This is a genomic window from Bacillus sp. AY18-3 (assembly GCF_008042305.1).
GTDB classification, from domain to species: domain Bacteria; phylum Bacillota; class Bacilli; order Bacillales; family Bacillaceae_G; genus Bacillus_A; species Bacillus_A wiedmannii.
Genome location: NZ_QKQR01000029.1, coordinates 1 through 48,491, shown reverse-complemented (window position 1 = coordinate 48,491; position 48,491 = coordinate 1). Strand labels below are relative to the sequence as shown.

At 32.8% G+C, this 48,491-nt stretch carries 41 protein-coding genes and 4 pseudogenes; 23 read left to right on the top strand and 22 right to left on the bottom strand.

Features of this window, described 5'->3' with window-relative positions:
* Positions 1–48: 48 nt before the first annotated feature.
* Together DM800_RS22605 and DM800_RS22600 are read right to left on the bottom strand one after the other, a co-directional pair.
* Positions 49–360: a heavy metal-binding domain-containing protein gene (locus tag DM800_RS22605; protein WP_002035317.1), complete on the bottom strand. Its 312-nt coding sequence runs from the start codon at positions 358–360 to the stop codon at positions 49–51.
* 204 nt (positions 361–564) lie between these two features.
* Complete coding sequence (locus DM800_RS22600; protein ID WP_147787622.1) at positions 565–2,790, bottom strand: N-acetylmuramoyl-L-alanine amidase family protein; 2,226 nt, start codon at positions 2,788–2,790, stop codon at positions 565–567.
* Between the two features lie 595 nt (positions 2,791–3,385).
* Between DM800_RS22600 and DM800_RS22595 the strand changes: the two genes are divergently transcribed.
* Positions 3,386–4,585 (top strand): hypothetical protein, encoded by a 1,200-nt coding sequence (locus DM800_RS22595; RefSeq protein ID WP_147787621.1) that lies wholly within the window; start codon positions 3,386–3,388, stop codon positions 4,583–4,585.
* Between the two features lie 188 nt (positions 4,586–4,773).
* Here DM800_RS22595 and DM800_RS22590 read toward each other — a convergent pair.
* Positions 4,774–6,202, bottom strand: a pseudogene (locus DM800_RS22590) (IS4 family transposase).
* Between the two features lie 195 nt (positions 6,203–6,397).
* Positions 6,398–8,071 (bottom strand): M4 family metallopeptidase, encoded by a 1,674-nt coding sequence (locus DM800_RS22585; protein ID WP_137051230.1) that lies wholly within the window; start codon positions 8,069–8,071, stop codon positions 6,398–6,400.
* A gap of 473 nt (positions 8,072–8,544) precedes the next feature.
* Between DM800_RS22585 and tnpB the strand changes: the two are divergent.
* Positions 8,545–9,666: pseudogene (gene tnpB / locus DM800_RS22580) on the top strand (IS200/IS605 family element RNA-guided endonuclease TnpB).
* A gap of 381 nt (positions 9,667–10,047) precedes the next feature.
* On the opposite strand, the gene hfq reads toward tnpB, so the two are convergent.
* The 7 genes and pseudogenes from hfq to DM800_RS22535 form a co-directional block, all read right to left on the bottom strand.
* Positions 10,048–10,236, bottom strand: coding sequence for an RNA chaperone Hfq (hfq, locus tag DM800_RS22575; RefSeq protein WP_147787620.1), 189 nt, complete (start codon positions 10,234–10,236; stop codon positions 10,048–10,050).
* Between the two features lie 1,016 nt (positions 10,237–11,252).
* Positions 11,253–11,654: pseudogene (locus DM800_RS22560) on the bottom strand (GyrI-like domain-containing protein); the annotation flags it as partial.
* Positions 11,655–11,831: 177 nt separating this feature from the next.
* Positions 11,832–12,551: an MOSC domain-containing protein gene (locus tag DM800_RS22555; RefSeq protein ID WP_147787618.1), complete on the bottom strand. Its 720-nt coding sequence runs from the start codon at positions 12,549–12,551 to the stop codon at positions 11,832–11,834.
* 147 nt (positions 12,552–12,698) lie between these two features.
* Positions 12,699–13,115, bottom strand: a complete 417-nt coding sequence (gene fosB, locus DM800_RS22550) for a FosB family fosfomycin resistance bacillithiol transferase (protein WP_088083289.1) — start codon at positions 13,113–13,115, stop codon at positions 12,699–12,701.
* Between the two features lie 536 nt (positions 13,116–13,651).
* Entirely contained in the window at positions 13,652–14,476 is an 825-nt protein-coding gene (locus DM800_RS22545; RefSeq protein ID WP_048567207.1) for a DUF2262 domain-containing protein, read from the bottom strand.
* A gap of 391 nt (positions 14,477–14,867) precedes the next feature.
* A complete protein-coding gene (locus DM800_RS22540) occupies positions 14,868–15,296 on the bottom strand; it encodes a hypothetical protein (protein ID WP_048567208.1) in 429 nt (142 codons plus the stop codon).
* Between the two features lie 41 nt (positions 15,297–15,337).
* Complete coding sequence (locus DM800_RS22535; RefSeq protein WP_048567209.1) at positions 15,338–15,673, bottom strand: hypothetical protein; 336 nt, start codon at positions 15,671–15,673, stop codon at positions 15,338–15,340.
* 928 nt (positions 15,674–16,601) lie between these two features.
* Between DM800_RS22535 and DM800_RS22525 the strand changes: the two genes are divergently transcribed.
* Positions 16,602–16,832, top strand: a complete 231-nt coding sequence (locus tag DM800_RS22525) for a helix-turn-helix domain-containing protein (protein WP_000467336.1) — start codon at positions 16,602–16,604, stop codon at positions 16,830–16,832.
* A 5-nt stretch (positions 16,833–16,837) separates the two neighbouring features.
* On the opposite strand, the gene DM800_RS22520 is transcribed toward DM800_RS22525, so the two are convergent.
* The 5 genes from DM800_RS22520 to DM800_RS22500 all read right to left on the bottom strand — a co-directional run bounded on the left by DM800_RS22520 (position 16,838) and on the right by DM800_RS22500 (position 21,895).
* Positions 16,838–17,452 carry a replication-relaxation family protein gene (locus DM800_RS22520; RefSeq protein WP_147787617.1) on the bottom strand — a complete coding sequence of 205 codons (615 nt, stop codon included), beginning with the start codon at positions 17,450–17,452 and terminating at the stop codon, positions 16,838–16,840.
* Positions 17,391–18,572, bottom strand: coding sequence for an FtsK/SpoIIIE domain-containing protein (locus DM800_RS22515; RefSeq protein WP_147787616.1), 1,182 nt, complete (start codon positions 18,570–18,572; stop codon positions 17,391–17,393). Before DM800_RS22515 ends, DM800_RS22520 begins: the two co-directional genes overlap by 62 nt.
* 100 nt (positions 18,573–18,672) lie before the next feature.
* Positions 18,673–18,858, bottom strand: coding sequence for a hypothetical protein (locus DM800_RS22510; protein ID WP_147787615.1), 186 nt, complete (start codon positions 18,856–18,858; stop codon positions 18,673–18,675).
* A 1-nt stretch (position 18,859) separates the two neighbouring features.
* The gene (locus DM800_RS22505; RefSeq protein ID WP_001077845.1) at positions 18,860–19,156 is read right to left on the bottom strand and encodes a hypothetical protein; all 297 of its coding nucleotides are present in this window, start codon (positions 19,154–19,156) and stop codon (positions 18,860–18,862) included.
* A 1,038-nt stretch (positions 19,157–20,194) separates the two neighbouring features.
* Positions 20,195–21,895, bottom strand: a complete 1,701-nt coding sequence (locus DM800_RS22500; protein ID WP_147787614.1) for a hypothetical protein — start codon at positions 21,893–21,895, stop codon at positions 20,195–20,197.
* 1,511 nt (positions 21,896–23,406) lie between these two features.
* Here DM800_RS22500 and DM800_RS22495 point away from each other — a divergent pair.
* The 3 genes from DM800_RS22495 (at position 23,407) to DM800_RS22480 (ending at position 27,217) form a co-directional block, all read left to right on the top strand.
* Entirely contained in the window at positions 23,407–25,086 is a 1,680-nt protein-coding gene (locus tag DM800_RS22495) for a helix-turn-helix domain-containing protein (RefSeq protein ID WP_046958496.1), read from the top strand.
* A 759-nt stretch (positions 25,087–25,845) separates the two neighbouring features.
* Positions 25,846–26,280 (top strand): hypothetical protein, encoded by a 435-nt coding sequence (locus tag DM800_RS22485; RefSeq protein ID WP_046958495.1) that lies wholly within the window; start codon positions 25,846–25,848, stop codon positions 26,278–26,280.
* Positions 26,281–26,518: 238 nt separating this feature from the next.
* Positions 26,519–27,217: a YrrS family protein gene (locus tag DM800_RS22480; protein ID WP_147787613.1), complete on the top strand. Its 699-nt coding sequence runs from the start codon at positions 26,519–26,521 to the stop codon at positions 27,215–27,217.
* 97 nt (positions 27,218–27,314) lie between these two features.
* On the opposite strand, the gene DM800_RS22475 is transcribed toward DM800_RS22480, so the two are convergent.
* From DM800_RS22475 to DM800_RS22455, 5 genes are all read right to left on the bottom strand, one after another.
* A complete protein-coding gene (locus DM800_RS22475) occupies positions 27,315–27,752 on the bottom strand; it encodes a hypothetical protein (protein WP_048567213.1) in 438 nt (145 codons plus the stop codon).
* A gap of 1 nt (position 27,753) precedes the next feature.
* Positions 27,754–28,941, bottom strand: coding sequence for a ParM/StbA family protein (locus tag DM800_RS22470; protein ID WP_147787612.1), 1,188 nt, complete (start codon positions 28,939–28,941; stop codon positions 27,754–27,756).
* A 660-nt stretch (positions 28,942–29,601) separates the two neighbouring features.
* On the bottom strand, positions 29,602–30,045 hold the full coding sequence (locus DM800_RS22465) for an ASCH domain-containing protein (RefSeq protein WP_179955708.1): 444 nt from the start codon (positions 30,043–30,045) through the stop codon (positions 29,602–29,604).
* 1,594 nt (positions 30,046–31,639) lie between these two features.
* The gene (locus DM800_RS22460; RefSeq protein ID WP_137050772.1) at positions 31,640–32,194 is read right to left on the bottom strand and encodes a MerR family transcriptional regulator; all 555 of its coding nucleotides are present in this window, start codon (positions 32,192–32,194) and stop codon (positions 31,640–31,642) included.
* Positions 32,195–33,358: 1,164 nt separating this feature from the next.
* A complete protein-coding gene (locus tag DM800_RS22455; RefSeq protein ID WP_147787611.1) occupies positions 33,359–34,327 on the bottom strand; it encodes a Replicase RepFR55 in 969 nt (322 codons plus the stop codon).
* 488 nt (positions 34,328–34,815) lie between these two features.
* Between DM800_RS22455 and DM800_RS22450 the strand changes: the two genes are divergently transcribed.
* Together DM800_RS22450 and DM800_RS29725 are read left to right on the top strand one after the other, a co-directional pair.
* Positions 34,816–35,946, top strand: coding sequence for an AimR family lysis-lysogeny pheromone receptor (locus tag DM800_RS22450; RefSeq protein ID WP_137050770.1), 1,131 nt, complete (start codon positions 34,816–34,818; stop codon positions 35,944–35,946).
* Positions 35,947–35,957: 11 nt separating this feature from the next.
* Positions 35,958–36,086 carry a hypothetical protein gene (locus DM800_RS29725; protein WP_255447036.1) on the top strand — a complete coding sequence of 43 codons (129 nt, stop codon included), beginning with the start codon at positions 35,958–35,960 and terminating at the stop codon, positions 36,084–36,086.
* Positions 36,087–36,411: 325 nt separating this feature from the next.
* Here DM800_RS29725 and DM800_RS22445 read toward each other — a convergent pair whose 3' ends face one another.
* Positions 36,412–36,756 carry a helix-turn-helix domain-containing protein gene (locus DM800_RS22445; protein WP_137050769.1) on the bottom strand — a complete coding sequence of 115 codons (345 nt, stop codon included), beginning with the start codon at positions 36,754–36,756 and terminating at the stop codon, positions 36,412–36,414.
* A gap of 111 nt (positions 36,757–36,867) precedes the next feature.
* Here DM800_RS22445 and DM800_RS22440 point away from each other — a divergent pair, with 111 nt between their 5' ends.
* The 15 genes and pseudogenes from DM800_RS22440 to DM800_RS22370 all read left to right on the top strand — a co-directional run.
* On the top strand, positions 36,868–37,077 hold the full coding sequence (locus DM800_RS22440) for a helix-turn-helix domain-containing protein (RefSeq protein ID WP_000217389.1): 210 nt from the start codon (positions 36,868–36,870) through the stop codon (positions 37,075–37,077).
* A gap of 204 nt (positions 37,078–37,281) precedes the next feature.
* Positions 37,282–37,503 (top strand): annotated as a pseudogene (locus DM800_RS22435) (SpaA isopeptide-forming pilin-related protein); the annotation flags it as partial.
* 158 nt (positions 37,504–37,661) lie between these two features.
* The gene (locus tag DM800_RS22430; protein WP_147787610.1) at positions 37,662–38,195 is read left to right on the top strand and encodes a type IV secretory system conjugative DNA transfer family protein; all 534 of its coding nucleotides are present in this window, start codon (positions 37,662–37,664) and stop codon (positions 38,193–38,195) included.
* A gap of 37 nt (positions 38,196–38,232) precedes the next feature.
* Complete coding sequence (locus tag DM800_RS22425) at positions 38,233–38,808, top strand: TraM recognition domain-containing protein (RefSeq protein ID WP_147787609.1); 576 nt, start codon at positions 38,233–38,235, stop codon at positions 38,806–38,808.
* 103 nt (positions 38,809–38,911) lie between these two features.
* Positions 38,912–39,160 (top strand): hypothetical protein, encoded by a 249-nt coding sequence (locus DM800_RS22420; protein WP_000514061.1) that lies wholly within the window; start codon positions 38,912–38,914, stop codon positions 39,158–39,160.
* 559 nt (positions 39,161–39,719) lie between these two features.
* A complete protein-coding gene (locus DM800_RS22415; protein ID WP_071743584.1) occupies positions 39,720–40,163 on the top strand; it encodes a hypothetical protein in 444 nt (147 codons plus the stop codon).
* Between the two features lie 29 nt (positions 40,164–40,192).
* Positions 40,193–40,417, top strand: a complete 225-nt coding sequence (locus DM800_RS22410) for a hypothetical protein (RefSeq protein ID WP_001018798.1) — start codon at positions 40,193–40,195, stop codon at positions 40,415–40,417.
* A gap of 31 nt (positions 40,418–40,448) precedes the next feature.
* Positions 40,449–40,757, top strand: coding sequence for a hypothetical protein (locus DM800_RS22405; protein WP_000062187.1), 309 nt, complete (start codon positions 40,449–40,451; stop codon positions 40,755–40,757).
* A 104-nt stretch (positions 40,758–40,861) separates the two neighbouring features.
* On the top strand, positions 40,862–41,101 hold the full coding sequence (locus DM800_RS22400; protein ID WP_147787608.1) for a hypothetical protein: 240 nt from the start codon (positions 40,862–40,864) through the stop codon (positions 41,099–41,101).
* 65 nt (positions 41,102–41,166) lie between these two features.
* The gene (locus tag DM800_RS22395) at positions 41,167–42,252 is read left to right on the top strand and encodes a hypothetical protein (RefSeq protein WP_147787607.1); all 1,086 of its coding nucleotides are present in this window, start codon (positions 41,167–41,169) and stop codon (positions 42,250–42,252) included.
* A gap of 15 nt (positions 42,253–42,267) precedes the next feature.
* Positions 42,268–43,356, top strand: a complete 1,089-nt coding sequence (locus DM800_RS29470) for a hypothetical protein (RefSeq protein WP_255447035.1) — start codon at positions 42,268–42,270, stop codon at positions 43,354–43,356.
* 97 nt (positions 43,357–43,453) lie between these two features.
* Positions 43,454–43,969 carry a hypothetical protein gene (locus DM800_RS22385; RefSeq protein WP_147787605.1) on the top strand — a complete coding sequence of 172 codons (516 nt, stop codon included), beginning with the start codon at positions 43,454–43,456 and terminating at the stop codon, positions 43,967–43,969.
* Between the two features lie 37 nt (positions 43,970–44,006).
* Entirely contained in the window at positions 44,007–46,619 is a 2,613-nt protein-coding gene (locus DM800_RS22380) for a VirD4-like conjugal transfer protein, CD1115 family (RefSeq protein WP_147787604.1), read from the top strand.
* 57 nt (positions 46,620–46,676) lie between these two features.
* On the top strand, positions 46,677–46,886 hold the full coding sequence (locus DM800_RS22375; RefSeq protein WP_048567227.1) for a hypothetical protein: 210 nt from the start codon (positions 46,677–46,679) through the stop codon (positions 46,884–46,886).
* A gap of 23 nt (positions 46,887–46,909) precedes the next feature.
* A partial coding sequence (locus tag DM800_RS22370) for a pLS20_p028 family conjugation system transmembrane protein (RefSeq protein ID WP_370512875.1) occupies positions 46,910–48,491 on the top strand: 1,582 nt, incomplete at its 3' end.

Below are 48,491 nucleotides of genomic sequence, written 5' to 3'. Positions count from 1 at the left end.
AACAATTGAACGTGCAGTTTACCAATGAGGTGCTATTTTTCTATCTATTTACACACGTACAGCTGTACCGCTTACCGCAACCATTAACATTCCGTCACGAACTACTTCGTAGTCTACATCGATACCAACGATTGCATTTGCTCCTTTTTGCGTCGCAAGTTGTTTCATTTCGTCCATCGCAATGTCACGAGCTTCTTTTAATTTACTTTCATAAGCACCAGAACGGCCACCTACAACGTCACGAACAGAAGCGAAGATGTCGCGTACGATATTTGCACCCATAATTGCTTCACCGTTTACGATGTCCACATACTCAATAATTTCTTTACCCTGAATAGTATTAGTTGTTGTTACGATCATTATTAACACGCTCCTATAATCTCTGAAAATTTATTTTCGTTTCTTATAATCTTATTATTCATTTATAATTGAATCGTCTTTTTTGTATGTAAGATTCGCCCTTAACGTACAATATTTTTTTGTCGTGTCGAGCTAAATATAGCATACATACAACAAGGGATGCAGTACATATAAGCATTCCCTTGTTATCGTCATGTTATTATTTTAGTACGGCATTTTATGTCCCCACTTGTCAAAGTGATAATCTTTACCGTCGATGTTAAACCAAGCGTCTGCATAAAGTGAACCATCTTCTCTAGCACAATACCAAAGGTATCCGTATGCAAGAGGAAAAGGTCTATATCCACCACCAACTTGGAACCATCCTGTTTTAGCTGCCCCATTCTCATCGAAGTAATAATATTTATTATCGATAGTTTGCCAGCCCGTTTGTGCTACGCCGTTATTGTCAAAGTGGTATAGCTTACCATCTATTTTTTCGAACCCTGCTTTGTTAACTGAGCCGTCTTCATGAAAATAATATCTTTTTCCATCAATGTCTTTATAATCATTGAACGTATCATTGTAGCCATTTATGAAATAGTATCTTTTATTGCCTATCATTTTCCAACCGGTATAGAAATCTCCATCTTCTAAACTATAATATGCCAGTGATTTCTCCTTTTTGTTGATCCCTGTTTTCCAAATCGAACCGTCTTTATTAAATACTAATCTTTTGTTGTCAAACGAAGCATAAACATCGCTGTTTATAGCTTCTCCATTTATCCTAGAAGCTCTCTCAAGTACGCCTTTGTCAGAAAAATGAAGAATGGTATTTTGATCTTCTAGACGTATTTCCTTTTTATTTACATTGTAATTTTGGAAATAATAAATTTTACCATCTATTTCTTTCAAGCCTTCTTTAACGAATACTCCATCAGCATCGGAATAGCTATTTCTATTTTCTTCCCAGGTTGATCGTTGTAAAACACCGTCATCATTAAAGTGGTATTCCTTATCATTAATATATGAAGCACTTCCAATTCCAGTAACCATGTAGCCATAAGGCGGTGAGAAATAATAAGTCTTCCCTTTAATGTCTTGCCAGCCTGTCAAAATGACTCCATCAGCATCTGCAAAGGAATAACCAGTACCTCGATTTATCCAACTGTTCTTTATCACGTTTCCAGAGGAATCTTTTGCAAGATATTTAGTAGGGTCCTTTTCATCAGTTATAGTCTCTATTTTGTCATACTTCTGTCTCTCATTTTCTTTACCCGGATACCACTCTATTAACCAATTGTTAATTTCATCGTTGCTTTTTCCAGTGAAACGAATTTCGGATTTGAAACTCCAATCAGTACCAAATTGTTGAGTGTTTAAATTACCAGCCAAACTTACCCCATTTTTGTTATTCAAACGGAACTGAAATTTACCATCGTAAGAATTTCCTATCTGAACAAGGTCAAACACTTCATCATCACCAATCGAGTCGGAATATTGAAGGCTCTTTCCTTCTTTCCCTGAAAGATATTTTGAACCTGTTTTTACGATTACTTTATTCGCCCCTTTTTTATAGGGGATAATTTGATAAGGGTTCCCGTGATTTAGTGCGTTAAATGGTAGTGCAATAGGTGTCTCTAGGACGTGAGTACGCTCCGCCAATACATCAGATAATCGATCATAAAAATCTGCACGAGCTTTAGGGTCATTATTAACATAGTTGTCAAGGACATCTTTAGATACTGGCTTTGAAGTCAATGTTATCAATTGTTTTTGCTTATCTGATAATTTATTTTCTATCTGACCATATAGGTAATCCGAACTTCTAGCAATCACCGCCCAATCGCCAAAGGAGTCGCCGGAATATTTTTTGTAAAGTGGACCAAGAAATCTTGGGTTTTTACCAGATGCTTTTTCTACAAATGCATGTTGGCCTTGATTTATCACAACTCCGGTCTTTCCTTCGTCTAATTGTGCTTGTGTAATGTAAAGAAGATCGTGTTCTGAGACATTTGCTCCATTAGGGTTTAGATCTATAATTGCACCTGCTTCAGTAATTTTAAGCTGCTGCCCAGATTTTAGTTGATGAATTTCAATTCTTCCATTTGGATAGCGTACTTTAACTGGTTTAAGAAAATTCGAATCACCTTGTGTATGATACATGGAAATATTAAATTCCCCAGATGTAAAACTAGGAGCTTGGTAAGTTCGGTTTTCTGCATATACATCAATGTGAGTGCCAGGGTCTACATCCTCTGGGCTTATTCCAAGTGCTTCATAAGTGTCTGCTACAGCACCTAATACAGTAATAGTTATATCTAATACCGCACCTACCCCTGCGCTAGCTTTGTTTTCTGCAATAGGAGCGACAGAAAAAAGAATACCTAATGCCGCTGCAGTAGGAATTACTTTCTTTCCAATTCCAATTGTTTTAAATTTTTTCTTCATTTTTGTTGTCCTCTCTTAGTAAGATTTAGCCTAGATTGCTTACATGTAACACTGTAAAAAATAAACATATAAAGACTGTCGTATGTTGATTTGAAAATATAAAATCAATAGTTATAAGTTCATCTTAGTTTAAATACCTTTCATTTTTCTTTCAAAAGCGTTACAAAAGTCTTACATTAATATATTATAAAATTTTGATTTTTTCGATATTATATATTTTTTCAGCTTGGCCCCATGCTCATTAAGCGAAGATTTTTAAGTATCCCCAAAACAAAATTTTTATTTGTAAAATGAATGAAGTAGTAAACAAGAAAGGCTGGCAAAATGCCAACCTTTCTTGTTTTTTTGGTCTCAATTTTTATTTTGATAAGATATATCGGTGGTTTACTTATGTATCAATCATTTTATTCCTATCGGTATGTCCAATTTTTAGAAATTACTTACAAGAGTCCTGAATTGTTTGTATGAGAAGCAATGAAATGGTTTTGTAACATTTATGAAAGACTATTGAAAGGGATTTAAATTAAGATAAGCTTACAGATAATAATGTAAATATGTTGGAAACAGTATAAATTAGAAAGTAAGGTGCAAATCCATGAAGGAAAAGATAAAGAAATATATATATAAAATCCCCCCTGTAGGAATTACGATGGGGATTGTATTCAGTTTCAACCCATTTACAAAACATAAAGCAAAAGCAGACGTTGATACGTTCGCAGCGATTGTTACAACATTTGGTGATACCTATGATTCGTTTTTAAAAGAGCCTTTTGTTATCATTTTATCCGAACAAAGTGCTAAAAATGATTATACAGCTAACAATGAAAACCGTGCTTACAAAGCTCCTACTTTTAACAAAGGAGAATTTGGTATTAGTGTGTTTGATTATTATAAAAACCAAAGCTTTTCTAAGGAAATTAAACTTTTCTATAAAGATGGGAAAGTTGAATATAAAACGATAAAACACGGTCAACAACTTCTGATTAAGCAAGCTGGTATCATAGTGGACTTAAATCCTGATGAACCAGATCTATATAAATATGATATTTTGTATATTACACAAAAACAATTAGATGAAGGGAATACTGGTATTGCGCTTACGAATTGGCAAACATATTACTTAAAAAGTGACAATAGTGGTCAAATGAATGGTCCTTTAGCTCTAAAATATATTAGACAGGAGTTTCCAAATATAAAACCAGGTAGTGCTTCTTTTGACTTAGAGAAACTGTTTCATGCACTACCGGAAGAGAAACGAAAACTGGCAACAATAACTTCGAATCCAGTAAAAGAATCTAAAATTTTTAGTTATACCGCTGACGAGCTTGCGGAGATAAAGAGACATAAGCTCGCTGTCGTTACACAGGATAAAAATGAAGAATGTTCTTCTATTTCTATGAAAATTAGAAACAGGGATAACGTCTTACGAACATGGGAGGGGAGTACGAATATTTCTACTTCATCTAATTGGATCTCAGAAGATAGGAGTATATTTACAATTATTCCACTTGAAAAAAGATCTAACAAGGTGTACATAGAAGCAAATGCAACCTATCTTACATCTGCAAATGGTGAGGTGGGCGTTACAGGATTTCGCGCTTACGGACAAGTATGGACACTTGTTGATTATGGATTTGAAAGCTTCTCTTTAAAAAATAACCACGGACAATATTTATCTGTTCATGATACATCCGTATGTCTGACTGACAAGCCTGATAAAAACACTATATTTCCCATTACTATTCAAACAGATAAATGGAATGAATGGTTAGCTAAATGGTATTCTAGCAAATAAAATGCAAGTTGATATAACCTCTAGAAGCTTTACAAACATTTTTAACGAGTAATGAACCACATCGCTATCAAGCTAAGATTGTGCAAAGTCAATTTTAGGCGAGATTGTTTCTTTTTTCTAAAGGGCAAGTATAGGTGATTGAAAGATTTGCATACGAAATAAACCCTAACGGGTTTCACTTTTTTGAATTAAGCGGCTTGATTATCAGACATGGTACAATTGTAAACGACACCTAATATATCAAAGACCGTTTTTTTCTCATATCGATGAGATTTCCGCCCGTTTTGATGTAGGAGATTGAACAGACGAAGTAACACCTTTGATAGCTCTTGGGTGTCTTTTTGAATAGTTTGGAATAGAAGAAGAAAATAGTCTTTAATCATATATATTGCTTTATACTCACTAAGCTCCCGTTTTTTCTTCATGAGTAGTAATTGGCGCATTTGAAACATGATAGAAGAACAGAGTAGAATGGCAATCAATTGACCATATAAATGGCACTCCAATCGTTCTGGTTTTATCTTTTTACAATGATGAATTTGAAAGAATGACTTCCACGTTTTAAATAAAATTTCGATTTGCCAACGCAAAGAATACCAGTCATGTACCTGTCCCATCGGGACAATATCTGTATGGGTGTTTGTCATATATACATTGATACCACTGAGTCGTTTACTACGAGGAGAATACTTCATTCCTTTCTTTTTTCTCTTACAGCTTGATCTTGTAATCGTTTTTGTTGCTGTTGTTTTGTAATCGATGAACAATTACACGAGCTGGCACTTTATCAATCATTCCTACATAAGTATCAGCTATTTCACATGTTTGTCCTGGTTGAAGGGAGTTCATTAACGTCTCTATATCTATCTGTATATACTCTGTACCTTTCTTAATTCTTCCGTCCTGAAAATAATCAGGGTTAGGATTTTTTTGATAAATACGTGTATTCGACTTGATACGAGAGATATAGTAGGCCTCTTTATCTTGTATATATTGAAGGTCTTTTAAATGAAAATAACCTAAATCTCGGATACATAAATCATTCGCTGTCACAGTTGGGACACACAGAGAGCCGTAAGTGCGATCATGTTGTTTACCTGGACCTGTATGAATATGTAGGAACTGTCCACTTAATAAATCATACTCAAGTTGAATTTTTATCCCAGCTGTATGGCTGCATCCTCTTGCACCTGGATAAACCGATGAAAATACATCCGGGAGTTGAAATGTAGTTGAATCTAAAATACGAATACGCTTGAAAACAGAAGTGTATGGAGAAGAAATCGGCATAGATGTGGCCAATTTTTTGCTTAGTAGTTCGGCTAGTAGGTGTTGTAAAAGTTGGACGGCCGCCTTATTAAACCGTTGATTCAGTCCCTCAGGACTGATGAGTACTTCTGTTGATGCTTCTAAACAGCTAGATAACTGAGTTAAAGAAGTCATAGCTACATTTTGGCTCACCCATACACATAAAGCTACTAAATCTTTTGCTTGGTACTTACTTGTTCGTTGCACAAAGCCAACATCTCTAGCAAGATTTCGTAAGATATTAGGGGATAAAAAGCTTTGAATTTCTTGAGCAAATAGTTGTAATTCATCAGATACAGAAATTGACATACAAAAACGCCATCCTTTCCTCTGATTCTACAGAAAGAATAGCGTATTTTTTCATTTTAGGGGGAATTTTTTTGTTAGCTTGATAGCGATGTGGCGGGACCCCAGTATACGATAAAAAATACAGTGAAAAAAGGACACCCCCGTCAGATACTCCTAGCAAGCGTGTCCTTTTACACTTTTCTATCAATGAAACTATTATTTTACTCCTACGTCATTCCAAGCTTTTTGTACAGCTTGATATGTCGCGCTATTAACGCCATCGTAATCAGCAACAGATTGTAATAATGCAGCACGTGTCTTACTGAAATCACTAGTTGGTGTAAGGTACGTTGTTAAAGCACGGTAGTAGATTTTTTCTGCTTTTTCCTTACCAATAGCATTGATTGTTAAATAAGCAGCTTTATTTGGAATACCGCTATTGATATGTACGCCGCCATTGTCTCCTTCTTCTGTTGGTGGTAAATATTGATAGTCATTCATATGAGCAGGTTGGCCATACTTTTCAGGATTTGATAAGCTGCGAAGTGCATCTCCTGCAACTTTTGGCGTAGTTACAGCTTCTCCTAAATCCCAGTTGGCTGGATCAACGAAATATCCAAATACATCAGAAAAAGATTCATTTAGTGCCCCGGATTGATTTAGGTATTCAAGCTCAGCTGACTTGTCAGTTACCGCATGTGTTAGTTCGTGTGCAACAACATCAAGAGAACCTGACAGCGGTGCGAATTGAACACCATCGCCATCACCATATACCATTTGTTGTCCATTCCAGAATGCATTATTGTAGTTGGTTCCGAAATTAATTCCAGAACGAATCGTTGCACCTTTTCCATCAAAACTGTTACGGTTATGAACATTTTTATAATAATCATATACTTTTCCTGCATTAAAATGAGCATCAACTGCAGGAGCTTGGCTCTTATCTATCCAAGCATTATCTGTATCGAATAGAGCGTAATTATCTGGATTTTGCCAATCAGTGCCATGATTAGTTGTAGTTGTCTCAATAACGCCACCATTCATCGGCTTTGTTGTGTCTTTTAAATAGTATTTTCCATATTGACTGCTATAAGTTGTATTCAGGCTTTTTCGATCCCCCAATACGCCGTTGCCATAGCCTTTTTGCGGAGTATCTGCATCTGTAACTGCATTATATGAATTTACAATTGTTCCATCTTCTGCGTTTACATAGATTTTCCAGTTTGCTCCATAAGGTTTAATGAATTGTAATTGTACTTTATAAGTTAAGTAATAATTCCCGTCTTTTTCATAAACAACTAAATCTGCTTTTTCATTTGTAGATTTTACGGTTTCTTTCATTTGTTCTAACGGAGTCCCATTTGTTTCTACAAATGTATCTTTTTTTGCTAGATTAATATGTTTCCATGCATTTGAAAGGGCAGTTTCATTTGAAATCTTTGCCTTTGTATTTCCTTTCAAACGTTCAGCGGCAGCGGGATGTACGTCTCCGTTAACTGTTGTTACTTTTCCATCACGATTTGTATGAACAATGAAACGTGCTCCATCAACTGGAACTTTATTAATAGATTGAATGTACACATAATGTTTCATTCCTAAATCATCTGACTTTACTTCTTTCAGTGTTAAGTCAGTTTGTGGGTTGATTTTAAATAATTCTTTATTTTCTTCAAGGAACGTTTTTACTGCTTTTTCTGAATCAACTTTTCCATCAGATAATTCCCCTGAAAGGAAGGATGGATTTCCTTGTTCATCATTCCACTGTTTTTGAACGACTTCCATTTTGTTCAAAGCTTCTTGCTGCGATACTTGTTCTGCTGCAAAGGCACTTGAAAATGGAGCACCTAAAACCATTCCGGTTGCTAGTAATGTAACGACGGATTTCTTCATTTTTATTTCTCCTCTCAATACTACGTATAATAAAGATGCATCTTATTAAGGGATTATACAGAAAAAACATTATCTTGTTATTATTAATGCAAAATTGCATATTCTTAAAAATTAGAATGTTTTTAATTTTCTATCTGTTTATTGTTATAGAAACATCCTTTTTCACAATGATTTATGGATAGAGGAATTTAGGGGGAAAGGTGGCATGACTTGAGCACTTATATTCTCATACAATAAAAAAAGAGAGCGACATGCTATATAAGGTTTTGGTGCAAAGGCTGTATTTATCATTTTAGCCAAGAAGACTCCTTCCTCAAGGAACGCGAAGTGAGTAGGTGGGAGATGAATTGGCTTCGGGCAAGGGATGGCAGGAAGCCATCTTAATTGTTCGACATACATAAACTGTTACTTCACTACCTATCGAATGTACGTTTGTTGTATAATAGACATATATCGAAATGGGGGTGAAACGAATGATGATCAATAAAGCATATAAATTTCGTATCTATCCAAATCAAGCACAAGCGACCCTAATCAATAAAACGATTGGCTGTTCTCGTTTTGTATTCAATCACTTCCTATCTCTATGGGATAATGCATACAGAGAAACAGGAAAAGGTTTGGCATATGGTACATGCTCTGCCAAACTTCCTGCCATGAAGAAAGAGTTTGTTTGGCTAAAAGAAGTGGATAGTATTGCGATTCAGTCGTCTGTTCGCAACCTTGCGGATGCTTATACACGCTTTTTCAAAAAACAAAACAGTGCCCCGCGTTTCAAATCTAAGAAAAACAATGTACAATCTTACACCACAAAACAAACAAATGAAAACATTGCCGTTATAGGAAACAAAATTAAATTGCCAAAACTAGGTCTTGTTCGATTTGCCAAAAGTCGTGAAGTAAAGGGACGCATTTTAAATGCTACAATTAGACGGAACCCTTCTGGCAGATACTTTGTATCATTGTTAGTTGAAACAGAAGTGCAAGAACTTCCGAAAACACATTCTTACATTGGAATGGATGTGGGAATAAAAGATTTCGCCATTTTGTCAGATGGAACAACCTATAAAAATCCGAAGTTTTTTCGATCATTAGAAGAGAAGTTGGCAAAAGCACAGCGTGTTCTTTCTAGAAGAATGAAAGGATCTTCTCGATGGAATAAACAACGAGTAAAAGCAGCTAGAATTCATGAATACATGACGAATGCTAGAAAAGATTACTTGGACAAAATCTCGACTGAAATCATCAAAAACCACGATGTTATCGGTATAGAGGATTTGCAAGTATCGAATATGTTAAAGAATCATAAGTTAGCAAAAGCAATTAGTGAGGTATCATGGTCTCAGTTTCGAACTATGTTGGAATATAAGGCAAAATAGTACGGCAAACAAATTATTGTCGTATCGAAAACATTTGCTTCAAGCCAATTATGTTCTTGTTGTGGATATCAAAACAAAGACGTTAACAATCTAAAACTACGTAAATGGGACTGCCCTTCTTGTCGTACACACCATGATAGGGATATTAACGCAAGTATCAATCTAAAGAATGAAGCGATAAGGCTTCTAACCGCAAGGACTGTGGAGATAGCCTAATAAATTAGAGTTCGATAGAACTCTTTACTTAGGAATCCCCCTCTTCTAAACGAAGTGAAAGTGGGGGTAGTTCAATATACTTTGTCTTGTAGTTTCCTATATAAAGCTGATCTTGAAACAAAAAAAGAATCCTTATAATAAGGATTCTGCAACAGGAAAGAACAAATATATAATAATAAAAAGAATTACTTATATTATAATTTAAAAATAAGACAAATATATTGAGAAAACTCGGAATGAATTGAATATTTATATGTGCTTATTTATAATTGATTAAGAGTTGGAGTAGTAATCTGTCATCTGTTCCTTTTTTAAAGAAGATTGATCTCAATCTTCTATTTTTTGTGTTTTTTCCTCTTCCATCGAAAAAAGGAAAAAGGATTACTTAAGAATTGTGGAAATTGCTTGCTTGTAGACTAGTTGTTGCTTACCATGAACCATCATAAGAATAGTGAATTTATCCATCGCAAGGATCTGCCCACGTACTGGAACGCCATTCTTTAAAAATACAGTAACTTCCCTTTTTTTCTCTTTCAATTGTTCATACATATCTTTTTGTAAGTTATACATGAAATACGCCCCCTATTTGTATCTACTTTTCTTTTAATACTTGCTGCCTCTCATTGTTGTCTATATACAACTATCGTATCACATTTAAATTAAAATACGGCTCTAAGAAGAAATTGAGCCGATCCTTTTGAAAATAAAAAAAAGACGCAATAAAGCGCCCCCCATTTGGGTAATTAAGAAGTAAGGTTTCCAAGATAACTGAAAAAATAGAACAGGTGCTTAGATTTTACCAGATTTTTTCGCTGAATGAACATGCATTATTGCATGCTAACGTAAAATCCTGCTATTTTCCATTTTGGGGCACCATACATGCCCATTAACTTAAGAATATTAACTTCCCCCCAATTGAAAAAAACGTTATTCTCTCTAAACAAGTTAAATTAGAAAGGATGACGTTTTTTATGAATCTTTCGATTCAAAGTGAACTCCAATTATTTGCTGAAGAATTACATCGATATCTTATTCTTCAGAAGAGCTTGCTAGAAAACTAGCTTTTGTACAACGGAAACGTAAGTTTTTAGGTCATGATTTGGTTACTCACAATATAAAAAGCTCAAATTTCTAAGCATTTAAATTGAGAGTGTTTTTTCATTACTCCTTGAACTACTCACCACTTAACGTCCTTACGGACTGTTTGAAGTGGGAGATTCCTGTGAACACCGATGTATCCACCGGTTATCTTAACAGGCTCTACCCGTAGTCCCTACGGTGAGAACATAAGTATCTTGTACGTTGACTCACCACACTACCTACTTTGGCTTGGTTTTCGCAACTTCGGCAAGCGTGGGTCGATAGAACGTTGAAGATTTTACGGTTGCAACGTTTTTCTGCAACTAACCTCATATCTTCAGTTTTCGAAGAGCAATCTGTACAAGTAAATGATAGCAAACATGTTGGCATATGCCAACCGACATTCATCTCCCACCTAAAATTGGTGTTTCACACCTTCACATTTTTGAGGAAGGAGTCTTCTGTCGGAAAACGATAAACAGCTTCTTTTTTATTGAATGTGTATTTTATTTCGGTATAACAGGGACCCAGAGTTCATGTCTCGGTTTATGTTTCGGACCGTAATAACATTCTATGCATGGTAAGTTTGCAAGTTCATACTCAGAGGTTGAGACCCACTCAGAATATAAGTGTTTCCATGCATCCACTATGTTCGGAAAAACTGCCCATGTACTTGCAGGAATAATTAATGTTTCCATATCAGCTGATACTTCCCCATCATATCTTACACCCATAAAGTAGGAAAACTCTTCATCTGTTATGGCGGCTTCTTTTCCACAAACCCCCAAAAGGCTTTCAAGCGTGCATTTTGGATTTTCCCATGACATAGCTATTAATTCTTGCATAAATCCGTCTTTTTTCGCAGTGTTCCAAAGTGTAGGGATTTTTTTAAATGCGCTGCTTGTTTGACTTTGCATAAGCTTAGCTTGATAGCGATGTGGTGTTACCCCATCGCTATCAAGCTAAGAAAAACCAAATACCCCAAAACGAGGCGTATCTCCAGTATTTTTGAAAAATCCCACGCTAAGCAAAAAAAAACATCCATCAGGACGGCTTTACTTTTTACATAATCAGTGTTATCGAAGTTATTCTAATATGATAGAATCCCCAACATTCACTTTTCCTGGTTTTATAACTGATGCATAGACTCCAAAATGATTATTTCTTTTTTGTACAACAGTTTTTAAGAGAGTTTTTTCAAATGTTAATGTGTCAGGATCAATAGTAATAATCATGCAGCGTTCACAGTGTCTTACTATTTCTAATTCTGCTTCTCCTATACGTATACATTTTCCAAACCATGTATCTTCTACGAAAGGAATATTTTCATATAATGAGAATATCAAGTTTGGACGAAATCTCCTATGGTTCACACCTTGTCCCCACATTGCACTCATTTCTTGTAATGACGTATCAGTCACAATTAATACATGTTCTTCTTCAATTGCACCTAGAGGTACTTGCTGGGGTGAGTATTGTATACCTTTAATTCTACGATCTGATTTTTGTTCCAATTCTGTAAGTAACTCTTGATCTCCCCACTTATATATTTTCCCTTCAGGAGAAACGATTTTGATTGATGGATATGTATCCAAAGTTTCTTCTCCTATAAAACTCGCCGTATAACCAATCATTTCAGGAAGTTGTGTTGCGGTTAAATACTTTTCTGGTCTTGTTTCATCTAAAAAAGCATGGCTTCTATCTCCATATAAGCCATAAGGTGCAATGAAAGTTTGTTGAACATTTTCTCCGCGAAATGACTTTATTGGATGTCTTACAATTTCTTTTAGTTCTCCAATTATCATATCACTACTCCTTTTTTATCTAATCTTATTCCTTAATTATATAATCAATTGGAATTAGTTACCTTATGAATATAGTATTCATGTGAAGTTTACATAACCTATCATTATCAGAAGTGCGAAAAGCTAGTATTTTACTAGTTTTTTTAATCAGTAAAAAGTCATATGCTTTTTATCTTCTTTATAATATTGTAAACGATCTTGTAAAGTACCAGTATGAAACTCAAACTTATGACCATCTGGATCTGTAAAATAAATAGACCGTTTATCTCGGTCATCTCTCTCTCGTCCAGGTAAGATATTAACATGATTTTGAATTAATATTTCTTTTAAAGAATCAAACTCATTATTTGTTACAGTGAAAGCTATATGTGTATAAGAGTACTGAATTTCGTTTCTTGGTATACTTTCTTCCACATTTAGAGCAATCCATAAACCATTTAAATCAAAATAAGCTAACTTTCTACCTTTTACTAATAATTTTGCTTGAAGTATATTTTGATAAAAATCAATAGCTTTCTCTAGATTTGCAACTGAAAAACAAATGTGGTTAATACTTTGTATCATGTTCCATTCTCCTTGTTAATTGATTAAGTTATATATCCCATTATAAGTAAAAAAATGCCTTTCTACTAGGAGTACAGACCTATCACCAGCAAGCTAAAGAAAGCAACTACTCCAAGACGAGAAGATTAACAACATAAGATGTAAATGTACATTGTTTTGTTTTTGGGGTACTATAAAATCTTAGCTTGATGCGCATATGGTGCTATCCCTTATAGCAAGAATCAAAAAAGTTGAAGATAATATAACCGAAGTACAGTTATTGTTAGCTAAAATTACGGGTAACTTTAAGCGTGGTAATGAGAAATTTGGTAAAAATAAACTAAGCCTTTACTTTGTATTTCGCAAACAATGTTGGATGGTTTAACAATCAAGCGCCATTTTTTGAATAAAATTTAGATTTTTAAACGATTTTATTATCGGTACACATCAAAAAGTATAACTATTTATCCCGCTACTTTAGAGCAGTAAGAGTCCGATTGGTCCAACTAATCCATCAGTAGGGATGAAGAAAAATCCCCACTGATGGAAGTTTCACTTTATCCTGCAATCTCAGCCGAAGAGAGCCCCTCATGAATATTTCCGCTTACAATGATAGAATGTCCCCAAAATATATCTCCATCCAAAAAGAATATTTCAAAATCACCTTCTGAATAAACGCTTAAGCTGCTTAATGTGATGGAATCGATGAACATTTCTTTTGTAATTTCGTCGATTTCCGCTTCATCATCATCTTGTAGCCATTCATTTGCTAACTCTACCAGTTCTTTTGCGGCGTACATTTTCATTTTCATGTTCCATTCATCTTGCTCTTTGAAAAGTGCATGTGCTGTTTCCAGTGCAGACTTCATCATATGTTTGTCTTCATTCCAATCAAAATATAAATGACATTCTTCACCAGCCCAAGACATTCTCTTTTCAAAAGTTTTCACTCTTTTATCAAGTTCAAACTCACCCAACATCCCATCATGATAAAAAACCGGTTTCATCTCATCTTGTAAGATAATTTCCAACTCATCATCTTTATATGGTGTTTCCAAAACCTTAACAAGCATCAATGAATTTTCTGACTTGCGCACCTGTAATGTTACAACTGTATTTGCTGTCAAAATGTCTTTTGATTTTCTCCATTCTTCATCATCAACCAACCATGCGAGTCGTATGTCTTCTTTTGTAATCGTTTCATTGTTATGTAAGTCTTTCCACGCAATCAAATCAATTGACGCAGTCCACAAAATGTTGTCACCGCCTTTTGATGCACCAATTCCTAATGCCCCTGTGACAGCTGCTATTTCAATCACATTTTCTGAGAATCTATTTTCAAATCTACTTATTTCACTTGATTTACTCAATTTCGTACACATTCCTTTCGTTACCCACAGGCATAAGTACTTTGTGAGTTTTCCTGTTTTATTATAATTGGTCTATGTTTTGTAACAAAAACGAACGTTTAAATCACGTTTGTATTTAAAAATAATGAGCTTCATAACTCTTGAATTCATTGTAACAAAATACTGTATCCAAAGTAATTTGTTACTTTATAGTAGGGTTTAGTGTACTGCTACTTATTTAACTGTAGACCGGAATTCTTATGAGATAGATGAAGAGGATAGTAAGTATGTCTTCTTAGATATATTTAAAGAGGCTTATATTCAACAACATAGTGATGTTTTAAAACAATCAAATAAAATTATTAAAAAATATAACTTGTTAAGTGAATCTAGAATTAATGCTTATTATAAGGGAGTGTGAATTTCACGCCCCTGTGAACCAATAAAGGGCAAAATAACTTTCTTCTGTTTCCATAACAAAGAACACATCATTCCAGTCTGGTTCATAAGCATATGCACATCTGATTCCACTTCGAGGAAACTCGATAGGTTTGATATAAGGAGAATATCTATTTCTTACTTCTGTAAATTCTTCTTTGGATATCATTTTCAATTCTTTTAGTTCTGCTCTAATTCTCTCTTCAAGTTCCTGCATAGTCATTTCTATCACATTTTTTCCTTTATACCAATACCAATGTGTATTTCTCCGTTTAATGAATAGGCATTGTACTGCAAACTCCTCCAAATCATTAATGCTATCGTAGTTATTTTTTCTTTTGGTTTGTTCAAAAACGTATATTGTCTCTTCACATCCCCCTATTAATTCATCATCTTCAAATACAAAATATTTCACACTTACCACTCCTTAATTAATATTTTTTTGATCTTTATGTATTACTTCTTGCCAAAAATATTATTTAGTCCACTAAGTAAAAGTGCCAAGCCAGGGAATAGATAAAATGTAATTTTATTTACACAAACAAATAAACCTATTGCGGATACAATCATCAAAAATCCAGCCTCTTTACATGCACCCTTAGCTTTTATAAAACCAAAGAATCCTAAAATAGAAAAAAATGCTCCCATACATCCAACAGTAAGACCTTTTTCAGCTCCATCTAACTCTCCCATTTCGTATGCTAGTCTTCCTAGAAATAGAATAACTAGCGAACATAGTAATCCTAACAACGTACCAATCAGTCCAATTACATCTTCACCTGTTCGTTTCAATATAACAACCTATCCTATTTTTCAAATTATGTATATTTTATGTCTGTAATATGATTGATGTATATACATATCACCTTATCATGTTTATCAATAACTCTTAACTCATTTCGAGTAATCAAACATTGTTTCATCCTCCAAAACAGAACTTTTGTTCTTACTATAAACCTTTTGTTTTGGTTTATACAAACATTTTTTAATTAAATTTCGGTACGTGAAATTTAATTAAGTCGTGGATTAATAAAGAAGATAGACATCCCCTCCTTAAGTCATGTCTATCTCTTTACATGAAAACCTAAATCATCCATTGCATGATGCATATCCAGATCATTTTAAAGAGTGGATCCTATTGATACTGAACAGCGGAAAATTCTTTAGAAACACTCAATTGGACTATAGAAGTGAAATTAAAATTATCCGATGAAGAGTTAATAGAAGTTTACAGTTTCGAGTGGGGAAACAAATGGGCTTAAGAACTCCTTTTGGAATAAGAATGCTTATAAAATGCTAAACACGTTATACGCAGGTTGTTATAAAAGAGAAATGCTTATTTCTTTAAAACCAATGAAATAATTACAATGTTCTTCAAAATTCGAATGTTGAACAGTTTAATATCTCTTAATTTATTAAATTCACCCTCAATTCTTCATAAATTTAAAAGAGCTTAAATCCTTATGCACCAATGGATCTAAGCTTTTTATTTTGTAAGAATACACTTTGCAACAAGTTGCCATTAGGATAGTGTATCAGCAACTTGTAGCTATTACTATGAATGCTACATTCTTCAAAATTATTACACATTTTTTAGATTTTCTTTATATTATTCTATGCTTTATTTAAAATTATAATTCCATATTTATGAACAAAAGTTTAGATTTATGGAAATTTGGACAAGTTATTATTACAACAAGCTTAATTAGGGGGGCTTCCGATGTTTGGGTTAGGAAAAAAGAGAACTCCATTTGGTGAATATTTAGACCGTAGAGGGATTAAACAACAATGGTTAGTACAACGAACCGGATTAAGTAAATCTTTAATAAGTGATTTAGCAAATAAGAAGGATCGAATTCCCACCTTAACATCCGCAACTAAAATCATTAAAACACTAAGGAAATTTGATAAACGTATTGATTATCACGATTTTTGGGACATAAATGCTTAAAACAACTAAAATATATCTTCCATTACAAATGTTCTCATAAACACATTTCGGTTTATAGCATATTGCTCTAACTTTGATTGTCGATAGTCTGATAATGTAAAAAAATTAATTACTGGAACAATAGCATGCTGTCTTTTGTAGATATCTGTTATATGGCCATATAACTGTATTTTATGTTCGTTTGCCTTCATATGTTGCATACGATCTATTTCAACAAAATGGGGAACATTATCCTCAAAATACGTTGCGTCAGGAATAATCTGATACCGTTGACCATTAATTGAAAACTCGATAGGTCTTTCTGTTTTCCATTCTGGAAATCCAAGCCACATCCAGCCTTCGTTTCGCATTAATATGTGCTGTAATTGACTACTTTTCTTTACTTTTTTTGTAATGCCTAATAAATCCCGTCCCTTTTTATTTAAATAATATACGTGTTCACGAGCCATTTTTGTAATATGACAATACGGGTGCATATCCTTTAATACACGATTTGCATTTCGAATACTCCCTAGACAGTGGATGGCTTGTAATTGCCTCCTAGTTAAAAAATCCAACTTACTCAAAGTGGATAAAATCTCGATTTGTCTCGCTTTCTGTTTGAGTGTTTGGTGCCTCATTTTGCTTCACCACCTTATGTTGCTTTAGTAACTCCCACATATCTGTATCCTTTAAAAAAGGTACCTGAATTTCTTCTGTACGATCAGTCTTAAATAATGCTCTTCCAGGAAGAGAAGGTAAATCTTCAAGACCTAATTCATCCAAAGCAACTTGTGAGGCGACCGCCGTTGGTAATCGAAAGCCTATTTTCGCATCAGCATTTTGTTTAATTTGTCTTGGTAATGTATCAGAAGTAGGATATTGCGTACAAAATATGAGCCGGAATCCTAAACCACCTCCAATTCTTGCGATTTCAGATAGCATCTCCTGGCACAAAAATAATACATCACGTTGTTTTTTAGGTAATCCTTGTGTGGGACAAAGATTTGCTCCTTCATCTACTATGATGAAGCAACGTTCTCTAATTGATGTGTCTATGATATTGGTAAAATAGGACTTCTTCATCATTTCAATCTGTTTTACCATCTTTTCACGTACTCTTCCCAACATTTCTAATGCCTGTTCTGGATTTTCAGCGACTTCTACAACTTGGGATAGCTCTTTGTAAGGACTAAACTCTAGCCCTTCTTTCAAATCAATAATAAAAAATTTCACGTGTTGAGATTGTTGTAAAATTAAACTAGTCATCACATTTTTTAAGAATACTGTCTTTCCAAAACGAGTCATTCCACTTACACACATATGCGGTGTTTTCTCAAAATCATGATATACATATTTATCTAACGCTTTCCCCACTATAACTCTCCATGTATGCTCTTTTAATAGAACCTTAGACCAATTCCACATTTCAGGTATTCTTTGGCTAAATACTCGAATATGAAGCTCTCTTTGATAAAACAATATTTTAACAGGTTTATATAAGCCTTCTTCTAATACTTCAGCTAACTTTTGGATAAGTTGACTAGGTACACCAAGTGGTAACTTGTAAACATAATTCATACTTATATCATCTTTAATTTCTTTTATAAAAATGGGATATTGTAATTCACCTTTATGTTGAACACATACCTTTGTAATTTCAAAAAACGTTGCAATTTTTTTCTTATCATTCGGTCCATTACTTTGGTAAAAATAAGCTACAGTTATAAAGGTTGCTGGGATTAATAAAAGTGACAACATTCCCTCCATACCTCCTTAAGGTAGTTGAGCCTGTATGGAAGCTTAGAAAAAGCTGTTTAAAATGCGCTATTATAATCATTTTCAACTACCAGATGTAATGCTAGCGTAGAAACACATCTAGAATATCCATTAGAACGTACCAAACGCTCCCAATTAGTAAGCATTTAAGACCCGCACGTAGCAACCAACCTGGAAGATAAAAACCGTTCTTCTTCAGCAATTGTATTCCTAAAACTGAAGCTCCCGTCACGCCATATACAATCCCTAGCTCTCCAATGATTGTCATATTAACCCCATCCTTTTGGTTTAATGGACAAATTCCCTTTACCGTCCTTAAAAAGTTGATATTCATCTAATAGCTGATTCCAGGAGACAGCCAGTTCATCACCATATAGATCCTCTTCGATTTTTTGACTTAAATAATAATACCCTCGGTATTGTCGGTCCAGGTATACTTCATGTCGTCGCATGTGTTCTTGTATAGCACATACGTTTTCTTCATTTTTAGTCGCTTTGTACATTTGTTTCAATGTTCGAGAAGAATACAGATAAGGTGTACTATACAGCATTTGATATTGATTCATATATCTTCACCATCCATATAGAATTCTAGATACACTAAATACATATGATAATGATATGAGTTTTCGAATTTGTCCCTAAAAAAATACGTCATTCCTATTTTGGAATGACGTTTGACAGGAATCTTAAATTCTCTGACATGTTGCTATAGCCTTAAAAAATAACTGTGAGGATAGCTATAGATTTATTTTTGAACACACAATGGTATTTAATGAATGCTATAGTTTTGTTAGTTTTTCTATAATCATTTTTTATCGTTATACTATATCAATTTGTTTATGAATATTAGTTAATAAAATCTAATATAAATATATATCTTATATATATTTAAAATATAAAGATAAAACTTATATAGGACTGAGAAATGTACGTATAGCCTTACTGTAACAAAGCCTTTTAACATTACATAGCGTAAAAAATCATAAATAGTATAATTTTACAGCAGAAAAACAAACCATATTAAGCTCTAAAAACTACAAATAATCATAAATGAAACTTAGTATTTCTACATAAAAAATGAAACAAATTAATACATTATTAAACATATTTATTCAATCGTGAAATTTCATATGAATTCACGGAATCTCCACAATTTGATTATAGTTACCCACAAAAGATTCACATTATGTGTTAATTAATCAACATAATCCATATTTAGCACATAACTCACATGAATATTGATGATTTTTGATAGATGAAGGTGTATAAGCTATTTATATCAATGATAATTGCACTAAATTACTCACATTATGTGTTATTTATCTACTTATCCACGAAATTTAATTTATTTCTTATGATTTCTTGTAGGTATTTGAATGTATTTAGACAACTCATAACGTCTTTTTATGAAAGTATGTGTGGAAATTGAGATAAGTACCATACTATTTTTGTATATGATTGCATAAAAAAAGACTCTATTATGAATAGAATCGAGTAAAGTTACTTATTGTGAAGAAGGAGTAAATTTCTTTTAAATAAACGGATCAACACGAATAGCCCTCTATCTTGAATTTTTTTCAAAAATAGAGAGCTGATGATGATTAGTTCGCTTTCATTGCTGTCAGTACTTGCTCAGCTGTTGTTACTTGAATACCAGCGCGTATTAACTGTTCAAAGGCACGCATAAATGTAATTAAATTGAAGCTATCTGGTACTTCAATAACACGAAGCTTTTCTTTAGGTAATCTATCTATCTTTTCAATGAACAATTCACGAACATCACTAGGAATAATACGCTCTTTATGCCCTCTTGCTTTTAAGAGTTCACGTATTTCAATTTCTAAAGCCATATAAGCGTTTAGGTTTGTACCTTGTTCATAGGCATACTTTCTAAACAACGTTTCTTCTTGATACTTTAGATAGTTGCGGTGATACGATTCCTCTGTAACAGGTACAGCAAATTTAGAGTTTAGTAATTCATACGTTTTGCGGAACAACTTTTTGATGTTTCGCAGAGAGTACATAGAGAAATGCAATCCGAAATCAAATACAGCTTGTTCTTTTTGTTCTTTTGGAACATGCTGTGTAATAAGAGGATAGATACCTTCTTTAGCAGCTGTATCAAGAATTTTATATTGTGATGTTTGATTTAATAATTTCTTCAGTGTATATACTAACTTGCTTGGATATTCTTCATTACGATCTATCATGTCACGTAAGCTATGGATTACACTTCGAATTTGTCGATTGCATGTATGTTTTAGCACATGAATAAATTTGTTCATGTCTTGTGTAAATTCTCCAATACTCACCTCTTGTAGTACGGATTCGATAAAACGAGCTTTACGAGCATAAGTAAGCTTTGGTGTGAATGGATCACGATACTGTACTTCTCCGATTTCTTTTGTACATAAGAAATCGGTATGTAGGGATAGATATAGAGTTGTATATCTTTTTTTATTCTTAACCCCTTTTTGTAATTTACAAATTTTGAATAGTGGAGTCCCTGTACATGGTAATGCAGTTGTTAACTCTGTTATAACCGCACGTATCTGATGTGGGTATTTTTTATGTAAGAAGCGGTACATTCCACCAAAATGAGTTCTATTCCCTCTTTCATCTTGTTTGTCTAAGGAACGTTTTAGTGTAGTTTCACTGTGCTGTTGCATAGCAATATCTAAGAATAGTTTCTTAGATGCAATTGATAACTCAAAGAAAGCTTTTGTAAATACCACTGGGCTAATATAAACATATGCATTGGCCTTTTCAGTTTTTTCATTCATAAAATGAGTTAATTTAATTGTATATCGGCCATCTAATTCATTTTCAACCGAAATAATGTTATGTATACTTAATTTCTTTAATGCAATATAGAATTGAGAATGCTGTATGTAAGCAAATTCTTCTTTATACAGTTTGTAATCTTCCCACATCATATGTATTGTTACATTTGGAATGACTCCATTTGTGTAACATTTTTTATGTAGATATAAGAAGACCTCCAGATCTGCGTTTGTAATTCCATATAATTTATGCTTTCTTCCCACTGTTTCCGAAATAGCAGATAGTGTACGACGTGAAAAAGATGGTTTAGCCTGTGCTACGAAGCCATCCACATCGGCAATACGCTCTTCGTATGTCATATGATCAACAATATCCTCAAGGTATGTATCTTTATAGCTGTAGTATTTCTCTTCGAAATTTTCAACAAGTTTTTGCCAAGACTTCAGTGTTACTAAAACTGCATTTGTGGATTGTCCATTTAGACTACGTTGATTACGAATAATAAATGATTTTCCCATCTTTTTCACCTCCTACCTATAAATATTGAAATAAACACCAAAAACTATAAAATATATCAATTTTGATTATATCAAATCGAAATTTGATGAAATGCGTCCCTTTAAGAGAAAAAATGAAAAGATGAAACGCCCTTTAATCCCTTGTGTACCAAGGGGTTTCAGGATTCGTTCTTTTTTTTTTATGGACATGATATAGCTATAGATTTTCATATTGGTAGAAAAGATGAAAAATAGAAAAAAAGCCTTATAAGCATGATCAAATCAACAATTATATCGATTTTAAAAAAATAAAAAGGGACATGATATGGCTATAAATTTTCATGTTAATAATTATGAGTTAAATAGGAAACACTCTTTAAATAGTGATGTTAATGGGCTTTATCTGTAATTTTTCAATTGAAAAAGGGACATGAATTAGCTAGGCGAGTTTTCATGTTCGGTTAAAAAAAGGAACATCATATAGCTATGGGTTTTCATGTTGCATAAATACATGAAAATAGGGTTAGAAACGTGTAAATCCTTAATATGAAAGGGTTTATAGGCTTTTTATCTAAAAAGAAAGGAACATCATATAGCTATAAATTTTCATAACTAATAGTATTGCTGTAATAGAAAAGCTTATATATCAAGCTTTAAGCAATTTTAGAAAAAATTTCGAGTTAGTAAGAAATAAACACATAATGTTATTTTTGTTTCATGTTTTGTAAAAAAGGGACATGATATGACTATAAATTTTCATGTTGATGAATTTGGGGTGTTCGAAGTAATCGAAAAATAAGGGCATTAAACAAGACTTTTTAAGCCGAGTGCCACTGTTGAGTACTGGGTATAAAACGATTAAACTGTATTTTCAAACCATAGTAACTATGTTTTTAACGTGAATTTAAGGAAAGATGAATAAATGTCGTAATTATAAGAATTTTGTATTTTTTTGTTGATTTATATTATTTTTAATGTTAAACTCATTTCAACAAAGAAAGAGTAAACAAAAACCCTTAGCGATTAAAATATCAGAATTTTCAATCTATTTATCAGTTTACTTCATGTGATTTACCTGTTTGTGTATTGCTTTCCACTCTTTCTTTGTTCTTCCTTATAAAAGAAAGCGATTTGTTCGTATCTAATTTTTTTCTTTTTTCTTTTATTCCATAGCAGCTTTAGCTGCTTTTTCTTTTTCTATATTTTTGTCACAAATAATTTTTAAAGAAAAACGGAAGCCATCTTTTTGTGAAGTTGAAATAAAGTTTAACCGTTTATAAAAAGATTATCTTTTTATAAAAAAGGTGCACTGATCTGTCACTTTGGATTTTACAAATCGATGGAGTCTTGTATAATCAGTTACAGAGCGGGCTATAAGTTTGCAAACTAGAGCTTTTAACATGTTAACAACGAAATAGGAGTGGGAATGTTCTGACTTCATTTCTAGTTTTTATAAAAAGGAACATCATATAGCTAATTATTTTCAAGTTCAGATTAAGAATAACTAAATGTATATAAGGAGCAGAATTTATATGGAAGACGTTCTACAATTGTTTAGAGATGCACTATCAATAACAGAACAATTGTATAAACAAGATGAGCAATTGTGGCAAAAATGGGTGTCCTATTATGTTGAGGTTGAAGCAGATAAAAGTAAAATTGTGACTTCAGAATACCTTTCTCCATCATTTTCAATGCTCGTACAGTGGCTAGAGCAACAACAAAGAAAAGGTGTTTCTCCTCTAGATATATATAGAAATATCGATGAATATAGATTAATCATTGATGAGACAATAGGTGTCTTTATTGAACAAGAGTTTCGTAAAAATCAGACAGTTAGTAATAAAGTGCATACAGCAACAAGTGAATCAAATGCAAGCACATTGAATGAAAATTATTTAGAAGTAAATAACTCCGCAGTATATTATAAGTTAAGGGATGGAATAGCTAAAAATCAATTTGAAGAAGATGAAAATACACTGTTAAAATCATATCCAATTGAAACAAAGGATAGTAATGGAGTGGCACAGCTTTCCTCTCATAAAGATGAAGATCTAAAATTAACAAATATTGATGAGGCAGCAAGATGGAATACATTAGTAGACGGTGTAATGAGTAATATGGATGATCTAACTGCAGATTGTTTAGATACCATCACGATTCAATGGTTGAATGAAGCAAAATCGCCCGATGAATTTATTGATTTTTCATATGAACAAGTTTTAGAGATGTGCAGTATTTCAAAGGCTAAGGCAAATGGTGTTGAATACTATAGGGTAGAAGATAAAATTAAAGTAGCGAAGCGGATTGCGGCCCTAGCAAGTATTTTTATATATCTAAATGATGACAATGAAGTAGTCGTATTAAATGATCGTGCTGAAACAGGTAAGCATTATGAAGTAAAACGTGAGGTAATTAAAAGACTATTCGTATTAGATTCTGTAGTTCTATGGAGAGATAAAAACACAAACGAATACATGGGAATAGAATCGTGCCGAATCAAACCGGGAAGTTTCTTATCTGGATATTTATATGGATCTAATAGTACTACCGCATTATTATCAAAAAAGGCACTTGAATATAATAGTTATAGACATAAATATCATAAAAGGTTAATTCGATATTTGACATGGCAATGGAGAATACGTCAAATGTTTTCTAGTTTACAAAGACCTTATTCTATAGGTGGAGATAAAGGTTTGTTAGCAGTTATGGGGATAAACCAGAAACAAAAACCGAATCGTATTCGCGAACAATTAGAAAATGTTCTTATGGATTTAGAAAAAGAAGAGGTAATTTCTCATTGGGAATATGATAATGGTTTAGAAGAAGACAAACTAACAAAAAAGAATTGGTTTAAAAACTATTATTCACAGTTAGGAATAGTAATATTGCCGCCCAAAGAACTAATTAGTTCAATGGAAAACTTAGCAAAAAAGAAAACAATTGATACAATACATGAGGAAAATCAGCCAATAAAAATTGTAGAAAAACCATTAGATACAACTGAAAATGAACAAGTAATTAGAGAGAAAATAGAGTTTGTGCATATGAAAAACAATATAACTATGCGAGAACTTTCAATAGAGATAGGTATATCGCAGCCTACTCTTTCTAGATTTTATAATAAAAAAACAAAACGTCTCTCTAGTACGGCGAGAAGCAAATTAAATCAATGGTATAAACGACAGTTAATCATTGATAAGATGTAAGTTGAAAATTAAGCCTAAAAAAAGAGTCCTATTTCTAGGACTCTTTTTTTAGAGTATTTACATACTAATTACCAATTGAACTCCCCCACTTTGCTACGCTTAAAGTGTGAGATTCCTACAAACACCAGCGTAACTGCTAATTATTTAGAAGGCGACTTCTGAGTCCCTAAGGTTGATACGAAATTCGTATGGTCTTTCAGTCTTGGCCCCGGTTTGACAATGGATTTTCGTAACATAAGCTTAATGACTTTTTCTTTTTACACAACTGGCACCACAATCGACCTCGTCAAACGTTACAAAACTAAGAAAGTGTGGCTGAATATAGACGAAGGCGGAGGCAAGTGCATCAAATGAAACCTTTCTCCATGAAGGATTCTTAAAAATCGTAGTCCACCAGCTTGGCTAGGCCGGGATGCCTCACTAATAGTACGGATTTCTTGCAGCCTGGACAACCTATAGTATTTTCATGGTTGGGATTAACATCGATGAATTTTGGGTAATCTTTTGTGTGCAACCCACTCATCCGGCTGAGTTGCTATCTCCCCTGTACACGGCTTCTCCCCCCACAGAACGATAAAATTAACGAAGAGAATGATGAGTCGTACTTGACGAAACAAATGATAGAAAATGCATGAAGATGTGTACATATTCATTAATAAAATGTATTATTGAAAAGCACTATTTATAATTCAAGTAATCAAGGCTATGTATCCATAATAATTTGAACATTCAGAAATTATAATATTATCTAAAAATGAGGTGAGGTTAATAGAAATAGTACATATTAAATGGTATGGATTGTATAGTTTAAATGATTTTTATAATAGAGAAGAAGCTTTTAAGAAGGGAATATTTGCAATCTCTAGAGTATATGATAAGAAAGAAACATTGATCTATATAGGAAAAACCAAAAGAAGTTTTATACAAAAGATAAGGGAACTTAATAAGGATTGGATTTTTGATGAAAGTGAATTAAAGATTACATTAGGAATAATAGAGTTTCCTAGTGGTGAAAGTTACTCTGAAAAAAAGGTAAAAGAGATAAAATCCCTTTTGATTTTACGACATACCCCATTAGAAAACAACACATCTTTATTATACCATAGAGGGCAGTTTAATTTGAAAATCATAAATAAGGGAAGACGGGGCTTAATTGTTAAAAAGATTTCTACAGGAAATCTAATGTGGACGTAATTGGAATCACCTTTGAGTAAAATTTAAGGTTTCTTACGTACAAGCGCTTATCAATTTTTAATGTATTAAAATATTTTTGAATAACATATGTCAGATGCTTGAAAAAACACAAATTTTATTATGATATGAAATCTTGTATGGGGATTGTAATTAATTTCCATCGTTTAATAAAAATATTAAGAATTATAAGGATAATGCATAAAGATTAGAAGAGAAAATAAACTCGGAGGTTTAAAAAATGGGACAAGTAAGCAGGTTTCAAGAAAAACAACAAAATCGTCGTAAAAAGGTGATTTTTAATATTGCATTTACTTTGGTATTAGTGACAGTTGGTATAGTGACATACCAGTTGTTTTCCCCTTCTGATACATCAAAGAAAGCAATTGCTCAAGAAAAGAAAGCAGCGCAGTTAGAAGAGAAGAAACGTAAAGAGAAAGAAGCAGCGCAGTTAGAAGAGAAGAAACGTAAAGAGAAAGAAGCAGCGCAGTTAGAAGAGAAGAAACGTAAAGAGAAAGAAGCAGCGCAGTTAGAAGAGAAGGAACGTGAGGAGAAAGAAGTAGCACTGTTGGAAGAGAAGAAACGTGAAGAGAAAGAAGCAGCACTGTTAGAAGAGAAACAAAAAGCAGAAAAATCGGTATCTCAAGAAAAGGGTTCTCAAACTAATCCTTCTTGGAAGCCAATTGGTACAAAGCAAGGTGCAAAACCTGAAATGAAATTTAAAGAAGGAACAGTAGATTGGAGTGAGATGAAAGAAGCAATTTCTTATGCTGTTGATGTTCCAGAGAGTCAATTGATTTTCGATTTTATTGGGAATAATGGTAATAATAAAGCTTACGGTAATATACGAGATAAGCAAAGTAATAAAAAATATAAGGTTGATATTGATTGGGTAGAGAATCAGGGTTGGAAGCCAGTATCTGTCCAAGTGGTAAAATAGATAATAGAATTTTAATTAGGTGTTTAAAAGTTTACTTTTGTAAAAGTTCAAAAAAGAGTCCTTATTAATCAGGACTCTTTTTGTTATGTTGACAGCGCTAATTACCAAATAAACTTGCCGTATCAAGATCATCATATTCATCATTCAAAACATTTGTTTCAGATTTAGAAACGTTTTCTTTTTTTTCATCTTCATTATCGGGCTTCTCTTCAGAAGTTCCAATTACTTCATTAGGAGATTTAATCTCATTATGGATGTTTTGATCATCATTTTTGATAATGAGTTTTGAATCATTCAATAGGACCCGTTTAACCTCATTTAAAAAATCTTTATCTTGAAGTAAGATCTCTCTTTGCATTTGTTGTTGAATCTTATAATCACCAACATCTTGTAAACCATGTTTATCAATAAAGTAACAGACAAGTTTATATAATGAATCTGCTATATTTCCTTGAGATTCAAACCATTTAAAGAACTCCTCATTCTCAATTTTTTTGAGATTCCAAAAGAAAGATTCTCTTTTCTTGTCAGCCATATTATCTCACCTTTTTTCGAGTAAGAATATTCTTGATTACTTGCATCCCTCTAGCATTCATATCTACAGCATATTTTTCTGGTATCCATAATAAGTACATACCAACTTGCTCACAATACTCTAATAGTTGATTATATAACTCATCTTTAAAAGTAACACTTCCCCCACCGTATACACATAAAATTTCAGCTTCACTAGCTGTATTACTTACATACTTTTCACTTGTATCTTCTAAGATAAGTTCAGCTTGTTCTACTTTTGTAATATTAAAGTACCCAGTTGCTTCTTCATAGTATTTATGATCTGGATCTTGAAGGATTTGTGAGAATTGTTGGCGTTTAATGTTTGTTCCACGTTCTTGGTTTAATAGCTTAACAGCTTCTTCTGTAGCATGCCCAACTCCACGTCTTTCTCCACTACAAGCATCAATGACTGGATTTACACCAACTGTGTATATATACTCAGTTGTTCCATCTCCAATGTCGCTATGTAAGATTTTTTTGTTCTTAAAGAATGATTTTTTAACTGTCTCTACCTCAAGTTTGTCTTTATATAGTTTAATAAAGTCACTAAACATATCTTCTTCGCCTTCAAGGATTGCATATAAAGGAGGAACGCCTTCCTGGGTAATGTTTGCACTGTTAAATGTTAAGCTGACTGTTACTTGTTCTTCCCCTACATAAACAACTACAACATGATTTGAATTAGTAAAACGTTGCTCTAGGTGTTTTGCATTTACTGGTGTCCATTGGCTTGCTGGAATAGCTGAAATAAGATCAACAGTCACATTAATTGATTGTGGTAGTTGTTCAGTTCTTTCCCACTCAAGCTGAACGGATTTATTTGCAATTAGACCTAGCATATTAATTAACGGCAAATCATCGTTATATTTTTGACCTACTTTAATGTTCATGTTTTTTGGGTTCTTCCCTGTTAGCATCGCTCGATTACCAATAAAGTACATACCAGATCTTCTAATTGATTTACTAGCAATATTTACAAACATATTGTCTACTAGATTAATCACATTTTTTTGAGTGCTTGTTTCTGTCACATTTGGCATTGAGTAAACGCTTTGATATACGTTTTTCATTTTTATGTATTCACCATTAATGTAACCTTTAAAAGAATCGTTCCCAATATCGCCTTCAATGTCTATATGAAGAGTTTTCCCTTTTAAATTCTTCATTATACATCACCTCTATAAAATTTATTTTTTATTTATATTTAATAAATATATTATACCTTAAAGTTAGAGTGATTACAAGGTTTTGAAAGGAATTAACCTTAATTAAATATCTTTTAGATATAATTTAAATATAAAATCGATATTTAATCGAATTAATTTAAATTTCAGGGTTGATTAATTAGGTTTTTATATAATATAAATATAAATTAGATATTTATATTATGTTTGATTTGTGTTTATTAGAACTAAGTTCAGTTTGTTTGCTAGACTAATTGTCTGTTTAGTTAATTGTATGTTTTGTAAGGCGTTTATATAAACCTTGGAGAAGTTTTCTATATGCGTTGAATGAATTCCTTTAAGATATTCTTAGGAATTAAAGTTAGAATTAATAGTTTAAATTATAATCTTCTTAAGAGAATTTGAAGTTTTTGAGGATGTATTTAAATCTGCTAACAGACAAACGTTATCGAAGTGTTAATCTGGTGTTTAATAATAAATAAACGCTATGCGTTAACATGGCGTTTACCCCTTTAATAACAGTGTTTATAAGGTTTTTGTTAACGAATGATAAAGTTGTTTTAAAACAGGCTATAAAATCGGATTTTTACAGCCTGTTTCTTGTATATGTATAGCTAGAATAAAGCATGTTTGGATTTCAATTTATACTCTATCTCTATACACATCCATTACCCTAAACGTTTGATAAATTAGCAATAAGTCTGGAGCAAAAGTAAGTCCATACGGGCTTAATTCCCAAGTGGAAAATTCAAAACGCTCACTATACTCAGATCTGGAAAAATCACTTGTTACTTCATTCATTTTTAAAAAATCAATCTCTGTATATTTTATAATTGCTAATCGAGTATTGTCTCCAGCCAATACAATATCGTACTGACCAAACTTTTGAATTTCTTCTCCTTCAAGCCCGTAAACACAATATGCAACGTATGTTCCCGTTTGGGTTCCTTTAACAACTAAACTTCTTAATTCATCTCTCATTTCCTTGGAACCATCTCCAAACACCCATGCATCTGGAACACTTATGTTTAACTCATTTTCTCTCGCGTACATATGCCAATATTCTTCTATTTTATTAACTGATATTAGTCCCTCATCCCTATAATCTCTCAATATTTTAGAAGAACATGTAAGCCATTAAATATATTAATTTAGGATGTTTTGCTTTCTCTGATCCATGTATATAATGTGAGTTCGCAGTTTACATAATAACATTCGGTATGACCCTCTAGATTTAGTGTAATAACTGATAGACCGCTTAAGTTATAGTGTTCAAAAGTAATAATGAAAGCATTAATTAGAGCGAGTAATTTGTATATGAACCAACCCAATTATTTAAGTTAGAATTCATTTTTTAGTTAATAAAGTAGTTAGTTGGATCTGAAAGTTTAATACTTTCAAGAGGATGTGATGTTTTAGAGAATGTAACTAGATCCCCTAAGGCATAAACGTTATCAAAGTGTTATTTTAGTGTTTAAGAATACGTAAACGCTATCCGTTTTTGTAGCGACTATCCCTTTCATATCAACGTTTATGAGGGTTCATTTATTTAGAAGAATGCAACTTGTACTAAGCTTGCTTAGAGATAATGATAAAAGATTTGCTGATAAAGCTGAAAGTTGAGGATCAAGAAAGCTTTGTTTGTGAAATTTAGGGGCGCGTTATTTTAAATTTGTAGTTTCATTTCAAATAAGCTATCATTTTATATTTGTAATAAAGAAGCGCAATTTAAGTATTCAATATATAATTTCATTACAACAAGATTAAAATGAATACAGAATGAACGCTTGTGAAGTGGTAAATTAACGTTCTAATAAACGTGAACGCTTAGCGTTCATAATCCGTTAAACCCATTGTTTTATGGGGTTAAGGCATTCTCACTTAAGTTCTATAATATGAAAATATTAAAAAGATAGGGCATTACAGCGTCTAACCAAGCTTCCCAAAAAATCAATGGAATTTTGATGATTTTGAAAATAATGATCAATACATTGATATTAATTAATACCGAGGATCTTTGGGATTCATAGGTAAGGCCAAAGAAATATATAAATACTTGTAATTGTTGAAATGGTGGAATTACCTTAAACGCAATAAAATTGAAAGTAATACTCTAAAATTTATACAAAATTAAATTTAAATTTGAGTTGAGGAATAACTATATAAAATTGAAGTATTTAAAAACTAAAATTGATCGTGAACGCTAGGCGTTTATGGTGCGTTAATCCTTTTAATATCAAAGGATTAAGATAGCTTTGATATTAAAAGGATTAAGAGCTGTGCGTTTATGGTGCGTTAATCCTTTTAATATCAAAGGATTATTTGATATTAAAAGGATTAAGAAAAGTAATTAAGAAAAGGTTGAGAAAAAAACAGGGTTTTTTGGCTTTTTCAACTAATAATATTATAATTGAAATTAAGTTATCCTCTCTTTATTATACTTAGGCGATATGTATGAACTTTAGTAAAAAAGTATATGAACTTTTGATGAATATTAGTTAGATGTATATTAGTAAATATACATTTTACTTTTGAAGTTAAATAGGTATTAAAGACAGACATAAGAGGAATTTTTTTTAATAACGTATATTTAGCATTGTGAAGATAATTTCCCAAATAAAAAAAGCGGTAATTACCGCTTTTTTTATTTGGGAAATGTGTTTAAAAGAAAATCGTCCAATTAGTTTCGATTGAACAAACGTTGAATGAACGTTTTTTTACTGTTATCTTGTTGGTCTTGGCGATCTTCATTTAACAATTGAATGGCTTTATCCAGTTTTTCCTGTAGTAACTGGATTTGTAAATCTTTTTCTTCCTTTTCTGAGCGTTCTTGTAATAATAAATTAATAATATCTTGGTTTTGTTGTACAATTTTTTCTTGCTGGTTAAACATATAGGAAAACTTATCTTGAATTATTGAAATATCTGTTTGTGAACGTTTCTGAAGTGTTACTTCAGTTTCATTTTCTTCCTGAACACTATCCGTTTTCGGGGCGTTTTCTTCGATTGTCTCCATGCTTCGTGTAGCGGCCTCTTCTAATTTCCAGTTTTGATTTAGGTATTCCTTCATTTGTTTTAAAATATCTATATCATTTTCATAATAAATTCGTTGGTTACGTTCATTTCTTTCAAATATGTACTCCATTTTTTCTAGTTCAATTGACCATCTACGAAGTGTATTAGTGTTTATATCCAGTTGCTTTGCTACTTCTTGTGCAAAATATCCATATTCCAAACTTCACACCTCCATTATTTGTGTGTTAGATATTCTTTCTTTATTAGAAGGATCATTCCTCTAATAATAAAAATCTTTATTGGGTCACTCGGTAAGAAGCTTTACTACCTTTAAAATGTTTTCAGTGTAGCTACTTGTGTGCTAGATTAGTCTATATATCTAGTATTAATGTTAATTAAATTATAAAGGTTATCCGTTTTGATAACGTTCACCTTAGGAAATAAAAAGATATTTAGTAGACAATACAATAACTAAAGAATTACTTGAAATTTTATTAGTAAAAGTTTGTTTCCAATATAAGAATTTTACTAGATATATGTGCAAGAATCAAAGTTTTCATTAATAGAATTAGTATCCAGTTAATATTCTTTTAATTTGAAATATATAAAATTCAATAAGGGAGTATTGAACGCTATGCGTTTAAATAGCGTTTTACTAGTAAATAATAATACTCAATTTGAAATAGGGATACTTCTAATGAAATTTTTGTTCCTCAAAATGACTTATAAGGTGTTTTAAACTTTTACATAATCAACAAAGTATTAGAGGTATTTAATCTTAAACAAAAATAATGTTACAAGGTTATATTTAATAGTTTACATTTTTTAGTGTGGTCGATCTTTTTAAAGTGCATTCAATAGCTAGTGATATTCTTTAGAAGTGGGGGAGGAAGGGGAGGCATATAGATTCCATTTGAAATGAATAGAATTTTATCAGATTTTAGGGAAGATGATTACAGGCATCTACATAATCATTTATATATTTTGCAAGTTGAATCGGATTCCCTAAAATTAGACAAAAGAGAAAGAATTCCAGAATTCTATATTAAATAAATCTTGTTTTAAAAAGTAAAACCAATAAAAACATTAGAAAAAATAATCATGCTTTTAAACTTACTCTAGCAAGCTATTCAGCTTTTTCACTTAGTAAATTTCAAGTTTAATTTGATAGTTAAAGAAGAGGTAACTATAAATATATTATGGTTACCTGCATACGTAGATTGCTTGAAACTTTATAAAAAAATCCTATAAGATGATTTGTATTTTGAAGTTTCTTGTGTCGAAAAACAGCAAGTTTATGACCGTTTATAAGAGGATATGACAAATAGCCTTGCTATGGTTGATTTTTTTAAGCAAGGCTACATACTAGTATGATTTTTAAAATTTAATTACTCTCTTCTAAAAAATTATAGAAAACGAATTCTCTTTTTTTATTTAAACCATGCAGTGATTTCTTTTCTAATGCGTTTTGATTTCTTCGTTCCCAGTTTTGTTTAGATTTTTGCCCAGACATTTTTATAAAATGTGCAGGATTGCTATTTTGAGCTTCATTGTATTGGAACCATTGCACACATTCTTCAAAATCCCATCTAGCATAGCGATCGATATAATGTGGCATCCTTAAAGCAATTGTGTATGCATCTTTTTCACTAAGATGATTTAGTTCTTGGCTTAAAATGTAGTAATAAGCTTTTCTCTGATCCTCACTTAGATAGTCGTCTAAATCTTGTAATCTGTTATTCTTTTCTTTTAATTCACAATCCTTATCTGATTTTTCTTGTTTATTTATGTTGAAAACATCTAAAGAATTAGACGAGACTTGTATATCATTCTTTATATTTTCAGGACTGGCTACAAAATTTTTCTTGAAAAGTTTTTCACTTAGAAATTTAGTGAAAGTAGAGCACACATCAATTGCTAAAGCCCATTTTATCTTAAAATATTCAATGATTTTTAAATAGTTGTTATGTATGGTTAATATGTAAATTGAAGGGGCGATTTTACCATGTCTTCGCACTTTAATTTGTTGGCATACGCCCAGATCTTGCAGCCATGTTAACACGTAGTTAATGACTGGTTTTGAAATGCCTGATTTTTTGCTGATGTGTTCTTGCCTAACTTGACTATAGCCTTCTTGTACTAAATAAGATAAAACAGTCTCTAAGGCTTCATATTTTCTTTTGGTAAGGTAATCTTTAGTGGTAACACCCTCATATTCTAGGACAATATTGTCAATGTAAGTAGTAACTTTTTTAATTGATTGATTAATAGCCCCGGTTTTCTTTGATAGGTGACTGATGTGAGGACTTAGTTCGGCTTTCGCCCGACTAAGTAAAAAGTTGTGCAATAACACAGAAAAAACCTCCTAAATTTCCCACCACAAATAAATAGGAAAACAGGGGTTTTATATTCACATTGTATGCACCTTATGGTATAATTTTAATATCAAGTATGATACTAAAGAAAAACACATACATTTGTAGTGTGAATCTAAAACCCTATCCAGAGGAGTTTTTAATTAGTTCGAAGTTTGCCGACCTAGACTAATTAAAAACCGTGCGGTGGGGTTTTATTTTTTATATGAATTTTAATATAAGTAGTTTATAATGCATTTGTAACTATTTTACACAGATTTTTTTGTAATATCAACTAAGAATAGGTTAAAAGTTAGAACAATAGCGCAATTAATTAACTGAAAATTAAGTTAATTATATAGAAATATAGAAAAATTTATAATGGAACGAAAGTTTCACCGATTTCTGTTAAGATGTATTTACAGAATATTCTATATGTGTAAATCTTCCTATACATTAGCATTTCAAGGGGATGTGAGAGTATACCATGATATTAGATAGAATTCATAAAGACTTAAATGATAAAGGTATTACCAATAGGCAGCTTGCAGCAATATTTGATACTAGCCATTCTAAAATAAATGATTCATTTACTAGGAAAAGAGAGTTTGACTTTTATATTTATACTGAAATATTGAATATGTTATATCCACATGATTATAATTTTAGAAAAACGGAAGTACTGAAATATTGTGAAGAAGCAAAACGTAAAGTGAATTTAAGAATTGCTTTTGAATATTTGGACATGTGTGGAGAATTAGATTTATTACAATATTTAATTGATAAGGAAAAAGAATCTAACAATAAACTGAATCGTAAATTTGCAAATGCTTATGAATTACTTCATTTACGAAATGCTGGGAACATGAATACACAAACTTTTTTAAAAACAGTGAAAAAGAAAATGGAACAGAGAAAGAGTACAGATGATATTAGCAAAATCCCAATGGATTTTTCACTAATTTACGCGTTTTTTGATCATCGAAATTATAATTTAGTAAGTGAATATACAAATGATTTATTATCACAAATTAAAAAAATGAAAAATCCATTTTTACGTTCTTCTTATGAATTACGTACCATGGAATTGCTTGCGACAAGTTTTCATAGGAATAACGAGCTAGAAAAGGCAAGGGAATTATGTAATAAAATGATAGCTAGACAAGGTAGAGTCGCCTTAATACCCAAAGCAACAGCATATTGTATCATGGGTGAGACATATATATTAAGCGATTATGAATTATCCAAGTACTACTTGGATAAAGGGTTGCAACTTATGGTAGCCCCAACTAACAAAAAGATGTTCAAGAAAAAACAAATGATACAAACTACTCTAGATTTTCTTAACATACATTTTGAAAGGGATCTAGATGATATGAAACCAAAAAACCCGGCAGAACTTGCATACTTGTATGTCAAAAAAGGGATGAATCAACAAGCAGATAATCTTATTGAAGAAATCAAAAGGGAAAATGGTTTCGTGACACCGTTACAAGTATTCATTCAGGCTCTTGCAAGAGAAAATATGATTTTAATGAGAGATGCATTATTAGCATTTGAGAGAAATAACGACTTGTTCTATGCAGAACTTCCTAAAAATGTACTAAAATTGAAGTAGGGGTGGTACAAGTGAAAAATTGGACAAAGAAAACTTGTTTGCTAATTACAATAACAGCATTAACAATGCTCCCAATGCAAGGGAGTATTGCTAAAGTTATTCAATATATGATGGTAGATCCTGGTGGCGGCGCTGGGTGATAGGCTTGTTAAACGATGACACTACAAAAAATTGTAGTGTCATTTGTTATTTAAGGAGTGGAACATTTTTTAATAATTTGTAATGTTTCGTTCCACTAATGCAAAATAATAGGAATTTATAAAATAAAATCTATCTTATAGGAGAGTGCCAATTTAATGAAAAAGAAAAATATATGTAAACAAGTTGATTATGATTTCTTGGTATCAGTGTTGTCACAAACAAGCGATTATGTTGGACTACATAGTAAATTAAAAACGTATATACAAAAAAATAAAAGTTCAAAGCCTATTCTAAGAAAGAGAGCAAATTAAAAAAAGAGGGAATTTATTTTTTATTTTTTTTAACTTTGTACCCAAGGAATTCTATGTATTCTAATAATCCTTTTTCTATTTCTAGACGTTCATCTTCGGATACTGAATTAAGGTCTTCATATAATTCTTTTGCCAATCTACTTATTTCATTTTTATTAGAATCATTGTCATTTCCAACTAAATAGTCAACTGAAACACCAAAAAAGCGTGAGATTTTTACTAGCATTTCATAATTTGGCTCTGCCCCTGAATTTTCCCAATTGGAAATTGTTGTTTGTGCAATCCCTAATGCTTTTCCAAGAGCAGTAGCGCTTATGTTTTTTTTATTTCTTAATTCTCTTAATCTTTGTCCAAACATGATTTTCAGCTCCTTCTAACATTTTATATGTTATTTTTTATAAAATCTAACTTAAACAGTGTTGACTTTAGGCTTAAAGACGAATAAACTATAAATAAGGTGGTGAGATATTTGACAGTTCTAAGAGAAATTCGTGAGTCAAAGGGTTATACAATTATAGAAGTTTCAAAAGGTTCGAAAATTCCTGCAAGCACTTTATACGATGTAGAATCAGGCAGGAAAGGTTTGATTTTTAGCAGAGCAAAAAGTATTGCGGATTTTTTTGAAGAACCAATTGAGAAACTTTTTTTTGCAACTTACTTTCGGGCAAAGTTGAAATAAACTATTTTCCCCAAAAATACTTATACAGTTATATTGTAAATGAACCTTGTAGAAAAGGTACAATTTTATTGTTATTTTTTAAGTTTTTAAATCTGAAATTTCTGATTTATAGTATTTCAACGTACATGTAAAAATCGTATTAGATGAATATTAATTTAGCAGAAACCCATTCTTGTGAAATTAAAGAAGCTAGTCAAATTTTAACCACAAAAACTAGGAATACCACAACCAAAAGTAACCGAACAACCCTTTACTCCACACATGAAGCAATCACAACAAACAACAAAGAAAATCGAAACGTATCTTCCAACAATAGGCGGTAAAGCTGAAAATCCATACATAAAATGGATTGGTCTTGCATGTGTCGTACTTGGCTTAATTGGAGCTGTATTTGCAGTAAGAAACCGGAAGAAAGCTCAATCTTGATATGAAAGAATATGAAGCTCATTTTAGTAATGTAGATGAAAATCCATTAGGCTTTGCTATTGGATATCGGAATGCATGTATACTCGTAATTCCCATTTGGACGGTTATTTTTTGGATAGGGAGCAAGATATAAGAAGCCGAGAGGGAGATGAAATGAAATGTCAGGAATCTACATCGGTAATGTTAAACAAAGTTATATTAACCCGTTGGATATAAAGAATTTATATGAAACGGAAAAGGAAAAAAATCTATTGTTTTTAGGGCAACCTGGAAAAGGTACGAAACATCGTATAGGTGATTGGCTTTCTAAAGAACTCATGCAAGCTATTTCTATTGCTCAAACTGTAATCAAGCAAAAAGAACGGTATGATTTCTGGATAGAATCCGCTACAAACTTATTAGCTGGAAGTATCTTGTATTTAAATCAACGACATGGAGATTTATACTATCTAGATTTAGAAAAGGTTAGGGAATTTGTCCAACAAGCAAAAGAAAATGATAACTATCTTTTAGAGTTAAGTGAGCTATTAAAGAAAGATCATCCAGCCTATCAAATATTTAGCGTATTAGTCTTATCAGTAAAAGAAACGAGGCAATGCACAATTAATACACTTTTACGAATTTTAGATGAGCAGCAAGAGCAACATGATAATTTAGAAAAACAGAGAGATTATTTTTGGTTTCAATACTAGTCATAAGCGGATAATGAAATAGGAAGGAGTGCAATACATGTTAGGCGTAGCTAAGAAGTATACAAAGGTGATTAGAGCGTTGAAAGAACTGAATGAAGGGGAAAAGGTTGCAGGTGTCATAAAAGCTCGTTTTGGGGCTTATAAATCGGTCATAGAAGGTGTGAAGGAAACAACCGATGAGTTTGTTTTCATTTTTGATCCGAAAGGCATCTTTTATGAAGATACCCATCACGAAAAACGAAAACAAGGATATCACACCATCAAACATGATTTACTAACTGGTTATGAAACGCTTGAAATGGATGTAAAGCAAAAATCGGTTGTGTATATCAGTATCGAAACGGAAACAAGTACGTATCAAGAGAGAGGAGAAGCGTTATCAAATTTTCTTCAATATCTAACAGAATGCAAGAATATAAGACCGATTCACCTGGTATTTCATCAATATGATTTGTACCCAATCCCTCATATGGAGCAGTTTTTAAAAGAAAGCGCAACATACCACATTCGGCATTCAATCGTAGTTGAATCTCAATCCGCATTACAGCACATATACGGAAAAGAGGCAGCACAACGCATTATCACTTCGTACAACACAACAATCCTAGCATGATCTAAAGCACTCGTTCACTATTTCATCCTATCTAGATGGCTAGAAAACTAGACAAGGGAGAAGCGTTTTTCTCCCTTCTTTATCAAAAATAGGAGGCGTTCATATGGGAAAAGAAAAAAGACTCACGTTTTATGATATTGCCGCATCACAAGCTCATAGTGTTAAAACTTTTGATGGAAAAACATACGAACTGAAAGGTACCATCGCAATTGAAAATAGCACAGGAAGCATCGAAAAGGTAGCTCAAATTTATTATCAAGTGCGCTCGGTTAGAGATGAACATCAAAACTTAATTGCTAAACGAAAAAATAAACATGCGGAATTAGTAGCTGTAAAACAAAAATGTAAATAAAAAAAGCGATTTTGAAGTGTGCTGAGAACATAGCACAAAGTAAGTTGCTCTTTGACAATTTAGATATATATTGCGTATCTTTTCCTTTCAGTATTGATGTAAAAGGATGATATACGGCTTTCAATATATATGCGTGCCTCCCTTCGAAAGGTCACTAGAGGGGTTAGGTATACGATTATCGTTGGGTGAGTAAGATCGTAAAACTCATCTGTGACCACTGGGAAATGCAGTGTATCAAAGACCTGTTTGTGTCAGTACTCGTGAGGAATATCCCATTTTGACATTCTGAAGAAGCGAGGAACATCACAACAGTAGATACATAAGGTTCTACGTTCACGCCAAAATACGTAGTGCGGTATTGGGCATATAGAAGCTAGGTCGGGGTTAGCCTCTATACGCATGCCAATACAGGGTTCGTCATTCCAGCCATAAATGATATTTCCATTTTCTATCCCACTTTCCTATAAATGTTATAAAATAAAGACAGATGTTGAAGTTAAAATGTGTCTCATCACACTTCAAAATCGCTTATAAAAATATGACATAGGGAGGAACATGCATGAGTCGTAAAGGGTGGATCATTTCCGCTATTGTTGGACTATTAATTGCAATTGGTATTGGTTCAACATTTGTCTTTGGTTCGGGAAAAGGGGAAGTAATGGAACTTAGTCCGTTAGAAATGAAGAAATTTATGAGTGAGGATGGAACAGGTTTTGTTATGCTAAATTCCACTAAGAAGAAAAGAGAAAATTGGCTTCATATTATAAAAAAAGCAGCGCAGCAAGAAAAAGTTCAGATACAAGAATTGAATGAAAAGCGTGAAGATGTACCAGGTTCAAGCAACCCTTATGATTGGGGATTATCACAAAGAAGAGATTCCCTTGCTTATTATGAAAAAGGAAAATTGAAAAAAGATATTGATTTTTCCACATTTAAAGAGTCAGAACTTGAAAAAGAAGTTACCTATTTTGTTCAAAATTGCAAAGAGCAATATCAGAAGTAATCACATAATCATTGAAAGGTGGTGATACAGTGGCGATTACACAAAGGGAATTAAAAAAAGAAAAAGATATGGTAGCAAACCTATTAAGAGCCAATGGTCAGGATTATAACCATTGGCTTCATTTACATCATCAGAAATACATTGAAGAAAATCAAGATCTAGTAATGAAGGCTTTGCAAGCTTATAAAGCAACATCAACAGAAGTAAAGGAAGATAGCAAGGCGAATGAATCAAGTCAGCTTAGTAACGTATAAGCACTTAAAAATGAAAAGGGAGTGAATGTATATGTCAATGTTGGAAACATTATCTCAAATGTTAGTGTTAGGTGATGCGATGGATGGTCTAATTAATACAGGTAATTCTTTTATTGCATGGATGCAAAGAGGGGCAATGGTTAGTACAGCGATTGTATTTTGCTGGGGCGCTTATCTATTAATTTGGGGCGGTGAACGAGGAAGACATAAATGTATTTGGTGGTTTCTTGGTGGGGCAGCCGGACTCGTTATTGTAATGGGATGCCAATACTTAGCAGAGAGCGTAAATAGCAATGTGAAATTTGGTCAAATCTTATTCCCGTTTTTCTGGATGAAATAGTGAAAAAATATAATTAAGGCAATGAGGGAGCTATGCAAAGGGTATGGCTTTTTTTGTTGCCTTTTTTTATTAGAATTTGAATTTTGTTTGGGAGGTAAAGATATATGAAGAAAAAAGAACTGACAGGTTTGAATGAACAATTAAATAAAATTTATGCGTCTATCCTTTTTTTTACAATATCTATTGTTGCCACTACACTTATGGTTTATTTGATTGAGAAAACATTTATTCTTCCAAGCTGGTCTATAGTTGTTAGTTATGCTGTTCCCTGGATTTTATTATTAATACAGACTTTATTAATTATTAGAGTTATAAAAATTAAAAGAGCTATGAGAAATTTATAATATATGCATTTTGAGATCATTCGAAATGAAAGTAAATATAAATCAAACGGAAGAAAGGAGAAGCCATGTTTGTCATTTTTAAGAGTAGCAATGGAACTGAAATTGAGTCGGGTAAGCAATATTCGTTTCATGAAGCTTATATCTTAACGAAGCGATTAGAACGAGTTTATAGAGAAGCAGGGCGGCAAGAACATATTGATTTCGATTTGTTAGATGGTCATTCTAATGAAATTTATAACGGTACGTTATCACTTGGTTCGAGATATGCAGATCACATTTTTGATCACATTTCTAAAAAAATGAATGTGATGCAATTAGATCCAGAACAAGAGGAACAAAAAAAGGAGCTGTTAGAAACGTTAGAAAGGGAAATCAATGATTCTCCCTTTCATGAAGAATATGAATATCAAGAAGAATTACCAATAAGAAAGGAAGAACCCTCTTATAGTCTATCGAATGAAATAGAGCCACAAGTAAGGCCTGGAAAGGAAAATAGAAAAGGATTTAAGATTATTGCGAGTGTCATAGGAAGCGTGGTGTTAATTGGAGCTGGTGCCATATTTGCCTTTAAGTTATTCTCTTCCGAGCCAGTTTCGAGTGCAAATGCTGGCTCGGAACAATATGTAGTAAAAGGGTTACAACAGGCAGCCATTCAGCAGTATGGAGAAGCCGTTAAATACTTCGATAAGGTCAATTACACAGAATTAGATAAAGATAGTCAGAAGGCAGTTTTATTTACTTATTTATTAAACGGAAAGGCAAATAAGGCATTACAATATGAGCCGAAATTTGCAGAAAGTGTGGTTGCTTATTTTATTGGGATAGACAACATGAATAAAATTAATGAAATTGATGTCAAAAATGATGTAATCGACTTTGAAAAGGCAGCACTTAATAAGAAATATGAGGAGGTAATTAAGCTTAAGGGTAAAGTCAATATGGACGGTAGACGTGAAAAACTCATTGTTGAAGCTTTTGTAAATCTAAAAAAATATGAAGATTGTTATTCCTTTGCTAAAACGCAAGGAAATAAAAATGTAATGAAAGAGGTCAAAGAATTAGAGAAACGAGATATTCAACAATCTACGATAAGTGAAGAAGAAAAGAAAGCTAAGGTTGAAAAAATTGATGAAGATCTACAGAACATCTAAGGGGGAGAGAATAACATGCCTTTAAATTATGAGAATCTGTACAAAAAAATGGGAATTGTTTTTCTTGGTGGTTCATTGATATTAAGTACGACAGGTTGCAGTTGGTTTGGAAGTAAGGAATCATCAAAAAGTAAATCAGCTATTACAAAAAAAGTAGATAAGAATAAGCCAGAGGAAAAGAAAGAAGATCTGAACAAACAAGATTTTGAAGCAATTACAGAGAATGCAATTCAAAGTAAGGATAATGAAGTTGCTTATGTACTCGAAGAGCTGGATAAATCAAAAATTAATTTTAAAGAAAAATCTATTGTAAGTAATCTTCAAAATGGGGATGACACCACTTCTCGTGTTCTAGCACTCTTTGATAAAGAAACAACAGATAAAACACTTCAAGATACAACAAAAGATAATGTGATTGCAGCTATTACGGATAATAAGCCACAAGTCACCGTGAATGGAGATCATTTTGCATTCGGTGATCAAAATATTGATTCTTCAGTAGCGAGTATAGGTGATATTCTTCCACCAGAGAAGAAACCAGATACAATTGTAAACCCACCAATTATAACGGAGGGTGAGAATGGTAATACGGAAAATACAGAGACAGAAAAACCAAAGCCACCAATAGAGCCGGAAAAACCAACAAATCCAGAGAAACCAACAGAACCGGAAAAACCAACAAACCCAGAGAAGCCAACAGAACCAGAAAAACCAACAAACCCAGAGAAACCAACAGAACCGGAAAAACCAACAAATCCAGAGAAACCAACAGAACCGGAAAAACCAACAGAACCAGGAAAACCAACAGAACCAGAAAAACCAACAGAACCAGAAAAACCAACAGAACCAGAAAAACCAACAGAACCAGAGAAACCAACAGAACAAGACAACAGAACCGAAAAAACCAACAGAACCAGAAAAGCCAACAGAACCAGAAAAACCAACAGAACCAGAAAAACCAACAGAACCAGAGAAGCCAACAGAACCAGAAAAACCAACAGAACCAGAGAAACCAACAGAACCAGAAAAACCAACAAACCCAGAGAAGCCAACAGAACCAGAGAAAACAACGAATCAAGAAAAGCCAGTTCTGAAACAAAATGAAAAGATGGTAGCGAGTAAATAAAGAAAAAGCCAACTGATATTGCCAAAAAGGTACTCATAAAAAGAGTACCTTTTTAATTTGAAAGGGGTCATATAGATGTTTGTTAATAGTGCAAATTTAGTGCAAATTTCAAGTCTAGATAAAAGTTTAATGGTGGTAGGTAGAGTGGGAACAGGGAAAACGAGGGAATTAAAGAAAATGGCTTTAAGTTTATCAAAAGTTTTAGTGTTAGATCCACTGAGGGAATACGAGGACGAAGCATTCGGGAAGCAAACAGAAGGTCAGGTGACTTTACAACACTTGGATTGTGAATCGAATGAGGGGTATGGGAATTTTAAAATTACAGAAGATGTGACAAATATAGCTAAACAATATGAATACGTAATTGTAGATGAAACCAATTATTTATGTCAGGAAGATTTTATATACTTTCTTCAACAAATGAAGGATTCCAATATAAAAGTAATAGCGAGTTTTCAAAACATGCCATCAGATCCCGAGATTACTAATAAATTTCGATACATCATATCTTTAGATGTAACAAATGATTTCGATAAGATAACAGCGTATGAAAAATATAATTATGATTCGGGATTTGGCTTAAAAAAGTAATACGTGTGGCTAGATTGAACAGAGGTGATTCTTTGATATGTATAGTGAAAAGATATCAATCAAATATAAATTAGCTGAAAAAGAAGTACTCATTCCATTGAGTGCTTTTTTGTTTGTTGGCATGTTTTTGATCGCTAATTTTTTACTCAACTTATCTTTAGAGCTGATAGAAACAACATTTAGTGATTTATTACATCCTAAACCATTTCATGTGGAGGTAGGATTTCTTTTTCGGATGCCAATTGCAGAGCATCCAATATACTACTTGCTTGTTTTCCTTGTAGTGATTGGAACTATAGCGAGAACAGTGTACAAATTGAAATCTTCCTTTAAAAACTTAAATAATCATGAGAAAGGATCTAGTCGTTTTACAACAGTTGAAGAGCTTAAAAAGCAGTACCGAGCTGTACCAGATCGAGAGGAAACATTTAAAGGTGGCGGTGGTGTTGTTATCTCCCGATTAGGTGACAAGGTATTTATTGATGATAGCCCGGTAAACAATTTAATCATTGGTACAACTCGCTCTGGTAAAGGAGAAACCTTTGTATTTCCTACAATTGATGTCTATTCTAGAGCGGAACATAAGCCATCTTTAATTTTTAACGATCCAAAGGGGGAATTGTTCAGCGCATCGAAAGAAACTCTGGAAGAACGAGGCTATCACATTGAAGTTTTGAACCTATTAACTCCACTTGATTCTATGAGTTATAACTTATTGCAGCTTGTCAAAGATGCTTATAAAGATGGAGATTATTCAACAGCGCAAGCACTATGTAAAACACTCTCTCACACTTTGTATTATAAACCAGGTGTTAAAGATCCTTTTTGGCAAGATTGCGCTATGAGCTTATGTAATGCCATGATTTTAGCTATAACAGATAAATGTATTGCAGAAGGAACAGAAGAAAAAATAACGATGTATGCAGTAGCTAACATGCTATCGGAACTTGGCTCGAAAGAAATAATTATAGATCCAGAGGAACCGCCGAAAAATGCTTTAGATTTATATTTTGAGAATTTACCATCAGACAGTGTTGCGAAAATGCAATATGCAACTTCTAATTTCTCAAAAGGACAAGCTAGAGGTGGTATTTTTACACAAACAATGAACGGTTTATCTATTTTTACATTTGATGAAATCGCTAAAATGACCGCAAAAAATAGTGTGGATTTAAAACGTGTCGGTTTTGGAAAAACAATAAAAGGAAAAGTGACACCTAGAAAACGAATAGAAATTATATTTCCGGATGGATCAAAGGAGTCTATCAAGGCAGATATTACGGGACGTTTTGCATTAGATTTTAAGAAAGTAATAAAAGTTGAGGATACCATTCAATTTAATGAAAAAGGAAATAAGAAAAAGAAAACATCTATTTCTATTATGAAAATAGATGAAAAGACAGGTGATACAGAATTTAAAGTAGTAGAAGAAAATGAAGATATACAAGTAATAACAGTGGATTATTTCGATAAACCAGTCGCTATTTTTATGATTACACCAGACTTTGATTCTTCAAATCATGTGATTGCTTCTATTTTTGTAAGGCAGCTTTATTTTATATTGGCAAAGGGTGCATCCCTCGCTCGTGGAGGGAAATGTCACCGTGAAGTAGTTTTTTGCTTAGATGAGTTTGGAAATATGCCGAGTATTGAAGGAATGGCAAATATTATCACGGTTTGTCTTGGTAGAAATGTTCGCTTTAACCTTGTAATCCAGGCATATGCACAATTGAAAAATAAGTATGGTGAGGATGCAGATACGATTGATGGAAACTGTGGGAATACAATTTACATTCTAACTAACGATCAAGAAACCGCCGAAAAAGTTTCTAAAAAACTAGGGAATCAGACGATTAATCTATCTTCCCGAAGCGGTAAAGGTCTTTCTACTGATAAAAATAAAACGGAAAGTCTAGATCAACGACCACTGTTAACATCAAATGAACTTATGAATTTTAAAGAAGGAGAAAGTGCTGTTATTCGTGTCATAAAACGTCAGGATAATAACCGAAAACGGATCAGACCTCGCCCGATTTATAATACGGGGGAAACAGCCTTAAAATACAGATGGGAGTACTTAGGAGTAGAATTCGATACAGATAAATCTATTTTAGATATAGATATTGATTCTCTACATGATGATGTAAATCCAAAATCTCTTATTGTAGATTTTCTAGGAGAGAGAAAATCAGAACAAATTGAGAAAAAAACATCAGAACCAGAACAAGTACAAGAACAAGTACAAGAACAAGTACAAGAACAAGTACAAGAAGCTTCTTCCCAAATAGAGACACCGCAGCCAGTCGAAGAACCAACAATGATGGGAATTGATGAAGAGATTCCGGAAGAGGCGTTTCAACAGGAAGATAGCCCGTTTGATTCCCTTTCCATTGAAAATTGGAAAGAAAAAACGGTTAATGAATTTTTTGAATCTGATTTAGCAGTTTTGAAACTGGTTGATAAGTTCTTTATAGCGCAATTAGGTAAATCAATAGATGAAGTTAAAAATCAAGAAATGGGCGAGTTTTACAGTGAATTTCAAATGTTAGCTCATAATGACCACATCGACAAAAGTGTTTATCAAGCAGTCGAAAACAAGATTAATCGAATCTTGCGTGATTTAGAAGAAAAAGAACAAGTAACAAGTTAGAAAGCACTCAAATGATTGAGTGCTTTTTTGAATCCAAATATAAAGGGGGAAGAGGTAATGGGTGTACCGACAATAACGGATAAAATGCAATTGATTTTAGATAGCTACTCGCCATTTGTGACAGAAGAAAATGAGATTATTCTTGGTCTAGAAGATGCGGTTCTTTTCCTCTCAGTAGATCGGGAACAAAAAGGGAAATTGATTATTCGTATTGATAGACTGAATGAAAGGGTGAATTGGACAGCAAAGGAAGTATTAGGCCAGTAGTAAACAAGAGAGGAGGATAAATGGTGAAAGATGAAGAGATTTTAAAGGTTTTAGAATCGTTCTCGGATTATCTTCAAGTAGGAGACATCGTGAATTATGTATTGCGTTGGCTAGGATGGTTCCTAATTGTAGGCTTATCTTTAGTTGTAGATGCTTTAGAAGGTGTGACAGATGCAATTCTGGGGATTAAAGGATTCTTTAATTCACCGGAAATACAAAATTTTGTTGATATGTTATATCCATTGTTTGTCGTTCTTTTAGCCATTTCGTTTTTATATATTGGCTACATGTTTATTATGAACAAACAAATGAATCGTTCTCAAATTATCATCAATATTTTCATAACATTGAGTGTACTTTGTTTATTAAGTACAGGTATGACAAAGGTCGATAAGTTCACCGATGATGCCATAGCGGTTGTAAAATCAGAACAAAAAGGCTCTTTGAGTGATGAAATTATTAAGAAGAACATAACGGATATTGCAGTAATAGATGAAAATAAATGGAAAAAGAAAGAAGACATGAATCCGAAGAATCATATTCCAGAAAAAAACATCAGGCAGATAGATATTACTGAAAAAATAGATAAAGATTTTGAATTTGCAAAGGATAAAAAGTTATCAGATGATGGACAGGAAATTTTAAAAAATAAAAGAGTAATGGATGGGATGGGAGTTGCATCTTTAGCTGAATTAAAAGATGGATGGTTTGATTTCTTCCCAGAAAAGTATTATCGCTGGCATTGGAATTTCTGGAATATATTCTTTACTTTACTGATAACAGGATTAACTTTGTTATTGGTAAGTATTAAATTAGCTAGATTATTTTATGAATTGTCTTTTAACTACTTGTTAGCAAATATATTAGCACCAGCTGATGTTGCGAATGGTCAAAAGTTAAAAGCTGTATTATCTAATATCCTCAATATATTTATAGCAACGATTATGATATTCCTATCTTTGAAGCTATACCTAATAGGAACAGCTTTTCTCCATGACAAATTAAATGGTGTACCGTATCTGATTGCATTAGCCGCATTTAGTATGGCTGTACTAGATGGTCCAGCAGCCGTAGAAAGGTTATTCGGTATAGATATTGGATTAAAGAGCAGTTGGGGTATGTTAGTAGGTGGTTTCGCACTTGGCAAAGGAATTGACAGTCTTGCAAATTCAAAACCTATGAAGAGTCTCGGAAATATGATTGGAAAAGGAGCGAAAGGTGCAGCAGAAGGAACGGGTGTTGCAGCAGCTAAAACAGCAAGTGCGGCAGCGATGGCAACAGGTGGCGTGGCAGGGCTTATAAGCGGTTTGAAAAAAGGGAATGAGTCTGAAAATAAAGAGTCCTTGCAAGATCAAATGAAAAAAGCGGATCAGAAAAAAGCAAATGGTAATGATTTAGCAAAAAAAGAAAAAGAAAAAGGTAACTTAAATAAGGAAAAAGATAAAAAGAATGGTGGTACGTCATCTATTCAAGAAGACATGCAAAAAGGAGGGAACGAAAACCCAGGGGGAGCGAATGGGGAAGAATCGGGAACAACAAGTCTTCAAGATGAAATGAAAGAAGCTGGAAAATCAAATGGAGCGATTGAAGGAAATCCAACAGCAG

Excerpts from the sequence above, each read along its gene's own strand:
- DM800_RS22595 (WP_147787621.1), top strand. The coding sequence starts at position 3,386 with ATGAAGGAAAAGATAAAGAAATATATATATAAAATCCCCCCTGTAGGA.
- DM800_RS22470 (WP_147787612.1), bottom strand. The coding sequence starts at position 28,941 with ATGAAGAATTTAAAAGGGAAAACTCTTCATATAGACATTGAAGGCGAT.
- DM800_RS22520 (WP_147787617.1), bottom strand. The coding sequence starts at position 17,452 with ATGAGGCACCAAACACTCAAACAGAAAGCGAGACAAATCGAGATTTTA.
- DM800_RS22400 (WP_147787608.1), top strand. The coding sequence starts at position 40,862 with ATGAAGAAAAAAGAACTGACAGGTTTGAATGAACAATTAAATAAAATT.
- DM800_RS22445 (WP_137050769.1), bottom strand. The coding sequence starts at position 36,756 with ATGTTTGGACAAAGATTAAGAGAATTAAGAAATAAAAAAAACATAAGC.
- DM800_RS22450 (WP_137050770.1), top strand. The coding sequence starts at position 34,816 with ATGATATTAGATAGAATTCATAAAGACTTAAATGATAAAGGTATTACC.
- DM800_RS22415 (WP_071743584.1), top strand. The coding sequence starts at position 39,720 with ATGAGTCGTAAAGGGTGGATCATTTCCGCTATTGTTGGACTATTAATT.
- DM800_RS22430 (WP_147787610.1), top strand. The coding sequence starts at position 37,662 with ATGTCAGGAATCTACATCGGTAATGTTAAACAAAGTTATATTAACCCG.
- DM800_RS22420 (WP_000514061.1), top strand. The coding sequence starts at position 38,912 with ATGGGAAAAGAAAAAAGACTCACGTTTTATGATATTGCCGCATCACAA.
- DM800_RS22500 (WP_147787614.1), bottom strand. The coding sequence starts at position 21,895 with ATGGGAAAATCATTTATTATTCGTAATCAACGTAGTCTAAATGGACAA.
- DM800_RS22375 (WP_048567227.1), top strand. The coding sequence starts at position 46,677 with ATGGGTGTACCGACAATAACGGATAAAATGCAATTGATTTTAGATAGC.
- DM800_RS22605 (WP_002035317.1), bottom strand. The coding sequence starts at position 360 with ATGATCGTAACAACAACTAATACTATTCAGGGTAAAGAAATTATTGAG.
- DM800_RS22475 (WP_048567213.1), bottom strand. The coding sequence starts at position 27,752 with ATGGCTGACAAGAAAAGAGAATCTTTCTTTTGGAATCTCAAAAAAATT.
- DM800_RS22525 (WP_000467336.1), top strand. The coding sequence starts at position 16,602 with ATGTTTGGGTTAGGAAAAAAGAGAACTCCATTTGGTGAATATTTAGAC.
- DM800_RS29470 (WP_255447035.1), top strand. The coding sequence starts at position 42,268 with ATGCCTTTAAATTATGAGAATCTGTACAAAAAAATGGGAATTGTTTTT.
- DM800_RS22505 (WP_001077845.1), bottom strand. The coding sequence starts at position 19,156 with ATGAATCAATATCAAATGCTGTATAGTACACCTTATCTGTATTCTTCT.
- DM800_RS22395 (WP_147787607.1), top strand. The coding sequence starts at position 41,167 with ATGTTTGTCATTTTTAAGAGTAGCAATGGAACTGAAATTGAGTCGGGT.
- DM800_RS22385 (WP_147787605.1), top strand. The coding sequence starts at position 43,454 with ATGTTTGTTAATAGTGCAAATTTAGTGCAAATTTCAAGTCTAGATAAA.
- DM800_RS22480 (WP_147787613.1), top strand. The coding sequence starts at position 26,519 with ATGGGACAAGTAAGCAGGTTTCAAGAAAAACAACAAAATCGTCGTAAA.
- DM800_RS22510 (WP_147787615.1), bottom strand. The coding sequence starts at position 18,858 with ATGACAATCATTGGAGAGCTAGGGATTGTATATGGCGTGACGGGAGCT.
- DM800_RS22545 (WP_048567207.1), bottom strand. The coding sequence starts at position 14,476 with ATGTGTACGAAATTGAGTAAATCAAGTGAAATAAGTAGATTTGAAAAT.
- DM800_RS22555 (WP_147787618.1), bottom strand. The coding sequence starts at position 12,551 with ATGATAATTGGAGAACTAAAAGAAATTGTAAGACATCCAATAAAGTCA.
- DM800_RS22405 (WP_000062187.1), top strand. The coding sequence starts at position 40,449 with ATGTCAATGTTGGAAACATTATCTCAAATGTTAGTGTTAGGTGATGCG.
- DM800_RS22380 (WP_147787604.1), top strand. The coding sequence starts at position 44,007 with ATGTATAGTGAAAAGATATCAATCAAATATAAATTAGCTGAAAAAGAA.
- hfq (WP_147787620.1), bottom strand. The coding sequence starts at position 10,236 with ATGTATAACTTACAAAAAGATATGTATGAACAATTGAAAGAGAAAAAA.
- fosB (WP_088083289.1), bottom strand. The coding sequence starts at position 13,115 with ATGATACAAAGTATTAACCACATTTGTTTTTCAGTTGCAAATCTAGAG.
- DM800_RS22585 (WP_137051230.1), bottom strand. The coding sequence starts at position 8,071 with ATGAAGAAATCCGTCGTTACATTACTAGCAACCGGAATGGTTTTAGGT.
- DM800_RS22495 (WP_046958496.1), top strand. The coding sequence starts at position 23,407 with ATGGAAGACGTTCTACAATTGTTTAGAGATGCACTATCAATAACAGAA.
- DM800_RS22515 (WP_147787616.1), bottom strand. The coding sequence starts at position 18,572 with ATGTTGTCACTTTTATTAATCCCAGCAACCTTTATAACTGTAGCTTAT.
- DM800_RS22425 (WP_147787609.1), top strand. The coding sequence starts at position 38,233 with ATGTTAGGCGTAGCTAAGAAGTATACAAAGGTGATTAGAGCGTTGAAA.
- DM800_RS22600 (WP_147787622.1), bottom strand. The coding sequence starts at position 2,790 with ATGAAGAAAAAATTTAAAACAATTGGAATTGGAAAGAAAGTAATTCCT.